This window comes from Rhizobium indigoferae, assembly GCF_034554815.1.
GTDB lineage: Bacteria > Pseudomonadota > Alphaproteobacteria > Rhizobiales > Rhizobiaceae > Rhizobium > Rhizobium leguminosarum.
In genome coordinates this window covers 3,982,501-4,038,394 of sequence record NZ_CP140635.1, presented here as the reverse complement: position 1 = coordinate 4,038,394, position 55,894 = coordinate 3,982,501, and the positions used below count along the sequence as shown (strand labels likewise).

The following is a 55,894-nucleotide window of genomic DNA, read 5'->3' as shown; positions in this document are numbered from 1 at the left end:
TGGAAAGACGCCCGTTTGATGGCGATCTTTGCGAAGCATTAACCATTAAAATTTACGACTGAGCAGGATTCGTTTCAATGCCAGATTTCTCCTGGCAACGAAACCATGTGGACATCTGCGAGGCAGCCACCATGGAAGCATCCTCCTTCAGTCGCCGGACGCCGGGCCAGGCCTATGATTTCCTGCCGCCGGAACCCGCCAACCGCCAGTACCGCTCGGCGCGACCTGCCGATATCTCCGACGCCGAATTCGTTACCCTCGGCAAAGTGCGGCCCAGGGAATTCAATGCAAGGAGTTATAACGACAACCGCAAGCGCATGGCTGCCGCACAGGCCGCACAGCCGGCGCTGATGCCGGCTATGGCTGCTTCCGTTCTGAGGACAGTGGAATCCTGGCTGCAGCGCGCGTCGATGCGGAGCTTCGCAGCGCTGGTGTTGGCGCTCGTCGTGCTCGTCTTCGGGCTTGCAGGTGGTTTTTCCGGCCTTTCCGGCGAGCGAGCCTATTCCGGAGCGCCGCTGCATTTCACCCATGTCACGGTGACGCCGCGTGATGCGAACGGCATGCGCGTTCTCGTCATCAACGGCATCATCGAAAACGAGAGCGGCACGACGCAGACGGTGCATCCGATCCGTGCCGATCTCGTGACCGACGAGCGGCTGACCGCAAGCATCGTCATCAACCCGCCGGCGGATGTGATCTATAGCGGCCAGAGCCGGGGCTTCTCGGCTCGCGTCCAGCATGCCGGCGGAAAAATGCCGGAGGTCCGGCTTTCCTTCCTGCCATAGATGTAACAGGACATGGAATGGCCGACTTTCCCGCCACAGGTCGCGCCAATCGCGTTAATTTCATAGCCGACGAGGCTGTTTCAGGCTCGCATATGTGCTAACGGCTTACCCTTCTTTTCATGGAGCAAGCCCCTATGCCTGTCGTGCGCGGAAAAAACATCGAGCCGCTCTTCACCGCCGAGCAGATCGCCGAGCGCAATCATTCGATGGCGCGGGAGATCGCCAATGGCCCGACCAAGGACCTGCTCGTCATCGCCGTGCTGAAGGGCTCCTTCATCTTCGCCGCCGACCTGATCCGCGCCCTGCATGATAGCGGGCTTGCCCCGGAGGTCGAGTTCATCACACTGTCGAGTTACGGCATCGGCACGGTTTCGCAGGGCGTGCGCATCGTCAAGGATATCGACAGCGACGTCCATGGCCGCGACGTTCTGCTGATCGACGATATCCTCGAATCCGGCCGAACGCTGCTCTTTGCCAAGGAACTGCTCTTCGAGCGTGGCGCGCGCAACGTCACGATCGCCGTGCTGCTCGACAAGCGCGTCAAGCGCAAGGAAAAGCTGGAGGCTGACTATGTCGGCTTCGAATGCCCCGACTATTTTGTCGTGGGCTACGGCATGGATGTCGCCTATGCCTTTCGCGAACTGCCCTTCGTCGGCGTGGTTACCGGGGACGCCTGAACTGTTGCCTTCAAGACGGGTTGTTAACCATCTCGTCCATCGCTTCGTCATCTTTACCGATCGAAAAGGAAAGTCTGGTGATTTCCGTCGCGGGGCTGATACGGAGCGATGCACATATGGCAAGAATTCTGATTACGGAAGACGAGGACTCCCTGCGGTCCTTCGTAGCCCGGGCCCTTAGGCTTGATGGCCACGAGACCGATGAGGCGGCCGATGGGGCCGAGGGCTTGGAGAAGCTCAAAGACGGGGTCTACGATCTACTGCTTTCAGATATCCGCATGCCCGTGATGGACGGCATTGAACTCGCCCATCAGGCAAAAGACGCTTTTCCTGGCTTGAAAATCCTGCTGATGACCGGCTATGCCGAGCAGCGCGAACGGGCCGACGATCTTGCCGAAAAGATCATCGACGTCGTCGCCAAGCCATTCGCGCTTCCCGATATCCGCAAGGCAGTCGCCCGAGCGCTTGTCGCTTAGAGCCAGGATGCTGAAAAGCGTGATTTCGGGCGAAATCATGCTCCATTTCTTTGATTGAGATCACGATTCAGATTCTAAAGCGCGTCGCCATCTTTCAGATTCGCGCCTTGCGCTTTAGGTCTTTGTTTTTACGCAAGTCGTTATCGCAAAACCGCTGCACACTTTTGCGCGACATGCTTTAGGCCGGTTCGGCCTGGAATGATCTTGTTCTAACGCGCCTGCTGTCCATCGCGTTGCGGTGCTACTGGATGTCCAGCAGCCGCTCGAGATAGCGCCGTTCCATTTCCTGCGGCGGATTGTTGCCGAGCTTTTCCCGGATCGCGTCAAGGATTTCTCGCGCCCGCTGAACGTCGATTTCGTCGGGCACCTTCACGCTGTTGTCGCCGAAATCCGGCCCTTGGGTCCGGCGTGGCCGGCCGAGTGGGTCGCGGCCGTTCTGGTCGCCCTGGCCAACCTGGCCGTTCGGACCTTGACCCTGTTGGCCCTGCTGCGCCTGCATCATTTGGTTCATCATGTCGCGGGCGCCCTGGCGAAGCGCTTCCAACGCGCGGCCCTGGCCCTCGACGGCCGGTTGGCCGCGGCCCTGGCCGAGTTCACGGCCGGCGCCCTCCATTTCACGCTGCGCCTGGCCAAAGCCCGGGCCAGGCTTCATGCCCATCTCGCCGAGACTCTTCTGCAATTCGCCGAGCTGCTTGCCGAGCGCATCCTGCTGGGCGCGCAGCTGTTTTAGCGCCTCACGCAACTGCTCGGCCGTCATCTGGTCGGAGGGCTGCTGGCCTTCCTTGCCTTGCTGGCCCTGCTGCTGATCCTGAGGCTCGCCGTTCTCTCCGGGGTTCATCTCGTCGAGCAGCGGATCGTTCTCGCCCATATCAGACTCACCGCGCTGCATGCGGTCCCTGAGCTGCTGGTCGAGCCGGAAGGTCTGTTCCATCAGCTTCTGTTGGTCGCGCAGGATCTCGCCGAGCTTGTCGATCTGCTTGCGGGCCTCGCTGTTTTCCTGACTCTGCTGGCCGCGCTGTGGACGGCCCGCCTGCAGGTTGTTCATCATCCGCTGCAATTCCGACAGCATCTGCTGGGCGGCGTCACGATTGCCGGAGCGGGCGAGATTCTCGATCTGGTCCATCATCCGTTCCAGATCCTGCTGACGCAGGATATTCTGCGCGTTCTGGTTCGGCTGCATCGGCGCGTTCTGCATGCGTTGGGCGAGCTCGGTCATATAGTCCTGCATCGCCTTGCGCAGTTCGTCCATCAGCTTCTTGATCTCCGCGTCCGGAGCGTTGCGATCCAACGCGTCGGCAAGGTTCTGCTGGGCCTCACGCAGCTTGCGCTCAGCCAGCGAAAGATCGCCGTCCTCCATGCCGAGGGCGATCTCCCACAGATACTGGGCCGTATCCTTCAGCGCATCTTCGCCCCTTGCGAGCTTCATGCGCGTCAAGGCGGATTCCAAGAGCAGATAGTTGGTGAGCTTGGGGATCGTCTCCTCGGGGCGGATGGTCAGTGCCTCGTTCAGCGCGATCGCCTGCGGCATCTTGCGCGTGTCGAGCGCGAAAACCTGCCGTTCCTCGGCGACAGCCGCGGCAAGCGGCTCGTTGAAGGGCCGCGACGGCAGCGCCATCTCATACGGCGGACTGCGGCCGGTCTGGCCGGCGGCATCCTTGGCGACGAGCGTGATGCGCACGCGCTTGCCGGCAAGCGGATGTTCGGTCAGGTTCCGGCTGGTCACACCCTTGGCGTCGCGGGCGTTGCGGCGGGGAATATCCAGCCGGTATTCCGGCAGCGGATAGAGCGGCGTTGCCGTCGGATCGGTTTCGACGGGAACGATCTCCGCATGCGCCTCCTGGACCCCGTAATCGTCCTTGACCGTGAAGGCGATTTCAAGTGCGCCGTTGACGCTGCGCTTCGGCAGGCCGTCGAAGGCAATTTCTGGCGCCTTGTCGGGGAGCACCTCGAAGCTCCAGCGCCGGCCGTTGACCTCAAGTGCACCGTTCTCCTGGAGCTTCATCATATGCGTCTGCGCGACGAGAGCTTGGCTGGCAGGTGCCGCCGTCGGTTGCTCGCTGCCGGATGCCGCCGTCTGCTGCGGTTTGGTATCCGCCTGTACAGCGATATCCTGCGCCTCGCCGTTCGCCTTGCGGAACACGACTTTTTCGGCCGTCTTTCCGCCGCTGACCCGTACGGTAAGGCCCGAAAACTGCGGAATGCCGATCGGCGCCTGCTCGCTGCCGTCAGCCGTCAGATAGATCGGGGCGCGGCCGGTATAGGAAGGTGGCGTCACCCAGGCGTCGACGCGCACCGCCGGATCGCTGACCACTTGCTCGGGTGCTGCCTGCAATGCGTCGCGGATCGAGCCGCCGTTGATCGACAGCGAATAACCGAAGGCGGTGACGAGCAGCAGCGCCGGGACGGCGCGTAGCGCGAAACGGTCATGCGCGGCGATATCAGGCCGCGGCAGTCCGGCATCGAGTGCTGCGATCTTTTCGGCCATGCGCGTCTGGTGCTCGCGCCAGAGCGCTCGGGCGAAGGGCGTATCGAAGGCCGGCTCGTCTTCCTGGACGGTGACCGGCTGATGCGGCAGGCCGTTGCGCTCCTCCAGCATGCGGTCGGCTTCTGCGATCCTCGGCCAGCGCAGGGTGCGGAAGGGGAGGAGCGAGACGAGAAAAGCACCGGCAAAGGCGATGAGCAGCAGGATGCGTAGCCAGTCCGGCACGCTGCGGAAGAGACCGAACCACGAGGCGGAGAGATAAAAGGCGATGACGGATAGTACCGGCATCAGAGGCGGTAGCAGCTGCTCGAAAAAGAGCACGATGCGCGCCAGCAGGCGTTTCGTCGTCACCAGCCGGGCAAGCGAGGGCCGGAACGCAAATGCACCTTTCTTCTGCCTCGAGGGGCTTGTCATCGGTCCGGTCTCCGCGATCTGGCGTTCTGGAACAGAGGGCGCTTCCGGCGATTGCAGGGCAATACGCTCATGAACGAAAGGATAACACTCTTTGTGGCGAAGGCGAGGGCGAGCGGCCAGTAATACTGGCTTTTCACGGTTATTCGCCAAAAAGTGATGCGACTTAAAGCGCGTCGCGATCTTTCGGATTGCTTCGCGCGCTTTAGGTCTTTGTTTTACCCATGTCGTTATCGGAAAACCGCCGCGCACTTTTGCGCGACATGCTTAGAGCGCCGTGCGTCCTTTCGGACGCACAAAGGACGCTCTAACTCTTTCAATCCTCGCATCGTGCTTTCCGAAAATCGTCCGATTTTCGGGCCGATGCGCTAGTCGAGCCAGGCCGGAACGGAATCGAGGCTGATCAGTTCGGCATAGGTTCTGCGCGGTCGAATCGTATGGAAATCGCTGCCCCTGACCAGAACTTCGGGCACCAGCAGGCGGCTGTTATATGTGCCGGCCTGGACCGCACCATAGGCGCCGGCAGTGCTGACGGCCATCAGGTCGCCGGGCTTCGGCATCGCCATCTCGCGGTCGAGCGCCAGATAATCGCCGGTCTCGCAAACGGGGCCGACCACGTCGGCGCGGATGCGGGGGGCGTTGGCCGCTGAAATTGTTACCGGCCGGATCTCGTGATAGGCCTCGTAGAGCGTCGGGCGGATGAGGTCGTTCATCGCGCCGTCGACGATGACGAAGGTCTTTTCGCCGCCATCCTTCACATAGAGGACCTCGGTCACGAGGATGCCGGCATTGCCGACGATCAGGCGGCCGGGCTCGGTGATGATCTTGCAGTCCAGGCCGCGCAGCTGGTTCTTGACGATTGCCGCATAGGCATCCGGCAGCGGCGGCGGATTGTTGTCGTCCTTGTAGGGGATGCCGAGGCCGCCGCCGATATCGACGTGGTGGATGGTGTGGCCGTCGGCGCGGAGCGTCGCGACAAGGTCGTGCAACAGCTTGAAGGCATCGTCGAAGGGCTGGAGCTCGGTGATCTGGCTGCCGATATGCATGTCGATGCCGGTAACCTCGATGCCCGGCAGCCTGGCGGCATGGGCATAGATGGCGCGGGCGCGCTCCCAGGAGATGCCGAACTTGTTTTCCTTCTTGCCGGTCGAGATCTTGGAATGCGTCTTCGCATCGACATCCGGGTTGATGCGGAAGGAGACCGGCGCTTTCTTGCCCGCGCTGACGGCGCGCTGATTGAGGATCTCGAGCTCGGGCTCGGATTCGACGTTGAAGCAGTAGATGCCGGCCTCAAGCGCAAAATCCATCTCGAACGGCGTCTTGCCGACACCTGAGAACATGATGCGGCTCGCCGGAATATCGGCGGCAAGCGCGCGGCGCAGTTCGCCTTCCGAGACGACATCGATGCCGGCGCCGAGGCGGCCCAGCGTCTTCAGCACCGCCTGGTTCGAATTCGCCTTCATCGCATAACAGACCATGGAGTCCATGTCGGCGAACGCTTCCGAAAAGACGCGGTAGTGGCGTTCCAGCGTCGCGGTGGAATAGACGTAGAAAGGTGTGCCGACCGCCTTGGCGATCTCGGGAACGGGAACGTTCTCGGCATGAAGGACGCCGTCACGGTACTCGAAATGGTTCACGGGCTTATGCCTTAAAGAAGGGGATCGAGAAGGAAGGGCTTGTCGACAGTTCCCGGCTGTTTCGTCGGCTTGGAAACGTCGCCTTCCTTGGTTGCCGCAGCACTCGGCGGATCGAGGTCGCCCTTGCGCCCGCATCCGGCAACGGCAAGGCCGATGACGGCGAGAACCGCCGTCAGGCGGATGAGATGCGGCAAGCTGTTCATGGATATCCTCTTCTGCGGCATGTGCTGGCATCATTCATATCGAATGATGGACATCTTCATAGCGAAGTTTATCCGCCTTGTGCACCCTGATTGTTGGACGGTCTTTCCACCTGCAGGAAGGGTGTGGCGGCTCTTCGCCACGCCTGATATCTCTTAGTTGCGGGCGCGCCAGAAGGCGATCTGCCTGCGCACTTCGGACGGCGCCGTGCCGCCGAAGCTCTTGCGGCTGGCGACCGAGGCCTCGACGGTCAGCACGTCGTAGACCTTGTCGGTGATGTCGGGGTGAATCGCCTGCAGATCGGAAAGCGGAAGTTCGGCAAGGTCGCAGCCCTTGCTTTCGGCGAGTGCTACGGCGCGGCCGGTCACGTGATGGGCATCGCGGAAGGGGAGACCGGCTTCGCGCACCAGCCAGTCGGCAAGATCGGTCGCCGTCGAATAGCCGGAGCCGGCCGCCGCCTTCATGCGCGCGGTGTTGATGGTCATGTCGCGCACCATGCCGGTCATGGCAGCGATTGCCAGTTCCAGGCTCTCGGCTGCGTCGAAGACCTGTTCCTTGTCTTCCTGCATGTCCTTGGAATAGGCGAGCGGCAGACCCTTCATGATCGTCAACAGCGCCACCAGCGAGCCGTTGATGCGGCCGGTCTTGGCGCGCACCAGTTCAGCGGCATCCGGATTCTTCTTCTGCGGCATGATCGACGAGCCGGTCGAGAAGGCGTCGGAGAGACGCACGAATCCGAATTGCGGGGTCGACCAAATGACGATCTCTTCTGCCAGACGCGACAGGTGCATGCCCGCAATCGCCGCGATCGACAGGAATTCGATGGCGAAATCGCGGTCGGAGACCGTATCGATGGAGTTGCGGGTCGGCTCGCGGAAACCGAGCGCCTTGGCTGTCATGTGGCGGTCGATCGGATAGCCGGTGCCGGCAAGGGCTGCGGCGCCGATGGGGCTTTCATCCAGATGCTCGATGGCGTGGCGCACGCGCGAGCGATCGCGGCCGAACATTTCGACATAGGCCATGCAGTGATGGCCGAAGGTAACGGGCTGGGCGGTCTGCAGATGGGTGAAGCCCGGCATGACGCTTTCGGCATGTTCTTCGGCGCGGTCGAGGAAGGCCGCGATCAGGCCGGTCAGCATCTGCTCGGTCTTCTGCAGCTCTTCCTTCACCCAGAGGCGGAAGTCGAGCGCCACCTGATCATTGCGCGAGCGGGCGGTGTGCAGGCGGCCGGCGGCCGGTCCGATCAGCGTCGCCAGGCGTGCCTCGACATTCATGTGGATGTCTTCGAGCTGACGCGAGAATTCGAAATTGCCGCTTTCGATTTCTGACAGGATCGTGTTTAGCCCGTGAACGATCTTGTCCTTATCGTCTGATGAAATGATCGCCTGATGGGCAAGCATGGTCGCGTGGGCGATCGAACCGCGGATGTCCTGGGCGAATAGCTTCTTGTCGAAACCGATCGAGGCATTTATCTCCTCCATGATCGCGTCCGGGCCGGAGGCGAAGCGCCCACCCCACATCTGGTTGGAGGATTTGGTGTCCGTGTTGTTCTCGGCCATGGAAGATGCCCGTCCTGGAGAATGAAATGACGACGAAAAAACCCTTCGGCCTGCCGTCCGGAAAATTGATCGCAATCGCCGCCGTCGCAGGTGTCGTTGCAGGTGCGGCAGCGGTATACGTGAAGGAGAAGGGGATTGGCAATGGGATCGGCAGCAGCGCTTCGGCCGAATGCGCGCTGGCGAAGGAGCGTGCTGCCAATCTGGCACCGCTCATGAAGGGGCAGGTGGCCGCCATGGTTGCCGCCACCGAGCCGCGCAAGCTGACGGCGGTTTCCTTCAACGGGCCGGATGGCAAGCCGCTGACGCTCGATCATTTCGCCGGCAAGACCGTGCTTCTCAATCTCTGGGCCACCTGGTGCGTGCCCTGCCGCGAGGAAATGCCGGCGCTGAACGCACTCGAAAAGGAGATGGGTAGCGACAGGTTCCAGGTCGTGCCGGTCAATATCGACACCGGCGACGATGAGAAGCCGAAGACGTTCCTGACTGAAACCGGCGTCGATTCGCTGCAGCTCTACCGCGACAATACGATCGGCGTGTTCAACAGCCTGAAGAAGGAAGGCCTTGCCTTCGGCCTTCCGGTGACGCTGCTGCTCAACGACAAGGGCTGCCTGATCTCCGCCATGAACGGCCCGGCCGCGTGGGATAGCGAAGACGCGAAGGCGCTAATCAAGGGTGCGATCGGGTCGTAACGACGTTGATCAGGAGTCCCCATCTCCTCTCATGAGAAAGACGCCGGCGATTCCGATAAGGACGCAGCATTGCAGCAGGAACATGGGTGTTTCGGTCGACATGGCGTTTCCTCCCGTTCCCGGCAAGGAAAGCATTTAGCGGGCGCTCGGTCTATTCGCCCTTTCAGGTGATGGCCGCTTACCGCGTCGGGACCGGCACTTCGCCACGATAGTCATAGAAGCCGCGGCCGGACTTGCGTCCGAGCCAGCCGGCTTCGACATATTTTACCAGCAGCGGGCAGGGACGATATTTCGAATCCGCCAGGCCGTCATGCAGCACCTGCATGATCGAGAGGCAGGTGTCGAGGCCGATGAAATCGGCAAGCTGTAGCGGTCCCATCGGGTGGTTGGCGCCGAGCTTCATCGCCGTATCGATGGCGTCGACCGTGCCGACGCCTTCATAGAGCGTGTAGATCGCTTCGTTGATCATCGGCAGCAGGATGCGGTTGACGATGAAGGCAGGGAAATCCTCGGCGACGGTGATGGTCTTTTCCAGAGTTCCGACGAATTCCTTGGCGGCGGAAAAGGTCTTCTCGTCGGTCGCGATGCCGCGCACCAGTTCGACCAGCTTCATCACCGGCACCGGGTTCATGAAATGTATGCCCATGAAGCGCTCGGGGCGGTCGGTGGCGGCAGCAAGCCGGGTGATAGAAAGGGAAGAGGTGTTGGTGGCAAGCAGTGCTTCCGGCTTCAGGACCGGACAGACCTGCGTATAGATCTTGCGCTTGACCGTTTCATCCTCGGTGGCGGCCTCGATGACGAGATCGGAGGGGGCGAGATCATTGACATCGGACGAGCCTGTGATGAGCGACAAGGTCGACTTGCGCTCCTCTTCGGTCATCTTGCCGTTCGTCACCAGGCGGGCCAGGTTGCCGTTGATGGTGGCAAGGCCAGATTCGATGCGGTCCTGCGAGAGATCGTAGATGTGAACCCTGTAACCTGCGGCGGCCGAAACATGCGCGATGCCGCAGCCCATCTGACCGGCACCGATAATACCAATATTCTTCAACACCGCATTCATCTCCAAACCCCCGCACGGCATTCGCCCCCGCGCCGCCGCATTTTTCTAGCAATACTGCCGGACGAAGGATCGCCCGGCAGCAGTAGTAGCCCGATAAAAGATAATTTTCCAGTCATTCGCAAGTGCGAAAGAAAAGCATTTGGCGCGGTCACAGCGCCTTTTGCAATTCCGGCAGGGCGTCGAAGAGATCGGCGACCAGTCCGTAGTCGGCGACCTGGAAGATCGGCGCCTCCTCGTCCTTGTTGATGGCGACGATGACCTTCGAATCCTTCATGCCGGCCAGATGCTGAATGGCGCCTGAAATGCCGCAGGCAATATAGAGCTGCGGCGCCACCACCTTGCCGGTCTGGCCGACCTGCCAGTCGTTCGGCGCATAACCGGCATCGACGGCCGCACGGGATGCGCCGACGGCAGCACCGAGCTTGTCGGCAAGCGGCAGGATGACCTCCCTGAACTTCTCGGCAGAGCCGAGTGCCCGGCCGCCGGAGATGATGATCTTCGCAGACGTCAGTTCCGGACGGTCGGAGGCCGACAGCGCGTCCCTGACGAAGGTCGACAGCCCGGGATCGGAAACCGCCGGGATCGCCTCGACGGTGGCCGAACCACCGTCCGGCGAAGAGGCGAAGGATGCGGTGCGCACGGTGATCACCTTTTTGGCATCGGTCGCCTGCACCGTCTGGATCGCGTTGCCGGCATAGATCGGCCGCTTGAAGGTATCGGACGAGATCACCTCGATGATCTCCGAGACCTGGGCAACGTCGAGCAGGGCTGCCACCCGCGGCAGCACGTTCTTGCCGACCGAGGTGGCGGCCGAGATGATCGTGTCGTAGCTTCCCGCCAGCGAGACGATCAGGTCAGCCAGCGGCTCGGCCAGATTGTTGGCCAGTTCGTCGCTTTCGGCGAGCAGCACCTTGGAGACGCCGGCAAGCTTGGCAGCCGCATCGGCAGCAGGCTTGGCAGCCTTGCCGGCAACCAGCACATGCACGTCGCCGCCGATCTTGGTTGCAGCCGTCAGCGTCTTGGCGGTCTGGTCGGACAGGCTTGCATTGTCGTGGTCAGCCAGAAGAAGAATGGTCATGATGATGGTTCCTGTTCCAACCTGATTACAGCACGCCGGCTTCGTTTTTGAGCTTGTCGATGAGTTCGGCGACCGACTTGACCTTGACGCCGGCCTTGCGGCCCGACGGCTCCTCGGTCTTCAAGACCTTGAGGCGCGGCGTGGTCGACACGCCGAAATCATCAGGGCTCTTCTTGTCGAGCGGCTTCTTCTTCGCCTTCATGATATTCGGCAGCGAGGCATAACGCGGTTCGTTCAAGCGCAGATCCGTGGTGACGACCGCCGGCAGCTTGATCTCGATCGTCTGCAGGCCGCCATCGACTTCACGGGTCACCTGCGCCTTGCCATCGCCGATCTCGATCTTCGAGGCGAAGGTCGCCTGGGCAGTTCCCATCAGCGCCGCCAGCATCTGGCCGGTCTGGTTGCTGTCGTCATCGATCGCCTGCTTGCCGACGATGATCAGGCCGGGCTGTTCGGCATCGGCCACAGCCTTGAGGATCTTGGCGACAGTGAGCGGCTCGATCTGATCGTCGGTCTCGACCAGGATCGCCCGGTCGGCGCCCATGGCAAGTGCGGTGCGCAGCGTCTCCTCGGCCTTGGCCGGACCGATCGACACCACGACCACTTCCTCGGCCTTGCCGGCTTCCTTCAGCCGCAACGCCTCTTCCACCGAGATCTCGTCGAACGGGTTCATCGACATCTTCACATTGGCAAGCTCGACACCCGTGCCATCCGGCTTCACCCGGATCTTCACGTTGTAGTCGACAACCCGTTTGACTGGGACGAGTATCTTCATGGGGTCCTTCCTTCAGGAGAAACTGGCTTCAGAGGCTTTTTAGAAAATGCGCGCTTGGGCGCCGCTCCGATTGTCGAATGGCGACATGGATACGCGTTTTTCCTCCAAATTCAACGCTTCCATGACGCCGACAGGCAATTTGCCTCGGCAATATATGGACGTTTACGTTCACGTCAATATTGTCGTCAGCGACGGCCCCAGGGAAATCGCTGTGCCGTCCGCCCGTCCGTGCCGGCTGCGATGGCCGGGCCGGCGCCTGTGTCGTTTCTGACGGCGCGGGGCGTGACGATCTGCCGGTCGAAGAGCGGCACACCAGGTCGGCGCAACACCAGGATCAGGAAAGCCCCGGCAAGGATGCCGCCGACATGCGCCCCCCAGGAAACGTCGCCGTCAGGTGCGATCGCCAGCATGAAGAACTGCTGCCCGATCCACAGAAGCAGCGGCACGAAGGCCGGCAGGGGCAACGGCACACGGAAAAACACCAGCACCCAGACCCTGACGCGTGGATGCAGCAAGACATAGGCGGCAACGACGCCGGAGACCGCCCCCGATGCGCCGACCAGCGGCGCTTCCGAGGTCATGGTCAGCAGGCCGTGGCAAAGCGCGCCGGCGGCGGCGCAAACGAGATAGAAAATCAGGAAGCGCAGATGTCCCATCGCATCCTCGACATTGTCGCCGAAGACCCAGAGGAAGATCATGTTGCCGGCCAGATGCCAGAAGCCGGTGTGGACGAAGGCATAGGTGAGGTAGGTCAGCGGTTCCGGCACGATTTCGAGTCCCTGCGCCAGCATCGCATGGCCGAAGGCAATCGCCGGGATGTAGCCGAGCCCGACGGTCGTCGCCTGGGCTGCCTGTTCGCTCTCCAGGCTGGTCAAAAGCCAGACCGCGATATTCAGCGCGATCAGTGTGAGCGTCACCCACTGAACCTTGATATATTTCAGCGTATTGGCATCGTGAAGTGGTATGAACATAAAGGCCCCCCGGCGATCGTGAACGCGGCAAGCCTATCTGTTTTTTCCCGGAACCCAAAGTACATCCGCATGGCCCTGGTCATTTGCATGACGCGCGGCGACGAAGAGGAAATCGGAGAGGCGGTTGACGTATTTCATCGCCGGCTCGCCGACGATTTCGCCGTCGGTGCGGGTAAGCGCGACCATCAAACGCTCGGCGCGCCGCGCAATCGTGCGGGCAAGATGCAGATGGGCGGCAGCCGGGCTGCCGCCTGGTAGGATGAAGGATTTCAGCGGCTCCAGCCCGGCGTTCAGCAGGTCGATATCGTGCTCGACGCGGTCGACCTGCGTCTCGGCGATCCGCAGCGGCTCATAGGCCGGTGGCTCACCGGTGTCAGGGGTGGCGAGATCGGCGCCGAGATCGAAGAGATCGTTCTGGATCGACATCAGCATGGCGTCGAGTTCGGGCAAGCCGGCCGTGTGCAGCCGCGCCAGGCCGATCGCGGAATTGGCCTCATCGATCGTGCCGTAGGCCTCGACGCGCAGATCGTCTTTTAGCCGGCGCGGGCCGGAAACCAGCCCGGTCGTGCCGTCATCGCCTGTTTTCGTGTAGATCTTGTTGAGCTTGACCATGGTTTCCCCCTTGAAGTCCGGTCAGGTCGGGCGGCCGCCGCCGGTCAGCCAGAGCGTCAGCATGATCAGGACGACGGCGATCGCCTGCAACAGCACACGAAGCTGCATCAGCTTGTTGGAACGGTTGGCATCGCCGCCCTTCATCATGTTGAAGAGACCGCGGATCAGGACGAGGGCGACGACGCCCATGACGATGATTGCGAGGATATAGGTGACCGTGGACATAGCGTTCTGCTTTCTCAGTCAGTCCGTCCAGCGCATCAGGCGGTAGAAGAGGTCTGCCGGAAGCAGCCGCTTCAGGAACATGCCCTGCTTAGCCGGAGTCGTTACAGGATAATGTGGCCTCGGATTTTTCGAGTTCAATGCGTGTTTCAATACGGAATAGACCGCTTCCGGGCCGAGTTTATGGCGGTTGACCGGCCCCGATCCGTCGAGTCTCGCCAGTTGTCTGGTGTAATCGACTGCGTGCGGCGAATTCTCGAGATCGATATGCTCCTTGAACTTGGCGAGCGCATTGGCGGTGAACCGCGTGGCGATCGGTCCCGGCTCGATCAGGCTGACATGGATGCCACTGCCCTGCAGCTCCATGCGCAGGGTGATGCTGAGACCTTCCAGCGCGAATTTGGAAGCGGTGTAGGCGCCGCGAAAGCGATAGGGGACAATGCCGAGGATCGACGAACATTGCACGATCCTCCCCTCTCCGCGTTTGCGCATTGGCGGAATGACCTGCCGCGTCAGCTCGTGCCAGCCGAAGAAATTCGCCTCGAACTGCGCGCGCAGCGTTGCCGTCGATAGATCCTCGACGGCGCCCGGCTGGCCGTAGGCGCCGTTATTGAAGAGCGCGTCGATACGACCGCCGCTGCGTTCCAGAACTGCGCCGACCAGGTCGGAAATCGTCTCGGTCCTGGCATAGTCCATCAGGAAGGTTTCGATGCCTTCCGCTTCCAACCCCTTGAGATCGTCCGGCTTGCGCACCGTCGCGAAGACCCGCCAACCATCGGCCTTCAGCGCCCGTGCGCAATGAGCGCCGATACCGGACGAACATCCGGTCACGACGATAGTGCGCTCTCCCGCCATGGAATGATTCCTGTACAAAATGGGACTCGTTTCCCATATTCGGCCAGAGGATACAATCTGGAAAGCCGGAGACGGAATGCTGAAGGTGCTGCGCACGATCTACGACGTGATCTATGACGCGATCTGTCACATGGTCGAGGACGACGGCTTCGCCATGGCAAGTCACGTGGCGCTGTCGAGCCTGCTTGCGGTTTTTCCCTTCCTGATCTTCGGCACGGCGCTTGCAAGCTTCCTCGGCGCCGATCAGTTTTCCTCGACCGCCATCCACCTGATCTTCGACACCTGGCCCGAGGCGATCGCCAAGCCGCTTGCCGACCAGGTGCTGCAGGTGCTGACCATTCCGCGCGGCGGGCTGCTGACGATCTCGGTGCTGGCGGCCGCCTATTTCGCCTCGAACGGTGTCGAGGCGCTGCGCATCTCGCTCAATCGCGCCTACCGGGTGCAGGAAACGCGGCCCTGGTATTTCACGCGTCTCGCCAGCCTGGGCTACGTGCTGATCGCAGTTATCATCTTCACGGCGATCAGCATTCTGCTCGTCGCCCTGCCGCTGGCGCTCGATTATTCCAGGAAGTGGTTTCCGCTGTTTGCCGATACGCTCGATATCGTCTTCAGCTGGCGCATCTATGGCACGCTGGTGGTTCTGACGGTCGGACTGCTGGTCATGCATCTCTGGCTGCCGGCCGGCAAGCGACGGGTCTTCGACGTCATTCCCGGCGTCTTGCTGACGCTGCTTCTCTGGCTCGCCGGCGCGCTGATCTTTGCCTATTATCTCGCGACCTTCGCCAACTATACGGCAACCTATGCCGGTCTCGCCTCTGTCATGATCGTGCTGATCTTCCTCTACATGGTCGGCGTCATCTTCATCATCGGCGCGGAGATCAATGCGGCGCTGATCAAGTTCCGCGTCTTCCGGATGTTCTCCCACACGCTTTCGATCGTCGGCAGAGAGCGTGTCGAAAGGCAATCAGAGCCCGACAAGGCGGCGAACATCCGCCCCTGACATGCCCCGGGCACGCAATTCGCCAAGCCCGCTGTCGCCTTGGCTTTTCGAAAGCTTGCGGCCGTCGGCGTCGAGAACGAGACGATGATGGTGATAGACCGGCTGCGGTAGGCCGAGCAGCACCTGCAACAGCCGGTGCACCGATGTCGCGTGGAAGAGGTCGAGCCCACGCACGACGTGGGTGACGCCCTGCAGCGCATCGTCGATGACCACCGACAGATGATAGCTCGATGGCGCATCCGAGCGCGACAGGATGACGTCGCCCCAGACGTCGGGCTCGGCGGCGATCTCACCTGTCCTGCCGTCGCCGGTTTCCGTCCAGAACAGCAGCTCGCCGATCAGGTCGAGCGCTTTGCGCATATCGAGCCGCCAGGCATGTTTCTTCCCCGAGGTCAGCATGTCCCGCCATTCGTCTGCCGGACGTTCGCGGTCATGTGCGGGATAATGCGGAGTGCCGTCGGGATCGCGCGGCCAGGGTTCACCCGCTGCCTCGTAGGCAGCGATGCGCGCCTTCACCTCGCCGCGCGTCAGAAAGGCCGGATAGACCAGCCCGCGCTCGATCAGCGTGTGCAGCGCCGCCTGATATTCGGGGAAATGTTCCGACTGGCGCCGCACCGGGCTCTCCCAACTGATATCAAGCCATTCGAGATCCCTATGGATGCCGGCCTCGAACTCGGGAGTGCAGCGCGTCTGGTCGATATCCTCGATGCGCAGCAGCAGGCGGCCTTGTTCGGCCTCCGCCATGTCGCGGTTCAGCAGGGCCGAGAGGGCATGTCCGAGATGCAGCGGTCCGTTGGGGCTCGGCGCAAAACGAAAGACGGGTTTTTGACGCTCACTCGTGATCATGCTTTCTTCTGCCATGGATTCGGTTTTTGAACCACTGCGAGGCAAAGTGCAGATCATCCGCAACGAAGACGATGTCAGGCAGGGGCTCGAAGCGTTGCTTCGCCTTGATCCGCGCCTTGCGCCGATCGTCGCGGAGGCCGGGCCCATTCCGCTGCGATTGCGCGAGCCCGGCTTTGCCGGCCTTGCCCATATCATCGTCTCGCAGATGGTGTCGCGCGCCAGCGCCGACGAGATCTGGCGGCGCATGCTGCCGGCGGACGGTTCGCTGACGGCCGAAGGTTACGCACTGCTTCACGCCGAGGCATGGCGCGAATTCGGCCTGTCGCGCGCCAAGGCCGAGACGCTGTCACGGATCGCCGAAGCGGTCGCCTCCGGCCGTCTCGATCTCTCCGGGCTCTGCCTGAAACCGCCGAGCGAGGCGCTTGGCGAACTGACGGCGTTGAAGGGCGTCGGACCGTGGACGGCAGAGGTCTATCTGATGTTTTGCGGCGGAAATGCCGATGTTTTCCCGGCCGGCGATGTCGCGCTGCAGAATGCCGTCGGGGCGGCATTCGGTCTTGCGGCACGGCCGCAGGCGAAGGCGCTTGCTGAGCTTTCGGAAGTCTGGTCGCCGTGGCGCTCGGTGGCGGCACGACTTTTCTGGGCCTACTACGCCACGAAGATGCGCCGTGACATGGTGCCGATCGGCTGATCGGCAACACTCTTCAAATTGCCTTTATCCTCTGAATTTATTGGACTTCACAATCCTGTAACAACCGGCCTAATATACAGGTGCAGATGCCGAATCGATCAGGAGAGTCCCTTGACGATTGCAGTCTCCCCACAGGCCCTGCCGGCGCTCGTCCTGAACGCTGACTACCGGCCGCTGAGTTATTACCCCTTGTCGTTGTGGTCCTGGCAGGACGCGATCAAGGCGGTATTTCTCGACCGTGTGAACATCATAGCAGAATATGAACATTCGGTTTCTTCGCCGAGCTTTTCGATGCGTCTTCCGAGTGTCGTGTGCCTGAAGACTTACGTTCAGCCGTCCCGTAATCCCGCTTTCACCCGGTTCAACGTGTTCCTGCGCGACCGGTTCGAGTGCCAGTATTGCGGCGCCCATGACGACCTGACCTTCGACCACGTCACCCCGCGCGCCCATGGCGGCGAGACCACCTGGGAAAATGTCGTGGCAGCCTGCTCGCCCTGCAATCTGCGCAAGGGCAGCAAGCTTCCGAAGCAGGCAGGCATGTTTCCGGCGCAGAAGCCCTATCAGCCAACGGTGCAGGATCTGCACAATAACGGCCGGCTGTTCCCGCCGAACTATCTGCATGAAAGCTGGCTCGACTATCTCTACTGGGATACCGAACTGCAGCCCTGATCGAACGGCCTACGCGTTGCGCGCCCTGTCAGACGCCAACGGACGCTGCAGTGCTTTGAATTGCTGGACAATTTTACGAGGCCGCCTTGCGAACGCCGACAAAGGCGAAGGCTGCGAGCAGGATTCCGGCAATCACATTCCAGCCCGCAAAAGACAGGCCGAGCACCCGCAGCGCCGCATCGGTGCAGGACGGGCCCTTGATGGTGTTGAGCTCACCAAGCAGATCGCCGGCATTGGTCGTCATGCTGCTTGCCGTCGTCGAGCAGGTGGCCGGCCCGGGCCAGAAGTGCCATTCGACGCCGGCGTGATAAACACCCATTCCTGCTGTTACCAGCATCAGCATGCCGGCCGCGAGAATGAGCGCCCGGGTGATCCAGTTCGGCAGGCCGACGAGCTCGGATATCGCGGCCAGGATCGCGATCGGGATGGCGTAATAATAGGGCTGGCGCTGCAACAGGCAGAGCGCGCAGGGAATATATCCGCCGATATACTGGAAGCCGAGCGCGGTGGCGACCGCCGCCGCCATGCCGATGGCGAGCAACAGGGAATAGATAAAGCCGGGGCGGGCGAGCGGCGAGGAAGTGGCAGTCATGGCGGAACTCCGCGACGTTGGTAGAGCATGAGATGCGAAATCAGATTTCAGGCCTATTCGGCTAAAACTCATTCTCGCCTAGTGAGCGAGATAGCGGTAGGCGGGATATAACACGATTACGGCGGCGGCACCGATACCGACGATCTGGCCGAGCCGCTTTTCGATGAAATCACGGATCGGCTCGCCGTAGCGGCGCAGCAGCCAGGCGAGGAAGAGGAAACGCGCGCCGCGCGCGACGATCGCCGAGACGATGAAAAGCCCCAGATTGACGTGGATGACGCCGGACAGGATGGTGACGATCTTGATCGGCGGCAGATGCGCAAGACCCGAGGTGATGAGCAGCAGCAGGATCCACTCGTAGGTGACATAGGCCTTCATCTGCTCGAAGGCTTCGAACTTGCCGTAGAATTCCAGGATCGGCCGCGCGACCGTCTCATAGGCGTAATAGCCGAGCGCCCAGCCGGCGATGCCGCCGAGCACGGAGGCGACGGTTGCAATCAACGCATAGCGATAGGAGCGTTCCGGCTTGGCAAGCGCCATCGGCAGAAAGAGTACATCGGCGGGGACGAGAAAGACGGAGCTTTCGACGAAGGCGATGACGGCGAGCCAGACTTCGGCCGATTTGCGCGAGGCCAAAGACATGGTCCAGTCGTAAAGTCTGCGGAGCATTCCGTTTCCTTCCTGTTGCAGTGCAAAAGAGCTTTAGGGGCCGTGCGCGGCGCTGTAAATGCTCGCCCGTGTCCTTCCTGCCACCGCCGTCCAAAAATTTTCGTGATGCGGGGTATAGGCGCCTCTCCCAAGATTTCACGGGATTGCGAATCGGCCATTCTGCGGCAAGCTAGTTTGGGTCGACGTGCAGGGTGGCAAGAGAATGTTCAAAGTGATTGAAGGCGGCCTTGGGCAGGCGGCGCAAATGGATGACTGGTCCGAAGAGCGGCTCGGACCAAGCAAAGACGACGTGCGCCGGGAGGCTGCGCGGCGGATCAGCGAGAGCGGTTATAACATGTCCCGCATCCGGGAATTCGCGACCGGCGTGCCGATGCTGGCATCTCTTAAATACTTGTCGCTGCAGATCGATTTCGCAGCCGAGACATTGTCGCGGCTCGATCCGATCCCGGAGGATTTCCGCTCCGATGGCTATTGGCCGGCGGGCTGAAGCAATCACGGTAGCGTGATTGCCGCTGACATGCGGTGGTATTTGCGTCAGGACAGGTCCATCGACTTTTCCCATTGCTGACGCAGGACGTTCATTTCCGTTCGCTTCTGGGCCATTTCGCTAACCGCGGCGCGCAGATGTGGATGGTGCGACATGAACATATTGAAGTCGCGCCGTTCGAGCACCTCGAACTGGCAGAAGTCGACGGCGATGACGTCGGCTGTGCGCCGTCCGCCGGTCAGTAGCGCCATTTCCCCGAAAAAGGCGCCTGGCTCCAGGCGGATCGCGCCACTGGCGAGCCGCACTTCCACCGCGCCGGAGGAGATGAAATACATGCTATCGCCCCGGTCGCCGCGGCGGATGACACGTTCGCCGGGCGGTGCGGATTTCGCCTTGAAGAGCAGCAGCAGCTCCTCCTGCGCGTCCTCGTCGACCTCGGAGAACAGCGGGAACGTCTCGATCAGCTGCTGCATCTTCAGTTGATGCTGGCGCTCGCGTTCTTCGCCGAGCGCCCTGATCTTTTCCAGTTCTTTGCCGAGTGCCTTCTGCCTGCTCCTGCCGTAGCTTTCCCAGAGGGAGGGCCATTTCGAATGGATGTATTTCTTCAGGCCGTCGGTCGCGAAGATCACGATTGGGTTGAGCGTGATCGACAGGATCGCGGCAGCCAGGATCAGATCCTGGCCCTCATGCGGCAGGAGCCCGAGTGAGACGCCGAGACCGGCGAGGATGAAGGAAAACTCGCCGATCTGGGCAAGGCCGCCTGCCAATGTCAGCCCCATGCTGATCGGATATCTGAGCAGGATGACAATGAGGAAGGTGATGATGCCCTTGCCCAGGATCACGAGCGCCAGTGCGCCGATCACGGCCAGCGGCTGGCGCACCAGGATCGAGGGATCGAAGAGCATGCCGACGGAGACGAAGAACAGCACGGAGAAGGCATTCTGCAACGGCAGCGAGTCGGCCGCCGCCCTGTGGCTGAGCTGGGATTCGCTCATGACAACGCCGGCGAAAAATGCGCCGAGCGCAAAGGAGACGCCGAAGATCGCCGCCGAACCGAAAGCGATGCCGAGTGCGATCGCCAGCACCGTCAGCGTAAAGAGTTCGCGCGAGCCGGTGCGGGCGATCATCGTCAGCAGCCAGGGCACAATACGAGGGCCGAGGAAGATCGCCATGGCGGCGAAAGCCGCCACCTTCAGCAGCGTCAGCCCGATCGTCAGCATCAGTGGCAGGTCGCCGAGGCCGTGATTGGTCGTATCGGCGGCGTTGCCACCCAGAAGCTCTGCCAGCGCCGGCAGCAGCACCAGCGCCAGCACCATTACCAGATCCTCGACGATCAGCCAGCCGACGGCGACGCGTCCGCTTGCCGCGTTGACGAGATTGCGCTCCTCCAGCGCCTTCAGGAGCACGACGGTGCTCGCCACCGAGAGGCTGAGGCCGAGGACGATGCCGGCGCCGAGGCTCCAGCCCCAGAGTTTGCAAAGGCCGATGCCCAACAGGGTGGCGAGGATAATCCGCCCGATTGCGCCAGGCACGGCGATGCCGCGCACGGCAAGCAGGTCGGAGGCGGAAAAATGCAGGCCGACGCCAAACATCAGAAGAATGACGCCCATCTCGGCGAGCTGGCTGGCAAGGGCGGTATCGGCGACAAAGCCCGGCGTGAACGGCCCCATCAGGATGCCCGCCATCAGGTAACCGACCAGTGGCGGCAGCCGAAGCCGGTCGGCGGCATAGCCCAGGACCGCCGCGAAAACGAAACTGACGGCGACCGTCGCGATAAGTCCTACTTCCTGATGCACGTCCGCCCTCTCTGGTGATAGCGGCGGCCACTTTGGACGAAGCGCAAGCAAAATTAAACAGTTGATTTGGATGACCGGCTACTGTTCGGGGCCTTCGCTCTCATTTTGGCGGGTAGAATAGAATAATGCTGCAATTCCAAATGTTAAAGCGTCCTTCTCAGGACTAAAAAGGTGCGTTGCGTTGTAGGCACGGCCCTCGTTCGCGGCACGGTCGGGCCGTCACCGATGTTGGAACCACTTGTGTCTTGCCTCGTTGCCCTTTCAACAAGAAAGGAGAACGTCATGAGAAAGATGATCTTGAACTGTACTGTGGCGGCCCTTGCCGTCTGCTCGTTTGCTGCGCCTGTTCTTGCCGACAGCGTCTATGTCAGGGAGCGTTCCTATGACGACGGCTATCGTCACGAGCGGGTACGACCCGGCATCACCATCAGCGAGCGTGGCGTCACTTTCGGTGCCGTGCGCGAACGTGAGCACCGCCGCTATCGCGATAACGGCTGCGAAACCAGGAGCGTCACCCGACAGACCGACGAAGGCGAGGTCACCAAGACGGTCCGGCGCTGCAATTAACGAAAAAATGTGCGATAAGGACGAAGCCTGGTTCCGACGAGCCGGGTTTTCGCCTTTTGTGGCACGAATATTTCAATGCAGTGGTGAAAGTCGTCTGTCGGTGTTATGAGCACGCCTTTGGTAACAGCGCGTTCCCAGCGCAAACACCGCCCGCACAGGATCTTTTAGTATGATTGAGCTTACGCCGTCCCAGATCGCCGCACTTAAACTCGCCAGGGATGGAGACCTTTATCCTCAGCCAGCCAATAAATGGACGCACGAGAACGCGACGGTGACTTATGCAAAAACTGACCGGTGGAAAGAGCGGCCTCAGAAAATAAAATCGGTCACTGCAAAGACGCTGGGCGAGTTGAAGGAGCCGGGTTTTCTGGAGCGGCGGCATCTGGATGACGACGCAACAAAAGACGTCTACGGCATCACGATGGCCGGCAAGATGTGGCTGCTGAAAAACAAGTAAGCTCCGCTTAGGCGCTGAGTATTTTCACAAGCCTCCCAGCCTAACGGGATATGACGGCCTCATATCCGACTTTCGGGAGAGACTTGAGATCGCCGCCAAAGCGACCTTGGCCAATAATTCTATCGGGTACGGGCGGCGGTCGATGCGGTGATGCAGTGTCGTCTTTCGCTAGCGCGCGGCCGCGCCCATCATCTCGCCCAAGCCATCACAGTGTCTTTGGTTCGGAATTATGCGACTTCACGCGCCTGCTCGCAAAGCCATGCGCAGAGCTGCCGCGGCGCCTCGCGCGCGTCATTGGAGCGGATGAGCGCAAAATGCCAGGCTGGCCCGCTCAGCACGTAGGGGAACGGCGCGATCAACCGGCCCTCGGTCAAAAGCGGCCGAAACAGCGACGGCGACAACAGCGCCACACCCACGCCTGCCAGCGCCGCATTGGCATCCAACTCGTGCGTGGGGTAATCGACCGCCAAAAAGCGCAAAGCCTGCGGGGTCGCGCATTGAGCCTCCTTAAACCATTGCTGCCAATCAGGGTGCGGCAGAAGCGCGAAGTCAGCCAGCGCCTGCGGCGCGGCAAGCTTCCGCGTTCCAAGCAGGGAAGGCGACAGCATCGGCGTCACTTCTACGGGAGCGAGCCGATATTCTTCCAGCCCGGCCCATCCGCCGCGACCCGTCCTTATGGCGACGTCGAATGCGCCCGTGTCACGTATTTCCGCCGAGACGTCGACCTCGATGACGGAAGCTTCTGGCGCAGGATAGCGCGCCAGACGCGGTGCAAGCCAGCGCGACGCAAAGGTCGGCGGCGCCGTGAGCCTGAGTGGCGGCGTCGCAGCCTGAAATTCTGCGAGCGCCTCACCGATCCCGGTCAATGCCTCCCGGACCCGGTTTGCCAGAACGGAGGCGGCGGCCGTCGGGACCACTCGCCGACCGGCGCGGATAAATAGCGGCTGACCGAGCTCAGCCTCCAGAGTGCGAATACGAAGGCTGACCGCCGCCGGCGTCAGAAACAAGCGTTCGGCTGCGCGCGCGAAGCTGCCGGCCGAGACACAGGCTTCCAATACGCGCAGAGACTCCAATGACGGTCGCATGATCAGCTTCCCTTCACGATCAATTTATCTTGCGGTGACGACAAGCAAAGCGCGTTTTGAAGGCGGAACGCTCTGGTGCAATTTTGGGGGCAGCCCAAAATAGGAGATCTACTGTGTCCCTGCAATCTCAGCACCTGTTTACACTCTTCATCGCGCTTCATCCGACGCTGGAGCTTGGGCAGACGCCAGCCGGCGGCCGGCGCATTTTTCCCGTCTCGGGCGGACATTTCCAAGGGGAGCGCCTGAAAGGAGAAGTGTCGCCACTGATCGGTTCGGATCTCCTGCTCGCTCGTGCCGACGGCACATTTCAGCAAGATGTCAGGCTTCTCCTCGTCGCCGATGACGGGGGGCTCGTCCTCATGACCTATCGCGGCGTCAGGCGTGCGTCACAGGCCGTCGACGAGCGTTTGGCGCGCGGCGAAACGGTCGACGCTTCCGAATATTATCTGCGCACGACACCGTATTTCGAGACCGCGGCGCCTGCGCATGCGTGGCTTAACAGCATTGTCGCGGTCGCAAAGGGCGGCAGGTGTCCGGGCGGTGTCGAATACGAAGTCTTTGAAGTTCTATGACGACGATATTGTCCTCGCCGCTCTCTCACATTACGGGCGGAGATTTCCCAGATCATCCACGCGAGACGACGCAGTCCGCTTGCGTTGCTTGAACTATCCGACAAAGAGCTTGATGATTTTGGTGGTGCCCCATGCCGGAGTCGAACCAGCACTTCTTTCGAAACTCGATTTTGAGTCGAGCGCGTCTACCAATTCCGCCAATGGGGCAACGGATACGAACGGGCGGCTGTCTAACATGCGAGCGCCCGGACGCGCAAGACGGGCAAGCGAAGTTATCGGACTGATCCGGTAGAGAGATCCGGCCTCGCTTCGAGGCCGGATCTTGTCTGATATCAATGGGCGGCGGCCGGTGCCGGGTTGCTCAGACCGGACTTCTTCAGCGTGATCGCCAGGATCGAGGCCAGCAGGCAAAAGGCGCCGGCGACGAAGAAAGCCGGCAGGTAGCTCGAAAGCTCGGTGCGCGAGAGGCCGGCGCCATAGGCGGCGGTGGCGGCTCCCAGCTGATGTCCGGCAAAGACCCAGCCGAAGACGAGGCCAGTCTTTTCGCGGCCGAAGCGGTCGGCGGCGATCTTGACGGTCGGCGGCACGGTGGCAATCCAGTCGAGGCCGTAAAAGACGGCGAAGATGGAGAGGCCGTAAAAGCTGAAATCACTGAAGGGCAGGTAGAGCAGCGACAGGCCGCGCAGGCCGTAATACCAGAAGAGCAGCCAACGATTGTCGAATCGGTCGGACAGCCAGCCGGAACCGATGGTGCCGAAGAAATCGAAGATGCCCATGACGGCCAGCACACTGGCGGCAGCCACCGGTACGATGCCGAAATCGCCGCAGAGGGTGACGAAATGGGTCTGGATCAGGCCGTTGGTGCTGAGACCGCAAATGAAGAAGGTGGCAAAGAGGATCCAGAAGGTCGAGGTCTTCGAGATTTCCTTGAGGACAGTGATCGGCGTCATCAACGCGGCGCCGAGGGAGGTGCTTGCCGGTGGCGGCGTCACCTGCGTCTCACCGAAGGAGGGCAGGTTGAGGTCGGCGGGGCGGTCGCGCATGAAGGCAAGCACGGCAAGGGCTGCGACCATGATCATGGCGCAGACGAAAAACACCGTCGAGCGCCAGCCGTAGCGTTCCGTCAGCTCCGCCATCAGTGGCAGAAAGACGAGCTGGCCGGTGGCCGAGCTAGCCGAGAGCATGCCGACGACGAGGCCGCGATGCTTGGTGAACCAGCGGCTGGAGACCGTTGCGGCGAGCACCATGGCCGTCAATCCCGTACCGAAACCGACGACAATGCCCCAGAGCAATAGCAACTGCCATAGCGTCGTCATGAACAGCGAACCGACGAAGCCGGCGCCGATCAGCGCCAGTGCGAAGACGATGACCTTGCGCACGCCGAAATAATTCATGAAGGCGGCGGCGAACGGACCCATGAAACCGAAAAGGATCAGGCGGATCGCAAGGGCCGAGGAAATCTGCGAGGTCTCCCAGCCGAACTCGTCCTGCAGCGGCTTGATGAGAACGCCGGGTGCGCCCATGGCGCCGGCGGTGACCAGCATGGTGAGAAAGGTCGCGGCAACGACGACCCAGCCGTAATGGATGTTGCGCCGGGCAAGGGTGGAGGCGAGGGCTGTGGAAACCATGGGCAAGATTCCGTTTGAATTCAGGTTCGAGAAGATACTGGATCGATTTACATGATGGCCATCATATTTCTTGCGTATTGATGATGGACGTCATATATTTTGTCAAGCGACTATTTCTGGAGATGACAATGCGGGTCAGCCGCGAAAAATTTGCCGAAAACCGCGAAAAGATCCTGAGCGTTGCCGGCGTGCTTTTCCGCGAAAACGGTTTCGACGGGGTCGGCGTTGCCGACATCATGAAAGCGGCGGGTCTGACGCATGGCGGCTTCTATGGTCATTTCGATTCGAAGGACGACCTGGCGCTGGAGGTCAGCCGCAAGCTGATCGACAGGGTGGAAGAGCGCTGGAAGGAACATATCGCCGAATCGCCGGACCGACCGCTGGCAGCGCTTCTCGACCATTACATCCACTGGCGCACGGTTGACGATCCGGGCGGCAGCTGCGTCTTCGCAACGCTGATCCAGGAGGTGAGCCGCAGCCGCGGCGCGGTCCGTGCGGTCTTCAGCGATGGCCTGTCCGTGCTGGTCGATACGCTCGTTGATATCGTTCCCGGCGAAACGGAAGAGGAGCGCCGCGCCAATGCCACGACGACGCTCTCGTCGATGATGGGTGCTGTCATTCTTGCCCGCGCGGTCGAGGACAGGGCGCTTGCCGAGCAGTTTTTGGTGACGATGCGCCGGCAGCTCGATCCCGCCAGTCGGACATAATCTCAGTCGCGGAAGCCGTGGTTTCGCTCTCCCCCTCTAGGCGGAGAGGGAGAGAATCCGCCTTGCATATGCCTGAGGACCAAGAAGCCAGCGACTATTTGAAGCCGGCGATGGCGTGCGGGATGTAGGGTGCTTCCAGGGCCGCGATTTCCTCGGCGGTGAGTTTGACCGAGAGTGAGGCAACCGCGTCTCTGAGGTGGTTCGGTTTGGACGCGCCGATGATCGGGGCGGTCACCGCACTCTTCTGCAGGATCCAGGCGGTTGCGACCTGGGCGCGGGAGATGTTGCGGGCCTTGGCGATTTCGGCCACGGCCCCGACGATCTTGCGGGCGGCATCGATGGACTGCGTGTAGAGCGTCTTGCCGAATTCGTCGGTTTCGCTGCGTGCCGTCGTCTCGTCCCAGTCGCGGGTCAGGCGGCCGCGGGCAAGTGGGCTCCAGGGGATGACGGCGATTTTCTGATCCTCGCAAAGCGGCAGCATTTCGCGCTCTTCCTCACGGTAAAGCAGGTTCAGGTGGTCCTGCATGCTGACGAATTCGGTCCAGCCGTTCAGCCTGGAGACGTAAAGCGCCTTGGCGAATTGCCAAGCATACATCGAGGAGGCGCCGATATAGCGCGCCTTGCCAGATTTGACGACGTCGTGCAGCGCTTCCAGCGTTTCCTCGATCGGCGTCGTGTAGTCGAAGCGGTGGATCTGGTAGAGATCGACATAGTCGGTGCCGAGACGACGCAGGCTGTTGTCGATCTCGTCGAAGATCGCCTTGCGCGACAGGCCGGCGCCGTTCGGGCCCGGCCGCATGCGGTTGAACACCTTGGTCGCCAGCACGATGTCCTCGCGCTTGGCGAAGTCTTTTATGGCGCGACCGACGATCTCCTCCGAAGAACCGTTGGAATAGGTATTGGCGGTGTCGAGGAAATTGATGCCGAGGTCGATCGCCTGCTTGATCATCGTCCGGCTTTCTTCTTCCCGCAGGCTCCATGCATGATTGCCGCGGCCGGGATCGCCGAATGTCATGCAGCCCAAGCAGATTTTCGACACTTCGAGACCGGTCTTCCCAAATTTTGCGTATTCCATGAAACGACTCCGTGATGAATTCGATGACCCCAGGCTGGCTTCCATGATTTAGCGCGAGATGGCTAAAGTCGCAGGGGCGGCAAATGAAGAATTTATGCTGCGTGCGCACAATGATCCGTGATCGGCTTTTGAAGCCGCGCTCATCACTGCCGCTTCTGGCTTCGGCTTGCACATCCCAGCGGCAAGGTGTTAGCTGATGCAGCATTTTACTGGAATCCGACCATGCAACTGCCGTCCCACGATCGCTACGACCATCTTTATCGCGATTTCTCCTGGCGGATTCCGGAGGATTTCAATATCGGCCGCGCCGTCAGCGACGACTGGGCCGCGAGAGATCCCGAGCGCGTCTGCCTTGAGCATTTCAGCCCCGACGGCGATCATCTTTCGCTGACTTATGGTGAGCTTGCCGGTGCCTCTTCCATGTTCGCCAATGCGCTGGCTTCGCTCGGCATTAAGCGAGGCGACCGCGTCGCCCTGCTGATGCCCCAGTCCTTCGAGACCGTGGTCGTTCATGTTGCGATCTACAAGATGGGCGCAATCGCCTTGCCGCTGGCGCTGCTCTTCGGCGTCGAGGCGCTCGAATACAGGCTGAGGACCTCAGGTGCAGCGGCAATCGTCACCAATGATTTCGGCCTCGATCGCATCCGGCAAATTCGCGATCGGCTGCCGGAGCTTCGGCATGTGATCAGCCTCGATAATGCCCACGATGCTCTCTCCTTTGCCGATCTGATCGTGTCATACGAGCCCTTCTTCAAGGGAGAAAAGACGTCTCCCGACGATCCGGCTCTGATGATTTTCACCTCGGGAACGACGGGGCCGCCCAAGGGCGCGCTGCATGGTCATCGCGTTCTGCCCGGCCATATTCCCGGTATGCAGTTTGCCCATGAGGGCTTTCCGAAAGTGGGCGACAAAGTCTGGACGCCGTCCGACTGGGCCTGGGCCGGCGGGTTGCTCAATGCGCTGCTGCCGAGCCTTCTGCTCGGCGTTCCCGTCGTCTCGTCGCCAGCGCAGAAATTCGATGCCGACATGGCCTATCGCATCATGGCCGAGATGGATGTGCGCAATGCCTTCATTCCGCCGACGGCACTAAGGCTGATGAGATCCGTTGCCGATCCGCGCTCAAAATATGATCTGGTGCTGCGTACCATCGGCTCGGCCGGGGAGGCGCTCGGCCGCGAGACCTATGAATGGGCACGTCATACGCTCGGCATCACCGTCAACGAATTTTACGGCCAGACGGAGTGCAATTTCGTGCTCGCTTCTAGCGCTGCCTACGGCGTGACCAAAGCGGGCGCCATCGGACGGGCGGTGCCCGGGCATCGCGTCGCGATCGTCAGCGAGACGGGCGATGAGTTGCCCGTCGGCGAACCGGGCCAGATCGCCATCGCCAGTCCCGATCCTGTCATGTTCCTCGGCTACTGGGACGATGCGGCGGCGACGAAACGAAAATTCGCCAAGGGCTGGCTGCTCACCGGCGATATCGGCCGGCAGGACGCCGAGGGCTATGTGACCTTCGAAGGCCGCGACGACGACGTCATCACCTCATCGGGATATCGCATCGGCCCGGCCGAGATCGAGGACTGTCTGATCGGCCATCCCGCCGTGCAGCTTGCCGCCGCCGTCGGCAAGCCCGATACCGTGCGCACCGAAATCGTCAAGGCCTATATCGTGCTTTCACCAGGCCATCACCCAAGCGAGGCGCTGGCCGCCGACATAAGGGAGTGGGTGAAGACGCGGCTTTCGATGCACGAATATCCCCGCGAGGTGGAATTCATCGATGCATTGCCGCTGACGACCACCGGCAAGGTGATCCGCCGGCTGCTGCGGGAGAGGGCGGCCAGCGAGGGATAGAGCAATTCCGGACACAAAAGCGCTAAAGCGCGTCGCAATCTTTCAGATTCGCCCCTCGCGCTTTAGGTCTTTGTTTTTACGCATGTCGTTATCGCAAAACCGCGCACACTTTTGCGCGACATGCTTTAGGCACTTCTGCTGGAAAGGCTTTAGCCCCGCCCGGCGAGCGACATGATCTTCTCGCGCAGCATCTTCGCCATGTTGCGGGTGCTGCGGTACATGTGGAGCTGGGCTGAGACCTGGCGCATGTCGCGGTCGCCATTCTGCGTCAGGCCGATTACCAGCGTTCCCATCTCCTCGCGCTCCTGCCAGAAGCGGCTCATGATCGGATGATCCGAGACGGCGCAGGAATCGGAGCGCACGATGTTGGCATCGTCGAGATGCCACTCGGTGAGTTCGTTCATCAGCAGCTTGCCCGGCGAATAGCGGGCATAGTTTTCATCGTAGGCGGTCTTCCAGGTATAGGCCTCGCCGCCCATCATCAGCACGACGATGGCGGCAATCGCCTTGCCGTTGAGATCGATCGTGTGAATACGCACGGCATCGACGGCGGCAAGGTTCGACACCGCCTCACGGGCGAAGGCCGTATGATAACGATCGGTGACGAGAGCGCTTCGCCGCTTGCCCTTCCAGCCGCCGGCTTCCATTGCCAGGAATTCCTCGAAGCGGATATGGATTTCGCGCGGCTGGCGGGCGACGGCATAGACCGCTGTTCCCAACTCCTCCAGCAGGCGCCACTGGCGGCGCATCTCGCGCATATGCGAGGAGGAGATGGTTTTGCCGAGATAGACCGGCGCCTCATCGTCGCTCTGCAGCATCGGGCGCTCGTAAGGATTGGTGACGGTGACTGGAAGATTGCGGCTGAGCGCCACGGCCTTGACCATGCGCACGAAGATACCGTTCAGCCGCAGATCCGGCAGAACCAATATGCCGGGCAGATTGAGATCGCCAGCGGTCAGCCCCTCGAAAAGATTGTCGAGGGTCTCGGCTGCATCCTCGCCATCGACAAGCGGCGTGCCGAGCGGACCGAAGCTGTTCGACCAGCCGCGGATGATCGACGGGCCGACGGCGAAGCCCGGCTTGTCGACCGAAAACGGCAAGAGGAACCGCATGCGGCTGCGGCCGGCATTGTGATCGCGGATCAGGGCGAAGTTCACCTGCCGATCTTCGAGCCGCGGCATGGCGGGGGCGAGGAAGCGGCCGGAGAAAAAGACGTTCGGTTCCATCGCCCGGTTGGAGAGGAAATCGAGCTCATCCTGGAGCTCATAGCCGAGCTTGCCGGGGTAGAGGCAGAGCTCGCGGCCCGGTCGGCCGATCTCGGCGCGAGCCTCGGCCTGCGGCGCGTCGAAATTCAGCGAGGCGAGATCATGCAACATGCGGTTCGCGGTGCTGTCGGTGCTTTCGGTAACGGGGGGAACACGCACCATCTATCGAACTCTCATTTCTGGCGTTGCGGCGGAGGGGCCGGCGAAAGCGAAAAGGACGATGCCGAGCGTGCGGCGCACGGCGACATGCAGCAGGATCGCCTCGACGGCCATGGCCGAGGCCGTGGCGATCGCCGTGCCCTCGATGCCGTAATGCGGGATCAAAGCGAGGTTGAGGCTGACATTGGCCGTCAGTGCGCCGGCATAGAGCGCGACGCAGAGGTTCTGCTTGCCTGCCATCATCAGCAGCGTTTCGGCCGGGCCGACCAGCGACTTGGCGAGGATGCCGGAGAGCAGGATCGCCATCACCAGATAACCTGACGTAAAAGCGCCGCCGAAGAGCGATAACAGCAGATGACCGGCCGCAAGCACGACAAGGCCGACCCCGAGCGCCGGCCAGAAGGTCCAGCGGGCGGCGTCGATGGCAGCGGTTGCGAGCTGAGCATGGTCGCCTTCGGCGATGATCGAGGAAAAGCGCGGGCCGGAGGCTGCCTTGACCGAGAAATTGATGAAATGCACCAGCGCCATCGTCTTGGCGGCGGCGAAGTAGATGGCGACGTCGTGCGGCTCGAGGAAGATGCCGACGACGACCACGTCGGAATTGGTCAGCAGGAAGCTCACGCCCTCGATCAGGAAAATCGGAAAGGCGACGCTGAACCAGGCGAGGAAATCGACCTTGCGCGGGCCTTCGTCATAATGCCGGCGCAGGCGGTAGAGCGTTGCGGCATACTGACCGAGGGCGGTGACGAAGGTGGCGACGAGTGCTGCCTGCATCGCGGTGACGGCCGTGTGCTCGGCGCCGATGCCAATCGCGATCAGCATGAAAAGGATGATGAGGATCGGGCGGACGATATAGACCGGGCTCAGCGCCATCACCGGCCAGTGGTTCGCCCGCGACGTGCCTTCCAGAATGTCGCCGAGCGCGATCATCGGCATGGCGAGCAGGCCGATGAAGATCGGGACGAGATAATAGACCTGGATCTTATCGCCGAAGAAATGCAGGCCGAGCATGCCAGCGGCGAGCACCGCCGTACCGGAAAGCAGCGCAAAGATGCGCGCCGTGCCGGTCAGGCCGCGGATTTCTTCGAAAGCGCCCGCTGCCCTGTATTGCGGCAGGAAGCGGATGATCGCGGTGTGGAAACCGAGGCATGAGAGATCACCGAAGACGACGACCAGCACCCAGACGAAAACGAAGATGCCATATTCATACTCGCCCATCAGCCGGGCGAGCACGATCTGGGAGACGAAGGCGAGTGCGGCGCTGAGGATACGAATCGAAAAGGCCGTCAGCGCCATGCGCTGGGCGGCCGCCTTTTCACCGCGTTCGGTGAGCACGGCAGCAAGCATGCGCAGCGTGCGGCCGCCGATCGGGCGCAGGCCCGCCGGCAGCATCTTCTCCGCTGTTTCTATGACCGCCATGATGAACACGCAAAACTCTAAAGGTCAGGCAAATCGCCCCTGAAGTCTTGACAGAACAGGGTTAAGAAACGGTTCTGGTTTGGTTTGCCGTCCGACGCTGAAATTCCGGTTTTCCGGCGTTGCCGCAGAAAAGAAAATGCCGCCCGGAGGCGGCATTTTCGCGGATCTTTGCGGCTTGCCTCAGACCTGCTCGAAGGCGCCGTGGCAATGCTTGTATTTCTTGCCGGAGCCGCAGGGGCAGGTCTCGTTGCGGCCGATCTTGCCCCAGGTGGATGGATCATCTGGGTTGCGGTTTTCAGGAGAAACGATGACTTCCGATGCCTGGTAGATCGCCGGGGCGAAATCGTCCTCGCCGGTCGTAGGATCCAGGTGATGGGCCTGCATCAGCGGCGGTTCAGGCTCGGCGGGCGCCTGCTGCACCAGTTCGACGCGCATCAGCTGGGCGGTGACGGCTTCGCGCAGATTGTTGAGCAGCGCCGTGAAGAGCTCGAAGGCTTCCGACTTGTATTCCTGCAGCGGATCGCGTTGGGCATAGCCACGGAAGCCGATGACGGAGCGCAGATGGTCGAGGTTGACGATGTGTTCGCGCCAGAGATGATCGAGCGTCTGCATGACGATCGAACGTTCGACATAATGCATGATGTCGTCGCCGAAACGCTCGGCCTTTTCCGTGAAGGCCGCATTGGTGGCTTCCGTCAGGCGCTCACGGATATCGTCCTCGCCGATGCCTTCTTCCTTCACCCAGTCCTCGATCGGCAGGTCGAGATTGAGGATGTTCAAAGCGCCGGTCTTCAGGCCGGCGGCATCCCATTGTTCGGCATAGGCGCGCTCGGGGATATGCTTTTCGACCATGTCTTCGATCACCTCACGGCGCATGTCGGAAACGGTCTCGGAAATATTGGTCGATTCCATCAGTTCGAGGCGCTGCTCGAAGATCACCTTGCGCTGATCGTTGAGAACGTCGTCATACTTCAAGAGGTTCTTGCGGATGTCGAAGTTACGGGCTTCGACCTTCTTCTGGGCGCGCTCCAGGGCCTTGTTGATCCAGGGATGGACGATCGCCTCGCCCTCCTTGAGGCCGAGCTTGGTCAGCATGCTGTCCATGCGGTCGGAGCCGAAGATGCGCATCAGGTCGTCCTGAAGCGAGAGGTAGAACTTCGAGCGGCCGGGGTCGCCCTGACGGCCGGAGCGGCCGCGCAACTGGTTGTCGATGCGGCGGCTTTCATGGCGCTCGGTGGCAATGACGTAGAGGCCGCCGGCTTCGAGCGCCTTCTGCTTGAGTGCCTTGATCTCCTCGATGATCGCCTGGATCCGGGCGTCGCGCTCCGGACCGGCTTCGACTTCGCCGAGTTCGCGCTCAATGCGCATGTCGAGGTTGCCGCCGAGCTGGATGTCGGTGCCGCGGCCGGCCATGTTGGTGGCGATGGTGATGGCACCCGGCACGCCGGCCTGGGCGACGATATAGGCTTCCTGCTCGTGGTAGCGGGCGTTCAGGACCTTGAAGTCGTCGAAGCCCTGCTTACGCAGGCGCTCGGCAAGCAATTCCGATTTCTCGATCGAGGTGGTGCCGACCAGCACCGGCTGGCCGCGCTTGTGGGCGTCGAGGATCTCCTCGATGATCGCCTTGAACTTCTCGTCGAAGGTCCGGTAGACCTCGTCGTCCTCGTCGAGGCGCTTGATCGGGAGGTTGGTCGGGACCTCGATGACATCGAGATTGTAAATGTTGGCGAATTCTTCCGCTTCCGTCTGCGCCGTGCCGGTCATGCCGGCGAGCTTGTCGTACATACGGAAGTAGTTCTGGAAGGTGATCGAGGCCAGCGTCTGGTTTTCCGGCTGGATCTGCACCTTTTCCTTGGCTTCGAGCGCCTGGTGCTGACCTTCCGAATAGCGGCGGCCCGGCATCATGCGACCGGTGAACTCGTCGATGATGACGACTTCGTCATTGCGGACGATATAGTCCTTGTCGCGCTGGAAGAGCTTGTGGGCCTTCAGCGCATTGTTGACGTGATGGACGATCGCGACGTTCTCAATGTCGTAGAGCGCGTTGCCCTTCAAGAGGCCGGCCTGGCGGAGCAGGTTTTCCAGCTTCTCGGTGCCCTCTTCGGAGAAGTTGGCGGAGCGCTGCTTCTCATCGATCTCGTAATCGCTCGGCGCCAGCAGCGGAATGAAGGCGTCGATCGTATTATAGAGTTCGGAGCGGTCGTCGAGCGGACCGGAGATGATCAGAGGCGTGCGCGCCTCGTCGACGAGGATCGAGTCCACTTCGTCGACGATTGCGAAGTTGTGGCCGCGTTGGACCATCTGGTTCTTCTCGTACTTCATGTTATCGCGCAGATAATCGAAGCCGAGTTCGTTGTTGGTGGCGTAAGTGATGTCGCACGCATAGGCGGCGTGGCGTTCCTCGTCGGAAAGGCCGTGGACAATGACGCCGGTGGTCATGCCGAGGAAGCCGTAGACGCGGCCCATGGTCGCGGCATCGCGCTGGGCGAGGTAATCGTTGACGGTGACGACGTGTACGCCCTTGCCGGAAAGCGCGTTCAGATAGACCGGCAGGGTGGCGACGAGGGTCTTGCCTTCGCCGGTCTTCATCTCGGCAATCGCATTCGAATGCAGGATCATGCCGCCGACCAGCTGTACGTCAAAAGGTCGCAGGCCGAGAACGCGGCGCGAGGCTTCGCGCACGACGGCAAAGGCCGGGATCAAAATGTCGTCGAGCGTCTTGCCCTCGGCGAGCAGGGCGCGAAACTCCACGGTCTTTGCCGCGAGCTGCTCGTCCGTCAGGGCCTTCGTCTTCTCTTCGATAGAGTTGATGGCAGTGACGTTCGGCTGGTAGGACCGCACGCGGCGGTCGTTGGAAGACCCAAATAACTTGCGGGCTATACCGCCAAAGCTGACCATATGACTGGCCCTTTCTCAATATTCATCCCCGGCGTTTCTTGTCCGCGGCCCAGCCGAAAATCAGGCGCGCGCCTTAAAACGCCCGGAAACTGTTCTGGACGCGAGGTTGCGTGACAGATAAGAGGGGGGTCGAATGATGTCAACGGATTTGGCGGATACAGAAAGGCCACAATCCGGTGTTGATGGCTATTTTGGGCTGGATTCAGGGGATGCTGAAACCGGCAATGTAACTGTGAAGGGTATTTCATGTTGAGCACCAACAAACTTGCCGTTCTGGCGTTTGCAACTTTTGTTGCGCTCCAGGGCCCGGCCCATGCCGATGACGCCGTCATCGCCAAGGTCGGCACTCTGGAGATCCACCAGTCGGAACTCGACCTCGCGGTCGCCAATCTCGACCCGCAGCTGGCGCAGCTTCCAGATGACCAGAAGAAGGTCGCAGCCCTTTCCGCCGCCATCGACGTGAAGCTGCTCGCCGCCGACGCTGCGGCTGAGAAGCTTGATCAAACCGACGAATTCAAGAAGCGCATGCAGTATCTCACTGACCGCGAGCTGCACAATGCCTATTTCAAGAAGCATGTCGTCGACATCGTGACGCCTGAGGAAGTCAAGGCCCGCTACGACAAGGAAGTCGCTGCCCTGCCGAAGCAGGAGGAAGTCCACGCCCGTCACATCCTCGTCAAGACCGAGGACGAAGCCAAGGACATCATCAAGCAGCTCGATGCCGGCAAGGATTTCGCCGAACTCGCCAAGGAAAAGTCCACCGATCCGAACAAGTCGGAAGGCGGCGACCTCGGCTATTTCACGCGCGGCCGCATGGTCAAGGAATTCGAGGACGCAGCCTTCGCGCTTGAGAAGGGCACCTATTCCAAGACGCCGGTTAAGACCGATTTCGGCTTCCACGTCATCAAGGTTGAGGATAAGCGCGACGCTCCGCCGCCGCCCTTCGAGCAGGTGCAGGATCAGGTTCGTCAGCTCGTCATGCGCGACAAGTATCTTGAGCTTCTGAACAAGGCGAAGGCCTCCGCCAAGATCGAGATCACGGACGAGACGCTGCGCAAGGGTTACGACCAGGCCAACAAGCAGCCGGAGCCGGGCAGTGATCCCGTCGCGCCAGCGCCGCAGCAGTAATATTCGCATCGGGGCCCGGTTCTTCCGGGCCCTTCATTAGATCCGGATGATTTTGGGCCTGATCGGCCTAAAATCATCCGGATCTAAATCAAAGAAGGTGAGCATGGTGTTGTCCGAAAGCCGCTGACACTTTTCGGCATCATGCTCTGGCATCGTTTGTTGTCGCATTTCCGGACGGCGAACCGGTTTCCATTTCGCCTGGAAGTGCTCATTGGCAGGTCTCATCATGTCCGGTTCCGTCTCTCCGCTCGCCCCGAAATCCTTCGTCTCGATGCCACCGCTGCGCGGCGTGCGGATGGCGACGGCTTCCGCCGGCATCAAGTACAAGAACCGCACAGATGTGCTGATGATGGTCTTTGACAGGCCGGCGACTGTTGCGGGCGTTTTTACCCGCTCGAAGTGCCCGTCGGCGCCGGTGGATTTCTGCCGGGCCAATCTCCCCCATGGCAGCGCCCGCGCCGTCGTCGTCAATTCCGGTAATGCTAATGCTTTCACCGGCCTGAAGGGCCGGCAGGCGACCGCGCTGACGGCGAAGTCGGCTGCCGCTGCCGTCGGCTGCGCCGAAAACGAGGTCTATCTGGCCTCGACCGGCGTCATCGGTGAGCCGCTGGATGCCACCAAATTCTCAGGCGTTCTGGACCGAATGCAGGTCGAAGCGACCGGCGATTTCTGGTTCGAGGCCGCCAAGGCGATCATGACGACCGACACCTATCCGAAGGTTTCGACCCGCAGCGCCGCAATCGGCGGCGTGGCCGTGACGATCAACGGCATCGCCAAGGGCGCCGGCATGATCGCGCCTGATATGGCGACGATGCTCTCCTTCGTTGTCACCGATGCCGACATTGCGCCTGCCGCGCTGCAGGCGCTTCTGTCTGACGGCGTTGGCCCGACCTTCAACTCCATGACCGTCGACAGCGACACCTCCACCTCCGATACGTTGATGCTGTTTGCGACGGGTGCCGCGGCCGAGGACGGCCAGGCCCGCATCGAACGTGCCGACGATCCGCGCCTTGCCGCCTTCCGGGCCGCACTCAACGAAGTGCTGAAGGACCTGTCGCTGCAGGTGGTGCGCGACGGCGAAGGTGCCACCAAGATGCTTGAAATCACCGTGACGGGTGCCGAGAGCGATGCCGCCGCCAAGCGTATCGCGCTATCGATCGCAAATTCGCCGCTGGTCAAGACGGCGGCCGCCGGCGAAGACGCCAATTGGGGCCGTATCGTCATGGCTGTCGGCAAGTCCGGCGAGATGGCCGACCGCGACCGGCTCGCCATCTGGTTCGGCGACATCAGGGTCGCCGTCAATGGCGAGCGTGATCCCGATTATTCCGAGGAGGCCGCCTCGAACGTCATGAAGGCGCAGGATATCCCCGTCAAAGTCGATATCGGCCTCGGCGGCGGCACAGCAACCGTCTGGACCTGCGACCTCACCAAGGAATATGTTGCGATCAATGGCGACTATCGGAGCTGATCGTTCATTGGCGCAGGTATCCATTTTCTCACACAATCTGCCGCTGGTGCGCAGGCTGGAGGCCGTCGGCTTTCGCGCCTGGCCGGCGGCATCCGTGCAATATGACGGAAGCTGGCAGGTGCGGCTGACGGCCGGTCACCCGTCCAACCGGCTGAATTCGATCGTGCCGCTCGATCCCTCGGATCATCGCGATGTCGAAATCCGCCTGGAAAAGGCGCGCCGAAAGTTCGAGGCCTATGGCCGCGCCGCTGTGGTCCGCCAGACGCCGCTTGCCTCGCCGGTGCTGATCGAACTTCTGCGCGCGCAGAACTGGACGCGCTTCGACGATACAGTGGTGATGACCTGCGACCTTGCCGAGGCGGAGCTGCCGGATACGCTCGATCACCTGCCGACTCACGATGTCGGCCGTTTCGTCGACGCCAACCTCGCCGTCGACCGGGCGCCACTGAGGCTGAAGCCGGCGCTTGCCGAAATCATTTCGGCGATCAAGCCGCCATCCGGCCTATTCATGATCGAGAATGCGGCGGACGGCCCGCTTGCGACCGTGCTCTGCGTCCAGGACAATGACCTTGCCGGGATTATGTCGCTTTCGGTCTCCGAGGCGCGGCGGCGCGAGGGGCTCGGCACGGAAATCCTCACCTCGGCGCTGCGCTGGGCGCGCATGCGCAGCGCCCGTTCGGCCTGGCTGCAGGTGAAGCTGTCCAACCGCCCGGCCATCGCACTCTATGAGCGCCTGGGTTTTCGCGACGCCTATCATTATTGTTATTGGCAGCAGGAGCCGCGATGAGCGAGGCAGGCCGGAAGATATTGCTGGTCGCCGCCTGTGCGCTGATCGATGCCGATGGGCGCATCCTGTTGGCACAACGTCCCGAGGGAAAGTCGCTTGCCGGGTTGTGGGAGTTTCCCGGCGGCAAGGTCGAGCCCGGTGAGACGCCGGAGGAAACGCTGGTGCGCGAGCTTGAGGAAGAGCTCGGCATCAACACCAAGATCGCCTGCCTTGCGCCGCTTACCTTTGCCAGCCACTCCTACGAGACCTTCCACCTTTTGATGCCGCTTTATATCTGCCGGCGCTATGAGGGCATTCCCCAGGGCCGGGAGGGGCAGGCGCTAAAATGGGTGCGTCCGCAGGCGCTACGCGACTATCCGATGCCGCCGGCTGACGAGCCGCTCATCCCGATGTTGCAGGATTTACTTTAGCGTTATCTGATTATTATTGTGCCACATCGTTTTCGGCTGTGGATATTAATGGATCGTTTAACACCTTCTGCCAAAGATCGGCCTCAATCAAGCATCTGGCGTGCGTGTATTAAAAGGCTTGACGTCATGGACGATGATTTCTGGAAAGCTGTCCGGGAAAAGGAACGGGCCTCGTCTGCCTCGCGCAGGACGGGTGCGCTGAATATCGCCCTTCTGTTCGGCACGGCAGTGGTCGCGCTGACGCTCATTCTGACGCCAATGCTTGCGGATTCCTCGAAGAAAAGCGTCTTTGCCAGCGCGCCGGCGGATTTCGATACGATCACGACAGGATCGATCCCGAAGAGTGACAGCGGCAAGCGTTATACGATCCGCCGCAGCGTCCTCCAAGATACGCCCGGTTCGGTCTGCGTCGTCCAGGGCTATGGCGTCGGCGCCGGTTGCTGAAAAATGCCGGCCGTCGCCCGATGGTCGTGGAATTGGTCGTTTGCCGTCGGTTTCGCTCAAAGGGTCGCGAAATAATGCGTATTTTGAAAGCATTTCTTGCAGATAACAGAGGTGCGACGGCAATTGAGTATGGCTTGATCGCCGCCCTCATTTGTGGCGCGCTCATCTCCGGTCTCGGGGTCTTCACCGGCGCCCTGCAGGACGTCTTCAACGTGATCAACAACAATATGACGGTGAATTGAAGAAGCAGCCGGCCGTTACTGCTTGAGCTTGTGCTCGTCCACCTTCAATGCATCGGCAAGGCGCGCCTTGGCCGAACCCGGCCTGAGCGGCTTTTGCTGGCTCTCATGGGCAGCCCATCCCGAGACATAGATGATCGAGAAGGTGGCGCGGATGCGTCCATCGGGATCGGAATAACGTTCGGCGTAGATCTCCGCCGCGCGCAGGAAGAAGGCGCGTGTCAGCGGCATCCGGGCTCGGGCCGCAAGCGGATTGCTCATGCCCATCGCTCGCAGATCCCGCATCAGCGGAAAGAGCGAATCATAGCGCACCGTATAGTTCTCCGCATCGATTACCGGCAAGGTGAAGCCGGCGCGCTGCATGAGGCTGCCGACATCGCGCACATCGGCGAAGGGGATGACACGCGGGCTTGCGCCACCCGTCATCTCGACCTCGGTGGCCAGCAGCACATCGCGCAGTTCCTGCAATGTGCCGGCGCCGGGGATCGCCGCCATGAACAGGCCGTCCGGCTTCAGGGCGCGGCGGATCTGGATGAAGACACCTGGCGTATCGTTGGTCAGATGCAGGCTGAGCGGCGCAAGGATAAGATTGGCCGATTGTTGTTCGAGCGGCACGTCCTCGAGCGGCGCCTCGATCAATGTTTCGCTCGGCCCGGCATAGGCCTTCTCGCTTTCGATGCGTATCATCGTGCCGATTTTGCCCGTCGCCAGCGCGGCACGGGCGGCAGCACCGGTTGCGCCATGCAGTTCGACGGCGGTCTCGAAAGTCCGTTCGACCACAGTAAGCCGCTCGGCCATTTCCTCAGCGGCAATGTCGAGCAGGAAGGCGGCTTTCGGGTCGTTGTTTACAAGCGCGCGATGGCGATGTGCGGCGATCAGGGCTCTGTCGAAGATCGTTTCCATGGCGATGTCCTTAGTCCCTCGCCGCCTGTGCGGCAAGACGATTTTCCTTTCGCGAAGAACAGGCTAGTCTCGGCGGCATGGGACTGATCAACGTTGAAAAACCGTCAGAGTTCTTGCGGGCGCATCTCTTGCGGCCGTTTTCGGCGCTTGCCGATTTCTTTTATCCGCCCGCCTGCTCCGTCTGCGGTATTTCCACAGGCGGCCATCGCGGGCTCTGCGCAAAATGCTGGTCCGGCATCGCTTCATCGAACGGCCCTATTGCGAGGTGCTTGGCATTCCCTTCTCGCATGATCTCGGCGTCGGCATCCTCAGCGCCGAGGCGATCGCCAACCCGCCGCCCTTCGACCGGCTGCGGTCGGCTGCGACCCATGACCATGCGGTCCGCGATCTCGTTCATGGGCTCAAATATCGCGATCGCACAGATCTGGCGCCGATGATGGCTGCCTGGATGCTGCGCGCTTCCGACGGGACGGTCGAGAGCTGCGATGCGCTGATCCCGGTGCCGCTTCACCGCACCCGCATGCTGGCGCGCAAGTTCAACCAGGCAGCCGAGCTTGCCCGCCATATGGCAAGGCTCTCAGGCAAGCCGCTGCTTGCCGCCACGCTTATTCGCGTCAAGCGCACCAGCCAGCAGGTCGGCCTCGGTGCCAAGGCGCGTGAGGACAATGTCAGGGGTGCTTTCGTGATTGCCAAGGGTTGCGAAAACGACATTTTCGGCAAGCGCATCGTCCTCGTCGACGACGTCTATACAACAGGGGCGACGGTCGCTGCGGCAAGCCGGACACTGCGCAAGGCGGGTGCGGCCGACATAACGGTTTTGACCTTTGCAAGGGCTCTCTCCGAGCCTATATGACAGGAATACCCGGCATCAGTCTGGAGAGATTATGGTACCCGTCACCATCTACACACGGCAGTTTTGCGGCTATTGCACCCGCGCCAAGTCCCTTCTCGAAGAAAAGGGCGTCGAATATGTCGAGCACGACGCGACCTTTTCGCCGGATCTTCGCCAGGAGATGATCGGCAAGTCGAACGGACGGACCACTTTTCCCCAGATATTCATCGGCGCCGATCATGTCGGCGGTTGCGACGATCTCTTTGCGCTCGATCGGGCCGGCAAGCTCGATCCGATGCTGGCGGCTTGAGGAAGAACCGATGAGCTTCAAGGCCGCAGCTGTCCAGATGTGCTCCGGGGTCGATCCGGCGAAGAATGCCGCCGCCATGGCGCGGCTGGTGCGCGAGGCCGCTGCCCAGGGCGCGACCTATGTGCAGACGCCCGAGATGACCGGCATGCTGCAGCGAGACCGTGCGGCGGCACGCGCCGTGCTTGCCGACGAGGCGCATGACATCATCGTCAAGACAGGCTCAGAGCTTGCCGTGGAGCTCGGTATTCACATGCATGTCGGTTCGACAGCGATTGCCCTTGCCGACGGCAAGATCGCCAATCGCGGTTTCCTGTTCGGTCCCGACGGCAGGATTCTCAATCGCTACGACAAGATCCATATGTTCGACGTCGATCTCGACAATGGCGAGAGCTGGCGTGAAAGTGCCGCCTATACAGCCGGCTCGGAGGCCCGTGTCCTGTCGCTACCCTTTGCCGAAATCGGCTTTGCGATCTGTTACGACGTGCGGTTTCCCGCGCTCTTCCGCGCCCAGGCCATGGCCGGCGCTGAAGTGATGACGGTGCCCGCCGCCTTCACCAAGCAGACCGGCGAGGCGCATTGGGAGATCCTCCTCAGGGCACGGGCGATCGAGAACGGTGTCTTCGTCATCGCCGCCGCGCAGGCCGGCCGGCACGAGGACGGGCGCGAGACTTTCGGCCATTCGATGATCATCGATCCCTGGGGCACGGTGCTGGCGTCGGCCGGCGCCACCGGTGCGGCGGTTATCGTCGCCGAGATCGATCCCGCCGCGGTCAAGGCCGCGCATGACAAGATCCCGAACCTGAGGAATGGCCGGGAATTCTCGGTCGAGAAGATTGCGGGAGCAGTCGCCGGAGGCGTCGCCGCTTGATCCGCTATTCCCTCACCTGTGACAATGCCCATGAATTCGAAGGCTGGTTTTCGGAAAGCGCCGATTTCGATCGTCAGGTCGAAACCGGTTTTCTGACCTGCCCGGTCTGTCATTCCGCCGCCATTTCCAAGCTGTTGATGGCGCCTTCGGTGTCGACAGCGCGGAAGAAGGACGAGAGGCAGACGCTGGCGATGGATGCCATGCGCCGGGAGGCCCTGCAAAAGCTCAAGGAGGCCGTTGCGGCGGTCAAGGCCAATTCCGAGGACGTCGGCACGCAATTTCCCGAGGAAGCCCGCAAGATCCACTACGGCGAGGCGGATGCCCGCGGCATCATCGGCCAGGCCACGTTCGACGAGGCGCAGGCCCTCCTCGAAGAGGGCATCGAGATCGCAGCCATTCCTGTTTTGCCGGAAGACGTAAACTGACGTGTAGTCCACGCCGCTCGCCTTCTATGATTTCGGCCTGCGTATCGCGCTGAAAGTGTAGCCGGCTTATTGACGGCGGGACTAAAGCGCGTCGCGATCTTTCAGATTCGCTCCTCGCGCTTTAGGCCTTTGTTTTTGCGCATGTCGTTGTCGCAAAACCGCTGCACAGTTTTGCGCGACATGCTCTAAGCCGGCCGCTTCGCCAGCAGCATATAATTCACGTCCATATCCTTGGACAGGTTCCATTGGTTCGACAGCGGATTGAAGAAGACGCCGGTGCGGTCGGTGATCTCGAGGCCGTTTGCGGCCAGCGGCTTTTCCAGCTCTTCCGGGCGTACCAGCTTTTCATACTGATGCGTGCCGCGCGGCAGCCAGCGCAGAATGTTCTCGGCGGCGAAGATGGCAAGCGCTGCCGCCTTCATCGTACGGTTGATGGTGGCAACGAAGATCAGGCCGCCGGGCCGGACCATTTTCGCGCAGGTCGTCATGAAGAATTCGACATCGGCGACGTGTTCCACCACCTCCATGTTCAAGACGATATCGAAGGTCTCGCCAGCCTCGGCGAGCTCCTCGGCGGTGACGGCGCGATAGTCGACCGAAACGCCGGAGGCCCTCGCATGGGTGGAGGCGATGCCAATGTTCTTCTCGGACGGATCGGCGCCGACGACGGACGCGCCCATGCGGGCGACAGGTTCGGATAACAGGCCGCCGCCGCAGCCGATATCGAGCACGCGCAGGCCCTCGAGCGGGCGCGCGCTTTTCGGATCACGGCCGAAATTCTCGCAGGCTTTGTCTCTTATATAGGCGAGCCGGACGGGATTGAACTTGTGCAGCGGCTTGAATTTGCCGGTCGGGCTCCACCATTCCGCCGCCATCGCCGAGAAGCGGTCCACTTCACCTTGGTCGATCGTGCTTCTGGCGCCTTCCGTCATCGTCCACTCCTTCATTCGTGAGATGTGAAGTCGGACGATCGGGGGCATAAGTCAAGGGTGCAGACCAGAGGACTGACGAGGGCGGAACCGCTCGCCAATAGCTTTTATCGCCCGCGCTTGCCTCCCCCCGCCAAACTCGCTAAGAGACGCCGCAACTTGGGGCCTTTGGGGACCTGGGCTTTAGAGCGGTTCCGGAAATTGGGAATCCGGCTCTCTGGCCAAGTGGTCTGCCCCAGAGCTTTCGTGATGCCGGGTCCGGTTTTCCGCTTTCCCGGCGCCAGTCGTGGTAGAGGCATATGGCACGCATCGTAATGAAATTCGGCGGCACGTCCGTCGCTGACCTGGACCGCATCAAGAATGTTGCCCGCCACGTAAAACGCGAAGTCGATGCCGGGCACGAGGTCGCGGTGGTGGTGTCGGCCATGTCCGGCAAGACAAATGAACTGGTTGGCTGGGTCCAGGGCACGCCGAAGGTGATCGGCGCCAATTCTCCGTTTTACGATGCGCGGGAATATGACGCGGTGGTCGCATCCGGCGAGCAGGTGACATCCGGGCTGCTGGCGATCGCATTGCAGGCGATGGATATCAATGCCCGTTCCTGGCAGGGATGGCAGATCCCGATCCGCACCGACAACGCGCATGGCGCGGCGCGGATCATGGAGATTGACGGCTCTGACATCGTCAAACGCATGGGTGAGGGGCAGGTCGCCGTCATCTCCGGCTTCCAGGGGTTGGGACCCGACAACCGTATCGCGACGCTCGGGCGCGGCGGATCGGACACTTCGGCCGTCGCAATCGCGGCGGCTGTCAAGGCAGACCGCTGTGATATCTATACTGACGTCGACGGCGTCTACACGACCGACCCGCGCATCGTGCCGAAGGCGCGCAGGCTGAAGAAGATCGCCTTCGAGGAAATGCTGGAAATGGCCTCGCTTGGCGCCAAGGTACTGCAGGTGCGCTCGGTCGAGCTTGCCATGGTACACAAGGTGCGCACCTTCGTGCGCTCATCATTCGAAGATCCCGATGCTCCGGGCATGGGTGATCTGCTGAACCCGCCCGGAACGCTGATTTGTGACGAGGATGAAATCGTGGAACAGGAAGTAGTCACCGGCATCGCCTATGCCAAGGATGAGGCTCAGATCTCGCTTCGCCGTCTTGCCGACCGGCCGGGCGTGTCCGCGGCGATCTTCGGGCCGCTTGCCGAATCCCATATCAATGTCGACATGATCGTCCAGAATATCTCCGAGGATGGGTCGAAGACCGACATGACCTTCACCGTGCCATCAGGCGACGTCGAGAAGGCGATCAAGGTGCTCGGCGACCATAAGGAGAAGATCGGCTACGATGTCGTGCAGAACGAATCGGGGCTGGTGAAAGTATCGGTCATCGGCATCGGCATGCGCAGCCACGCGGGCGTTGCCGCGACCGCATTTCGTGCACTTGCCGAAAAAGGCATCAACATCAAGGCGATCACGACCTCCGAGATCAAGATTTCCATCCTGATCGACGGTCCCTATGCAGAACTCGCTGTCAGGACTTTGCATTCCTGCTACGGTCTGGATAAGAATTGATTCCCAGTGGGCGGCCTGCCCCTTCAGGTTGAGGAGACGAGGGCCGGCCTGCCGGGACTGAGTGCGTTGTTTCGGGAGCTTGAGACGCCATGAGAGACCTTTCCGGCGGTCCGCGCGTGCTGCTCAGGCGGCTGCGCGAGTTGATGGCGGAGCCGCTGGAGCCGCAGGAGCGTCTTGACCGGATCGTCCGCCAGATTGCCGGCAATATGGTGGCGGAGGTTTGCTCTGTCTATGTGCTGCGTGCCGACGGCGTACTCGAACTCTACGCGACCGAAGGCCTCAACCGCGAGGCCGTGCATCTGGCGCAACTGAAGATGGGGCAGGGCCTGGTCGGCACGATCGCGGCCTCGGCCCAGCCGCTGAACCTTTCCGACGCGCAGTCGCACCCTGCTTTCCGCTACCTGCCGGAAACGGGCGAAGAAATCTACCATTCCTTCCTCGGTGTGCCGATCCTCAGGACCGGGCGCTCACTCGGCGTTCTCGTCGTGCAGAACAAGGCAAGCCGCAACTATCGCGAGGAAGAGCTGGAAGCGCTCGAGACGACCGCGATGGTGCTTGCCGAGATGATCGCCACCGGCGAGCTCAAGAAGATCACCAAGCCGGGCCTCGAACTCGACCTGACGCGTTCGGTGACCGTCGACGGCGACACTTATAATGACGGCATCGGCCTCGGTTACGTCGTGCTGCACGAGCCGCGCATCGTCGTCACCAACCTGCTGAACGAAGATGCCGAGAAGGAAATCCGGCGGCTGGCCGAAGCCATGGGCTCGCTTCGGATTTCGATCGACGACATGCTGTCGCGTCGCGACGTATCGATGGAGGGCGAGCATCGTGAGGTGCTCGAAACCTATCGCATGTTCGCGCATGACCAGGGCTGGGTGCGCAAGCTCGAGGAGGCGATCCGCAACGGCCTGACGGCGGAAGCGGCGGTCGAGAAGGTGCAGAGCGACACCAAGGCGCGGATGATGCGGTTGACCGACCCTTATCTGCGCGAACGCATGCATGATTTCGAGGATCTCGCGAACCGGCTGCTCAGACAGTTGACGGGTTATACCGGCCGGACGACCGCCGAAGGTTTCCCCAGCGACGCAATCATCCTGGCGCGCGCCATGGGGGCAGCCGAGCTGCTCGATTATCCGCGTTCCAATGTGCGTGGGCTGGTGTTGGAAGAAGGGGCGGTGACGAGCCACGTGGTGATCGTCGCACGCGCCATGGGCATTCCGGTCATCGGCCAGGCGGCGGGTGTGGTGGCGCTCGCCGAGAATGGTGATGCCGTGATCATCGACGCCGACGAGGGGCATGTGCATCTGCGGCCGATGGCCGATCACCGGCGTTCCTATGAGGAAAAGGTCCGCTTCCGCGCCAGGCGGCAGGAACAGTTCCGGGCACTGCGCGCCGTCGAGCCGGTGACCAAGGATGGGCAGCGGATCTCGCTGATGATGAATGCGGGGCTGTTGGTCGACCTGCCGCAGCTTTCGGAATCGGGTGCCGAGGGCATCGGCCTTTTCCGCACCGAGCTGCAATTCATGATCGCCTCCACCATGCCGAAGGCGGATGAGCAGGAGCAGTTCTATCGCAATGTGATCAAACAGGCGGCGGGCCGCACCGTCACCTTCCGTACGCTCGATATCGGCGGCGATAAGGTGGTGCCCTATTTCCGCGGCCATGAGGAAGAAAATCCAGCCCTCGGTTGGCGCGCCATCCGGCTGTCGCTCGACCGGCCGGGACTGTTGCGGACCCAGTTGCGCGCCCTGCTGAAGGCATCGGCCGACACCGAGCTGAAGCTGATGGTGCCGATGGTGACCGAAGTTTCCGAGTTGAAGATGGTGCGCGAGCTTTTGCAGAAGGAAGTGCAGCATCTCTCACGCTTCGGCCACGGCTTGCCGCGCAAGCTGCAATTCGGGGCGATGCTGGAGGTGCCGGCCCTGCTTTGGCAGCTCGACGAACTGATGGAGGCGGTCGATTTCGTCTCGGTCGGTTCGAACGACCTCTTCCAGTTCTCGATGGCGGTCGATCGCGGCAATGCACGGGTTTCGGACCGCTTCGATCCGCTGGGCAAGCCGTTCTTGCGCATCCTGCGCGATATCGTGCGCGGGGCGGAGCGGAACAAGACGCCGGTGACACTCTGCGGCGAGCTCGCCAGCAAACCCATCTCGGCGATGGCGCTGCTCGGTATCGGCTTCCGCTCGATCTCGATGTCACCGGCCTCGATCGGACCGGTGAAGGCGATGCTGCTAGGGCTCGATGTCGGGGCGCTGACGAAGGCGATGGACGAGGTGCTGGACGATCACCACGCCTTGACGCCGATGCGCGAGGTGCTTGCCCGCTTCGCCGAGAGCCACAATATTCCCCTTTAGACAGAGATTAAGAAGAATCGGAGTGAAGGGTGGCGAAGCTTCCCGTTGAAAAGATGCGCGAGCTGGAACGTCGTTTCGGCGAGATCGAGGCGCGCATGTCGGCTGGCCCGGCTGCCGAAGTCTATGTGAAGCTCGCATCCGAATATTCCGAGCTGCAGCCTGTCGTGACGAAGATCCGCGTCTATGAGAAAGCGGTCGCCGAGCTTGCCGATCTCGAAACGCTGCTCGAGGACAGGTCGGTCGACCGCGAGATGCGCGACCTCGCCGAGCTGGAGCTGCCCGAGGTGAAAGAGCAGATCGAGGTGCTGGAACAGGAGATGCAGATCCTGCTTCTGCCGAAGGATGCAGCGGATGAAAAGAGCGCGATCCTTGAAATCCGCGCCGGCACGGGCGGCTCGGAAGCCGCTCTTTTCGCCGGCGATCTGTTTCGCATGTACGAGCGCTTTGCGGCGGAAAAGGGCTGGAAGGTGGAGGTGCTCTCTGCGAGCGAGGGCGAAGCCGGTGGCTACAAGGAAATCATCGCGACGATCACCGGCAGGGGCGTCTTTGCCAAGCTGAAATTCGAATCCGGCGTACATCGCGTGCAGCGCGTGCCGGAAACTGAGGCGGGAGGCCGCATCCATACGTCGGCGGCAACGGTGGCGGTGCTGCCCGAGGCCGAGGAGATCGACATCGAGATCCGGGCTGAAGACATCCGCATCGACACGATGCGCTCTTCGGGCGCGGGCGGCCAGCACGTCAATACGACGGACTCGGCGGTGCGTATCACCCACCTGCCGAGCGGCATCGTCGTCACCAGCTCGGAAAAATCGCAACACCAAAATCGCGCCAAGGCGATGCAGGTGCTGCGCTCCAGGCTTTATGACGCGGAGCGGCAGAGGGCCGACAGCGAGCGCTCTGCCGATCGCAAAAGCCAGGTCGGCTCCGGCGACCGCTCGGAACGTATCCGCACCTATAATTTCCCGCAGGGGCGGGTGACGGACCATCGCATCAATCTGACGCTCTATAAGCTTGACCGAATGATGGAAGGCGAGATCGAGGAGGTCGTCGACGCGCTGATGGCCGATTACCAGGCCAGCCAGCTGGCGCAGCTCGGCGAGCAACAATGAGCTCGACGGTCGCCGAAATGCTTGCCGAAGCGCGCCGTCGCTTCACCGAAGCCGGTATCGTCGACCCGGCGACCGATGCGCGGCTGCTTGTCGCGGGCCTTCTGAAATTGTCGCCGACCGAGCTGTTGACGCGATCGGCCGAGAGGCTTTCTCCTGAACAGGCCGAAGTGATTTTCAAGGCGCTGGAGCGGCGGCTCGGCCATGAGCCGGTGCATCGCATTCTCGGCGAGCGGGAATTCTATGGCCTGCCGCTGCGGCTCTCGGCGGAAACGCTGGAACCGCGGCCGGATACGGAAATCCTGGTCGATACGGTTCTCGTCTATCTCAAAGACCTTGCAAAGGCGCAAAGCCGTCTCCATATCCTTGACATGGGAACCGGGACCGGGGCGATATGCCTTGCGCTTTTGAGCGAGTGTCCTGATGCGTCAGGTGTCGGCAGCGACATATCGGCGGATGCACTTCTGACGGCAAGATCGAATGCAGAAAGAAGCGGGTTGCAGGATCGTTTTCAGGTCGTCCAGTCGAGTTGGTTCGCGAACATCCAGGGATCGTTTCACGCGATTGTCTCAAATCCGCCCTATATTGCTTCCAATGTCATTCACGATCTCGCTCCCGAAGTGACGAAATTTGATCCGGCTGCGGCTCTGGATGGCGGCCCGGATGGGCTTGACGCTTACAAAGCCATAGCCAAGGATGCGGCAAGGTTCATCAGGCCCGATGGGGTCGTCGGACTGGAGATCGGCTACGATCAGCGAAACGACGTGACGGCGATCTTTGAAGCGAAAGGCTTCAGGTGCCTCAAATCCGTGAAAGATTATGGTCAGAACGACAGGGTGCTCGTGTTCGCGCTCACGTGAGAGACGACAATCCGGCATTGAACAGGACATTATTGTTATTGCGAAGAAAAGGCTTGGATTTCCCGGTGAAGCAATATAGGTTGCGGTCACGTGTTGGGCAGATAGGAATGAACGAGATTCGTTCGGTACTTGGTTTGCCTCGGGGGTCCGCTCTTTTAAACGAGAGTTTCAACGGTTGAACACGACCCAATGCGTGAATCAGTCAAACTGACTTGAGAACCAAGCGGCAGGTCGGCGCAAAGGCGCAGTATGCTCGCGGCACAAAGGTCCTGACCCGGTTTCCGGTCATGGCGGTTGGTGCCATGTATCCATCACAAACAGAGAATTCAGGTGAACGATCTATGAGGCCAGGACAGCAGAACAAGCGCGGTCGAGGGCGTGGTAACAATAACAACGGCGGCGGTGGCGGCGGCGGTGGAAATAACAATAACAACAATTTCAACCGCAAGGGCGGCAATCCGCTGACCCGGACCTATGACAGCTCCGGCCCCGATGTGAAGATTCGCGGTACTGCGCAGCATATCGCCGAAAAATACGCGCAGCTCGCCCGCGACGCCCAAAGCTCCGGCGATCGCGTGATTGCCGAGAACTATCTCCAGCACGCCGAACACTATAATCGTATCATCGCAAGCGCCCAGGCGCAGATGCAGGAACGCTTCCAGCGCGACGACCGCGGCGAGTACAATGATCGCGAAGGTGTGGACCGCGACGGCGACGATATGGATAACAATGAGAATGACAATGACAATGACGGCGACGACGTCGTTATCGTCCAGCCGCCGCAGAACAGGCAGCACCAGCCGCAGAGCAGGCAGCACCAGCCGCAGCCGCAGGCACAGCAGCAGCAGCCGAAGCCGGTACCCGCTCAGGCACCGGCACCGGCACCCCAGTCCGAACTCATCGATGGAACTGGCCCACAGCCGGAGATCGAAGGCATTCCGGCTGAAGTCGCCATGGACGAGGAAGGTGCCGGCGGCCAGCCGCGCGAACGCCAGCCCCGCCGCCGCAGCACTGGCAGCCGTCCCCGTCGCCCGCGTCGCGGTGCTGAGGGCGAAGAAGCCGCCGCTGAAGGCGAGGGCGCCTCTCCCGAGGCGCCAGTGCTGGCTGACGTCGCATCCGAATGAGGACTTCGCTTCCCCCTCAGGGGAGAGTGTGAAGTTCATGCCATCTGCTCGAATTAGCTTGAAAATCCCCGGCCTTGTGCCGGGGATTTTCATTTTACTGGCTCTTTAAACTCGCAGAACAGGCTACCATATTCTCTTCGAACTGCTTCGCCCGAATCCCAGACAGGCAAAGCGCGACCTGCCTTTTCAGGGGGTCGATCTCAATCATCGGTCTGCGCCTCGTCAGGGCAGGGCGATCCATGGAGGTACATATGAATATCGAGAAATATTCGGAGCGGGTGCGCGGTTTCATCCAGTCCGCCCAGACCTATGCGCTGGCGCAGGGTCACCAGCAATTTACGCCCGAACATGTGCTGAAAGTCCTGCTCGATGACGATCAGGGTATGGCGGCATCGCTGATCGAGCGCGCCGGCGGCGATGCCAAGGCTGCCCGCCTTGCCAATGACGCAGCTCTCGCCAAGTTGCCGAAGATCTCCGGCGGCAACGGCAACATTTATCTGGCGCAACCTCTCGCCAAGGTCCTTTCGACCGCTGAAGAAGCGGCGAAGAAGGCCGGCGACAGCTTTGTCACGGTAGAGCGCCTGCTGCAGGCGCTGGCGATCGAATCCTCGGCCTCGACCTTTTCGACGCTGAAGAATTCAGGCGTGACCGCCCAGGGCCTCAACCAGGTCATCAATGACATCCGCAAGGGCCGGACGGCGGATTCCTCCAATGCCGAGCAGGGTTTCGATTCGCTGAAGAAGTTCGCACGCGATCTCACCGCCGAAGCCCGCGAGGGCAAGCTCGACCCGGTGATCGGTCGCGACGACGAAATCCGTCGCACCATCCAGGTGCTTTCGCGCCGCACCAAGAACAATCCTGTGCTGATCGGCGAACCAGGGGTCGGCAAGACGGCGATCGTCGAGGGTCTGGCGCTGCGCATCGTCAACGGCGACGTGCCGGAATCGCTCAAGGACAAGAAGCTGATGGCGCTCGACATGGGTGCGCTGATTGCCGGTGCGAAATACCGCGGCGAATTCGAGGAGCGGCTGAAGGCCGTGCTCAATGAAGTCCAGGCTGAGAACGGCGAGATCATCCTGTTCATCGATGAGATGCACACGCTGGTCGGCGCCGGCAAGGCGGATGGGGCGATGGACGCCTCCAACCTCTTGAAGCCCGCCCTTGCCCGCGGTGAGCTGCATTGCGTCGGCGCGACCACGCTTGATGAATATCGCAAACATGTCGAGAAGGATCCGGCCCTTGCCCGCCGCTTCCAGCCCGTCGTCGTCGATGAACCGACGGTCGAAGACACGATCTCGATCTTGCGTGGGCTGAAGGAAAAATACGAGCAGCATCACAAGGTGCGCATCGCCGATGCGGCGCTGGTGGCCGCGGCGACACTTTCCAACCGCTATATCACCGACCGTTTCCTGCCCGACAAGGCGATCGACCTGATGGACGAGGCGGCAGCGCGCCTGCGCATGCAGGTGGATTCCAAGCCGGAAGAGCTCGACGAGCTCGATCGCCGGATCATCCAGCTGAAGATCGAGCGCGAGGCGCTGAAGAAGGAAACCGACGTTGCCTCTGCCGACCGGCTGAAGCGGCTGGAGACCGAACTGACCGGCCTCGAAGAGGAAGCCGATGCGCTGACCGCTCGCTGGCAGGCGGAAAAGCAGAAGCTCGGCCTTGCCGCCGATCTGAAGAAGCAGCTCGACGATGCACGCAATGAACTGGCGATCGCCCAGCGCAAAGGCGAATTCCAACGTGCCGGCGAGCTGACCTACGGTGTCATTCCGGATCTGGAAAAGCAGCTCGTCGACGCTGAGAAGCAGGATGGCGAACGCGGTGCGATGGTGCAGGAGGTCGTTATCCCCGACAATATCGCCCATGTCGTTTCCCGCTGGACCGGCATTCCGGTCGACAGGATGCTGGAAGGCGAACGCGACAAGCTGCTTCGGATGGAAGACGAACTGGCGAAATCGGTGATCGGCCAGGGTGATGCGGTTCAGGCCGTGTCGCGCGCCGTCCGCCGCGCGCGGGCCGGCCTGCAGGATCCGAACCGGCCGATCGGCTCGTTCATCTTCCTCGGCCCGACCGGCGTGGGCAAGACGGAGCTCACCAAGGCGCTTGCCCGCTTCCTCTTCGACGACGAAACGGCGATGGTGCGTATGGACATGTCGGAATATATGGAGAAGCACTCCGTTGCCCGGCTGATAGGCGCGCCTCCCGGCTATGTCGGTTATGACGAAGGCGGAGCGCTGACCGAAGCCGTGCGCCGCAGGCCCTATCAGGTCGTGCTGTTCGACGAGATCGAAAAGGCGCATCCCGACGTCTTCAACATATTGCTGCAGGTGCTGGACGACGGGCGTCTGACCGACGGCCAGGGCCGGACGGTCGATTTCCGCAACACGATGATCATCATGACCTCGAACCTCGGCGCCGAATATCTGACGCAGCTGAAGGAGGGCGACGACAGCGACACGGTTCGCGAGCAGGTGATGGAGGTCGTGCGCGGGCATTTCCGGCCGGAATTCCTGAACCGCATCGACGAGATCATTCTCTTCCATCGCCTCAAGCGCGAGGAGATGGGCGCGATCGTCGATATCCAGCTGAAGCGGCTGGTGGCTCTGCTGTCCGAGCGCAAGATCGTCATCGATCTCGACGAGGAAGCCCGCCACTGGCTGGCGAACAAGGGTTACGACCCGGTCTACGGCGCAAGGCCGCTGAAGCGGGTGATCCAGAAGTTCGTGCAGGATCCGTTGGCCGAGCAGATCCTTTCTGGCCAGGTGCCGGACGGATCGACGGTAAAGGTGACGAGCGGTTCGGACCGGCTACAGTTCAGGACGATGCAGACGGTGAGCGAAGCGGCGTAAACCGGTTTGCCGGATGGATGGGAAATGGCGGCTTCGGGCCGCCATTTTTCGTTTGGTGGCCGAGGCGTCTCCTGGAGGGGAACCAGCGTAGATGGACGCTACTTGCTCGCCACCTGGTCTGGCGTCTGGTTGTTCAGCAGCGTATCGATGCGCTTGCGCTCGTCCTCGAATTTCGCCAGCGCCTCGCCCTGCAGCGATTTGCCGCCCGGCAGGCGGATGCGCAGTGGATCGACCTTGGTGCCGTTGACGATCAGCTCGTAATGCAGGTGTGGGCCGGTGGATTCGCCCGTCGTGCCGACCCAGCCGATCACCTGGCCCTGGCGGATCTTGGCGCCGGGGACGACGCCCTTGGCGATGGCGCTCTGGTGGTTGTAGGAGGATTCATAGCCATTGGCATGGCGGACGATCGTCTGGTTGCCGTAACCGCCGGAATCCCAGCCGGCTTTTTCGACCGTGCCGTTGCCGGCGGCGATGATCGCCGTGCCGCGGGGTGCAGCCCAATCGACGCCGGTGTGCATGCGGGCAAAACCGAGGATGGGGTGGCGGCGCATGCCGAAGCCCGATTTGAAGATGCCATTCGGCACCGGGTTGCGCAGCAGGAACTGGCGGATGCTCTTGCCGTTCTCGTCGAAGTAATCGACCGTGCCGTCGTCGGGGTCCTGGAAGCGGTAGAAGCGTGTCTGTGTGTCGCCGAAACGGGCGTTGACATAGAGCAGTTCGGAATCCTCGGTCGCCTGACCGGCGCTGTCGGCGACGGAGAAGAAAGCCTCGAGACTGTCGGTCGGCCTCAGCTGCGCCTGGAAATCGACATTGCTGGCCAGCAGCTTGATGATCAGCGCCGTCATATCCTTGGTCATGCCGTAGGAAAGGGCAGCACGATAGATGCCGTCATAGACGCGCGGCAGGTTCTGGCCGGGGGGCGGTGCGAAGGAATTGTCATCGAAGGCGGTGGCGATGGCATCCAGCATCGGCGGCTCGCTGCCGGGCACATATCTGCCCTTGTCGTCGACGGCCACGGTGACGAGATGGCGCGTGCCGCGATAGACGCTGGCTCGGATGATCTTTGCCTGTTCGCCCTTCTGGATGATGCCGATGCGCAGCACGTCGCCCTTGTCGAGATCACTGGAACCCAGTTGCTGCGCGATGTAGCCGGCAATGCCATCGGCATATTGCTGCGGATAGCCTGAATCCGTCAGCGCCTTGGCGATCGGCGTGTCGACGCGCACGGGAAGGATGTCGTCGGCGAATTCTTCGGTCTGCGGCGTGATCGATTCCGATGCGGAGACCGTCATGTTCTGTTCGAGCACGCGGGCGGACAGACCGGCGGTCAGATCGACATCGGCATCCTCGTTGGAGAAACGACGCGGATCGACGTAATAAAGGGCTGCGAGCTGAGTATTGCCGTCGGTCAGTACCGAGCCGTTGGAGCGCACATTCTCTTCGACCTCCTCGAGCGACAGGCCGGATGCCATCTGCATGCCGGTCTTGCCGGTCGGGAACGGAATGGTCTTCAGGCTGACTTCGGATTCGACGTCGGAGCCGTAAAGCGCGCCGGTGCGGCTTTGCGGCGCGGGCTGCGGCTCGTCGGCGGAAAAGATCGCCAGGGGATCGAAGTCGGGATAGTCCTCCGTCGCCACATGATTGGCGGCCAGCGTCATCTTCACATGCGCGAAGGGCTGGCGGCGCACCACTTCCTTTTCGCCGTCGTGGATGACGGTTGAAACTTCCATGATGGCACGGTCAGACGGTTTTGCTGCAATGGCGGGCGCGACCAGCCGGCCGCCACGGACCACGGTCGTATCCTCATGCGCGTCCGCCGCAACGCTCGCATAGGCTTCGGCGGGGATCGCCAGTTGCTGGCGGCCATCAAGGGCGGCAAAAAGGGCGACACCCATCAGAACGGATGATGTAATGCCGGTGAGGAACGTGCCCGAGAGCCAGCGCAAGGAAACCTCGCGGCGATCGGGCGCACGCCTGCCGTCGGCCAGAAGCGGAGGCTCGTTGCCCAACGAGCGGATCATCATTTTCTCCGTCATCATGGCAGTCGGGTCCGCGTCCTTACATCAGGCGTCTGTGGGAGCATTTATCGGCCATCCTGGCTGGGGCGAAAGATGTGCATATTTTGGGCATGGAAGTCAAATCACTCAGGAAAAGGCAGTTTGCCTGCATTTGCCTGTGTGAATCATATGTCTCTTAAGACCAGCAGATTGTGATGATGTCGGGGCGCAGGAGACAAAAGAGCGTTCTTTCCACGAAAAGTCGAAAGACGTTCATCTTTCCGGGCCGTGTCAGGCCGGTCGGAATCCGGGAAATGACCGCATTTGCGTGTCGCCCGAAATTTTGTCTGGAAAAACA

General features: G+C 61.5%; 53 protein-coding genes, 1 tRNA gene and 1 pseudogene. 29 read left to right on the top strand and 26 right to left on the bottom strand.

All coding sequences use genetic code 11. The annotated features are described in order from the left end of the window. Window positions 1-131: 131 nt before the first annotated feature. The 3 genes from U5G49_RS19920 to U5G49_RS19910 all read left to right on the top strand — a co-directional run bounded on the left by U5G49_RS19920 (window position 132) and on the right by U5G49_RS19910 (window position 1,938). Entirely contained in the window at window positions 132-785 is a 654-nt protein-coding gene (locus tag U5G49_RS19920) for a hypothetical protein (protein ID WP_113543717.1), read from the top strand. Window positions 786-919: 134 nt separating this feature from the next. Further along, window positions 920-1,462: a hypoxanthine phosphoribosyltransferase gene (gene hpt, locus U5G49_RS19915; protein ID WP_003567049.1), complete on the top strand. Its 543-nt coding sequence runs from the start codon at window positions 920-922 to the stop codon at window positions 1,460-1,462. 116 nt (window positions 1,463-1,578) lie between these two features. Continuing rightward, complete coding sequence (locus tag U5G49_RS19910) at window positions 1,579-1,938, top strand: response regulator (RefSeq protein WP_003543311.1); 360 nt, start codon at window positions 1,579-1,581, stop codon at window positions 1,936-1,938. 241 nt (window positions 1,939-2,179) lie between these two features. On the opposite strand, the gene U5G49_RS19905 is transcribed toward U5G49_RS19910, so the two are convergent. The 4 genes from U5G49_RS19905 to argH form a co-directional block, all read right to left on the bottom strand. Further along, entirely contained in the window at window positions 2,180-4,834 is a 2,655-nt protein-coding gene (locus tag U5G49_RS19905; RefSeq protein WP_193444664.1) for a TIGR02302 family protein, read from the bottom strand. A 365-nt stretch (window positions 4,835-5,199) separates the two neighbouring features. Further along, a complete protein-coding gene (lysA, locus tag U5G49_RS19900; RefSeq protein WP_193444665.1) occupies window positions 5,200-6,468 on the bottom strand; it encodes a diaminopimelate decarboxylase in 1,269 nt (422 codons plus the stop codon). A gap of 11 nt (window positions 6,469-6,479) precedes the next feature. Then, window positions 6,480-6,692, bottom strand: a complete 213-nt coding sequence (gene lptM, locus U5G49_RS19895; protein ID WP_113543674.1) for an LPS translocon maturation chaperone LptM — start codon at window positions 6,690-6,692, stop codon at window positions 6,480-6,482. Window positions 6,693-6,824: 132 nt separating this feature from the next. Then, window positions 6,825-8,228: an argininosuccinate lyase gene (gene argH, locus U5G49_RS19890; RefSeq protein WP_018448101.1), complete on the bottom strand. Its 1,404-nt coding sequence runs from the start codon at window positions 8,226-8,228 to the stop codon at window positions 6,825-6,827. 26 nt (window positions 8,229-8,254) lie between these two features. Here argH and tlpA point away from each other — a divergent pair, with 26 nt between their 5' ends. Beyond that, window positions 8,255-8,917, top strand: coding sequence for a thiol:disulfide interchange protein TlpA (tlpA, locus tag U5G49_RS19885; RefSeq protein WP_193444666.1), 663 nt, complete (start codon window positions 8,255-8,257; stop codon window positions 8,915-8,917). Window positions 8,918-9,095: 178 nt separating this feature from the next. On the opposite strand, the gene U5G49_RS19880 is transcribed toward tlpA, so the two are convergent. The 7 genes from U5G49_RS19880 to U5G49_RS19850 form a co-directional block, all read right to left on the bottom strand. Then, window positions 9,096-9,977, bottom strand: a complete 882-nt coding sequence (locus U5G49_RS19880) for a 3-hydroxybutyryl-CoA dehydrogenase (protein WP_003543296.1) — start codon at window positions 9,975-9,977, stop codon at window positions 9,096-9,098. Between the two features lie 148 nt (window positions 9,978-10,125). Further along, on the bottom strand, window positions 10,126-11,055 hold the full coding sequence (locus U5G49_RS19875; RefSeq protein WP_193444667.1) for an electron transfer flavoprotein subunit alpha/FixB family protein: 930 nt from the start codon (window positions 11,053-11,055) through the stop codon (window positions 10,126-10,128). A gap of 25 nt (window positions 11,056-11,080) precedes the next feature. Beyond that, window positions 11,081-11,830 (bottom strand): electron transfer flavoprotein subunit beta/FixA family protein, encoded by a 750-nt coding sequence (locus U5G49_RS19870; protein WP_193444668.1) that lies wholly within the window; start codon window positions 11,828-11,830, stop codon window positions 11,081-11,083. Between the two features lie 185 nt (window positions 11,831-12,015). Further along, on the bottom strand, window positions 12,016-12,801 hold the full coding sequence (locus tag U5G49_RS19865) for a rhomboid family intramembrane serine protease (RefSeq protein ID WP_113543129.1): 786 nt from the start codon (window positions 12,799-12,801) through the stop codon (window positions 12,016-12,018). A 33-nt stretch (window positions 12,802-12,834) separates the two neighbouring features. Further along, a complete protein-coding gene (locus tag U5G49_RS19860) occupies window positions 12,835-13,413 on the bottom strand; it encodes a cob(I)yrinic acid a,c-diamide adenosyltransferase (protein ID WP_193444669.1) in 579 nt (192 codons plus the stop codon). 21 nt (window positions 13,414-13,434) lie between these two features. Beyond that, the gene (locus U5G49_RS19855; protein ID WP_018243774.1) at window positions 13,435-13,638 is read right to left on the bottom strand and encodes a twin transmembrane helix small protein; all 204 of its coding nucleotides are present in this window, start codon (window positions 13,636-13,638) and stop codon (window positions 13,435-13,437) included. Between the two features lie 18 nt (window positions 13,639-13,656). After that, a complete protein-coding gene (locus U5G49_RS19850) occupies window positions 13,657-14,490 on the bottom strand; it encodes an SDR family oxidoreductase (protein WP_193444670.1) in 834 nt (277 codons plus the stop codon). A gap of 76 nt (window positions 14,491-14,566) precedes the next feature. On the opposite strand from U5G49_RS19850, the gene U5G49_RS19845 reads away from it, so the two are divergent. Beyond that, window positions 14,567-15,490, top strand: a complete 924-nt coding sequence (locus U5G49_RS19845; protein WP_018243772.1) for a YihY/virulence factor BrkB family protein — start codon at window positions 14,567-14,569, stop codon at window positions 15,488-15,490. On the opposite strand, the gene gluQRS is transcribed toward U5G49_RS19845, so the two are convergent. Continuing rightward, window positions 15,455-16,336 carry a tRNA glutamyl-Q(34) synthetase GluQRS gene (gene gluQRS, locus U5G49_RS19840; protein ID WP_193444671.1) on the bottom strand — a complete coding sequence of 294 codons (882 nt, stop codon included), beginning with the start codon at window positions 16,334-16,336 and terminating at the stop codon, window positions 15,455-15,457. The genes U5G49_RS19845 and gluQRS overlap by 36 nt on opposite strands. On the opposite strand from gluQRS, the gene U5G49_RS19835 reads away from it, so the two are divergent. Beyond that, window positions 16,335-17,027, top strand: a complete 693-nt coding sequence (locus tag U5G49_RS19835) for a DNA-3-methyladenine glycosylase family protein (protein ID WP_193444688.1) — start codon at window positions 16,335-16,337, stop codon at window positions 17,025-17,027. The genes gluQRS and U5G49_RS19835 overlap by 2 nt on opposite strands. 111 nt (window positions 17,028-17,138) lie before the next feature. Further along, window positions 17,139-17,696, top strand: a complete 558-nt coding sequence (locus U5G49_RS19830) for an HNH endonuclease (protein ID WP_011653702.1) — start codon at window positions 17,139-17,141, stop codon at window positions 17,694-17,696. 73 nt (window positions 17,697-17,769) lie between these two features. Here the strand turns inward: U5G49_RS19830 and U5G49_RS19825 are convergent, their stop codons facing one another. Continuing rightward, window positions 17,770-18,288: a disulfide bond formation protein B gene (locus U5G49_RS19825; protein WP_193444672.1), complete on the bottom strand. Its 519-nt coding sequence runs from the start codon at window positions 18,286-18,288 to the stop codon at window positions 17,770-17,772. Between the two features lie 78 nt (window positions 18,289-18,366). Further along, on the bottom strand, window positions 18,367-18,957 hold the full coding sequence (locus tag U5G49_RS19820; protein ID WP_193444673.1) for a YqaA family protein: 591 nt from the start codon (window positions 18,955-18,957) through the stop codon (window positions 18,367-18,369). Window positions 18,958-19,159: 202 nt separating this feature from the next. On the opposite strand from U5G49_RS19820, the gene U5G49_RS19815 reads away from it, so the two are divergent. Next, window positions 19,160-19,444 carry a hypothetical protein gene (locus tag U5G49_RS19815; protein WP_047623053.1) on the top strand — a complete coding sequence of 95 codons (285 nt, stop codon included), beginning with the start codon at window positions 19,160-19,162 and terminating at the stop codon, window positions 19,442-19,444. Between the two features lie 47 nt (window positions 19,445-19,491). Here the strand turns inward: U5G49_RS19815 and U5G49_RS19810 are convergent, their stop codons facing one another. After that, the gene (locus tag U5G49_RS19810; protein WP_018243766.1) at window positions 19,492-21,240 is read right to left on the bottom strand and encodes a cation:proton antiporter domain-containing protein; all 1,749 of its coding nucleotides are present in this window, start codon (window positions 21,238-21,240) and stop codon (window positions 19,492-19,494) included. Between the two features lie 282 nt (window positions 21,241-21,522). Between U5G49_RS19810 and U5G49_RS19805 the strand changes: the two genes are divergently transcribed. Both U5G49_RS19805 and U5G49_RS19800 read left to right on the top strand, forming a co-directional pair. Continuing rightward, entirely contained in the window at window positions 21,523-21,807 is a 285-nt protein-coding gene (locus U5G49_RS19805) for a hypothetical protein (RefSeq protein WP_018243765.1), read from the top strand. A gap of 169 nt (window positions 21,808-21,976) precedes the next feature. After that, complete coding sequence (locus tag U5G49_RS19800; RefSeq protein WP_012759154.1) at window positions 21,977-22,264, top strand: hypothetical protein; 288 nt, start codon at window positions 21,977-21,979, stop codon at window positions 22,262-22,264. A 227-nt stretch (window positions 22,265-22,491) separates the two neighbouring features. Here the strand turns inward: U5G49_RS19800 and U5G49_RS19795 are convergent, their stop codons facing one another. After that, entirely contained in the window at window positions 22,492-23,349 is an 858-nt protein-coding gene (locus U5G49_RS19795; RefSeq protein WP_193444674.1) for a LysR family transcriptional regulator, read from the bottom strand. A gap of 113 nt (window positions 23,350-23,462) precedes the next feature. Between U5G49_RS19795 and U5G49_RS19790 the strand changes: the two genes are divergently transcribed. Continuing rightward, on the top strand, window positions 23,463-23,921 hold the full coding sequence (locus U5G49_RS19790) for a DUF3237 domain-containing protein (protein WP_018243763.1): 459 nt from the start codon (window positions 23,463-23,465) through the stop codon (window positions 23,919-23,921). Window positions 23,922-24,043: 122 nt separating this feature from the next. Here the strand turns inward: U5G49_RS19790 and U5G49_RS19785 are convergent. Then, window positions 24,044-24,128: transfer RNA gene (locus U5G49_RS19785), tRNA-Leu, on the bottom strand. Window positions 24,129-24,253: 125 nt separating this feature from the next. After that, complete coding sequence (locus U5G49_RS19780) at window positions 24,254-25,549, bottom strand: MFS transporter (RefSeq protein WP_018243762.1); 1,296 nt, start codon at window positions 25,547-25,549, stop codon at window positions 24,254-24,256. Window positions 25,550-25,677: 128 nt separating this feature from the next. On the opposite strand from U5G49_RS19780, the gene U5G49_RS19775 reads away from it, so the two are divergent. Then, window positions 25,678-26,256, top strand: coding sequence for a TetR/AcrR family transcriptional regulator (locus U5G49_RS19775; protein ID WP_018448090.1), 579 nt, complete (start codon window positions 25,678-25,680; stop codon window positions 26,254-26,256). A 94-nt stretch (window positions 26,257-26,350) separates the two neighbouring features. Here U5G49_RS19775 and U5G49_RS19770 read toward each other — a convergent pair whose 3' ends face one another. Beyond that, window positions 26,351-27,331, bottom strand: a complete 981-nt coding sequence (locus U5G49_RS19770) for an aldo/keto reductase (RefSeq protein WP_193444675.1) — start codon at window positions 27,329-27,331, stop codon at window positions 26,351-26,353. A gap of 222 nt (window positions 27,332-27,553) precedes the next feature. On the opposite strand from U5G49_RS19770, the gene U5G49_RS19765 reads away from it, so the two are divergent. Then, window positions 27,554-29,182, top strand: coding sequence for an AMP-binding protein (locus tag U5G49_RS19765; RefSeq protein ID WP_193444676.1), 1,629 nt, complete (start codon window positions 27,554-27,556; stop codon window positions 29,180-29,182). A 149-nt stretch (window positions 29,183-29,331) separates the two neighbouring features. On the opposite strand, the gene U5G49_RS19760 is transcribed toward U5G49_RS19765, so the two are convergent. The 3 genes from U5G49_RS19760 to secA all read right to left on the bottom strand — a co-directional run bounded on the left by U5G49_RS19760 (window position 29,332) and on the right by secA (window position 34,923). Further along, window positions 29,332-30,609, bottom strand: a complete 1,278-nt coding sequence (locus tag U5G49_RS19760) for a GNAT family N-acetyltransferase (RefSeq protein ID WP_193444677.1) — start codon at window positions 30,607-30,609, stop codon at window positions 29,332-29,334. After that, window positions 30,610-32,025, bottom strand: coding sequence for a lipopolysaccharide biosynthesis protein (locus tag U5G49_RS19755; protein ID WP_193444678.1), 1,416 nt, complete (start codon window positions 32,023-32,025; stop codon window positions 30,610-30,612). It abuts the gene before it with no gap. A gap of 180 nt (window positions 32,026-32,205) precedes the next feature. After that, window positions 32,206-34,923, bottom strand: a complete 2,718-nt coding sequence (secA, locus tag U5G49_RS19750; protein ID WP_018243756.1) for a preprotein translocase subunit SecA — start codon at window positions 34,921-34,923, stop codon at window positions 32,206-32,208. 246 nt (window positions 34,924-35,169) lie between these two features. Here secA and U5G49_RS19745 point away from each other — a divergent pair, with 246 nt between their 5' ends. Next, entirely contained in the window at window positions 35,170-36,051 is an 882-nt protein-coding gene (locus U5G49_RS19745; RefSeq protein ID WP_018448084.1) for a peptidylprolyl isomerase, read from the top strand. A 36-nt stretch (window positions 36,052-36,087) separates the two neighbouring features. Here U5G49_RS19745 and U5G49_RS19740 read toward each other — a convergent pair whose 3' ends face one another. Beyond that, a complete protein-coding gene (locus tag U5G49_RS19740; RefSeq protein WP_018448083.1) occupies window positions 36,088-36,279 on the bottom strand; it encodes a hypothetical protein in 192 nt (63 codons plus the stop codon). Here U5G49_RS19740 and argJ point away from each other — a divergent pair. The 5 genes from argJ (at window position 36,278) to U5G49_RS19715 (ending at window position 39,402) form a co-directional block, all read left to right on the top strand. Next, window positions 36,278-37,519: a bifunctional glutamate N-acetyltransferase/amino-acid acetyltransferase ArgJ gene (argJ, locus tag U5G49_RS19735; RefSeq protein ID WP_018448082.1), complete on the top strand. Its 1,242-nt coding sequence runs from the start codon at window positions 36,278-36,280 to the stop codon at window positions 37,517-37,519. The genes U5G49_RS19740 and argJ overlap by 2 nt on opposite strands. Further along, complete coding sequence (locus tag U5G49_RS19730; protein ID WP_018448081.1) at window positions 37,500-38,306, top strand: GNAT family N-acetyltransferase; 807 nt, start codon at window positions 37,500-37,502, stop codon at window positions 38,304-38,306. Before argJ ends, U5G49_RS19730 begins: the two co-directional genes overlap by 20 nt. Then, entirely contained in the window at window positions 38,303-38,716 is a 414-nt protein-coding gene (gene mutT, locus U5G49_RS19725) for an 8-oxo-dGTP diphosphatase MutT (protein WP_012759141.1), read from the top strand. The genes U5G49_RS19730 and mutT overlap by 4 nt, the downstream gene beginning before the upstream one ends. Before the next feature lie 126 nt (window positions 38,717-38,842). Further along, a complete protein-coding gene (locus U5G49_RS19720) occupies window positions 38,843-39,160 on the top strand; it encodes a hypothetical protein (protein ID WP_018243751.1) in 318 nt (105 codons plus the stop codon). A gap of 74 nt (window positions 39,161-39,234) precedes the next feature. Further along, window positions 39,235-39,402, top strand: coding sequence for a Flp family type IVb pilin (locus tag U5G49_RS19715; protein ID WP_018448080.1), 168 nt, complete (start codon window positions 39,235-39,237; stop codon window positions 39,400-39,402). Window positions 39,403-39,417: 15 nt separating this feature from the next. On the opposite strand, the gene U5G49_RS19710 is transcribed toward U5G49_RS19715, so the two are convergent. Further along, window positions 39,418-40,302 carry a methyltransferase domain-containing protein gene (locus U5G49_RS19710; RefSeq protein WP_018448079.1) on the bottom strand — a complete coding sequence of 295 codons (885 nt, stop codon included), beginning with the start codon at window positions 40,300-40,302 and terminating at the stop codon, window positions 39,418-39,420. A gap of 77 nt (window positions 40,303-40,379) precedes the next feature. Between U5G49_RS19710 and U5G49_RS19705 the strand changes: the two are divergent. The 4 genes and pseudogenes from U5G49_RS19705 to U5G49_RS19690 all read left to right on the top strand — a co-directional run bounded on the left by U5G49_RS19705 (window position 40,380) and on the right by U5G49_RS19690 (window position 42,737). After that, window positions 40,380-41,155: pseudogene (locus U5G49_RS19705) on the top strand (ComF family protein). 31 nt (window positions 41,156-41,186) lie between these two features. Then, the gene (gene grxC / locus U5G49_RS19700; protein WP_011653683.1) at window positions 41,187-41,444 is read left to right on the top strand and encodes a glutaredoxin 3; all 258 of its coding nucleotides are present in this window, start codon (window positions 41,187-41,189) and stop codon (window positions 41,442-41,444) included. 10 nt (window positions 41,445-41,454) lie between these two features. Continuing rightward, window positions 41,455-42,312, top strand: coding sequence for a carbon-nitrogen hydrolase family protein (locus U5G49_RS19695; RefSeq protein ID WP_193444679.1), 858 nt, complete (start codon window positions 41,455-41,457; stop codon window positions 42,310-42,312). Further along, window positions 42,309-42,737: a DUF1178 family protein gene (locus tag U5G49_RS19690; RefSeq protein ID WP_018243746.1), complete on the top strand. Its 429-nt coding sequence runs from the start codon at window positions 42,309-42,311 to the stop codon at window positions 42,735-42,737. The genes U5G49_RS19695 and U5G49_RS19690 overlap by 4 nt, the downstream gene beginning before the upstream one ends. A gap of 185 nt (window positions 42,738-42,922) precedes the next feature. Here the strand turns inward: U5G49_RS19690 and ubiG are convergent, their stop codons facing one another. Then, window positions 42,923-43,669 carry a bifunctional 2-polyprenyl-6-hydroxyphenol methylase/3-demethylubiquinol 3-O-methyltransferase UbiG gene (gene ubiG, locus U5G49_RS19685; protein ID WP_193444680.1) on the bottom strand — a complete coding sequence of 249 codons (747 nt, stop codon included), beginning with the start codon at window positions 43,667-43,669 and terminating at the stop codon, window positions 42,923-42,925. 296 nt (window positions 43,670-43,965) lie between these two features. Between ubiG and U5G49_RS19680 the strand changes: the two genes are divergently transcribed. From U5G49_RS19680 to clpB, 6 genes are all read left to right on the top strand, one after another. After that, the gene (locus tag U5G49_RS19680) at window positions 43,966-45,240 is read left to right on the top strand and encodes an aspartate kinase (RefSeq protein ID WP_011653679.1); all 1,275 of its coding nucleotides are present in this window, start codon (window positions 43,966-43,968) and stop codon (window positions 45,238-45,240) included. Window positions 45,241-45,329: 89 nt separating this feature from the next. After that, window positions 45,330-47,597, top strand: coding sequence for a phosphoenolpyruvate--protein phosphotransferase (gene ptsP / locus U5G49_RS19675; protein ID WP_018243744.1), 2,268 nt, complete (start codon window positions 45,330-45,332; stop codon window positions 47,595-47,597). Between the two features lie 29 nt (window positions 47,598-47,626). Beyond that, window positions 47,627-48,706 carry a peptide chain release factor 1 gene (gene prfA, locus U5G49_RS19670; RefSeq protein ID WP_047623044.1) on the top strand — a complete coding sequence of 360 codons (1,080 nt, stop codon included), beginning with the start codon at window positions 47,627-47,629 and terminating at the stop codon, window positions 48,704-48,706. Then, window positions 48,703-49,563: a peptide chain release factor N(5)-glutamine methyltransferase gene (gene prmC / locus U5G49_RS19665; RefSeq protein WP_131701973.1), complete on the top strand. Its 861-nt coding sequence runs from the start codon at window positions 48,703-48,705 to the stop codon at window positions 49,561-49,563. Before prfA ends, prmC begins: the two co-directional genes overlap by 4 nt. A gap of 341 nt (window positions 49,564-49,904) precedes the next feature. Beyond that, entirely contained in the window at window positions 49,905-50,687 is a 783-nt protein-coding gene (locus tag U5G49_RS19660; RefSeq protein ID WP_047623042.1) for a DUF4167 domain-containing protein, read from the top strand. Window positions 50,688-50,938: 251 nt separating this feature from the next. Continuing rightward, the gene (clpB, locus tag U5G49_RS19655) at window positions 50,939-53,539 is read left to right on the top strand and encodes an ATP-dependent chaperone ClpB (RefSeq protein ID WP_047623041.1); all 2,601 of its coding nucleotides are present in this window, start codon (window positions 50,939-50,941) and stop codon (window positions 53,537-53,539) included. Between the two features lie 98 nt (window positions 53,540-53,637). Here the strand turns inward: clpB and U5G49_RS19650 are convergent, their stop codons facing one another. Further along, on the bottom strand, window positions 53,638-55,578 hold the full coding sequence (locus U5G49_RS19650) for a M23 family metallopeptidase (protein WP_018243739.1): 1,941 nt from the start codon (window positions 55,576-55,578) through the stop codon (window positions 53,638-53,640). Window positions 55,579-55,894 lie beyond the last annotated feature (316 nt).

Coding starts and splice junctions, on each gene's coding strand:
- hpt (WP_003567049.1), top strand. CDS start 920: ATGCCTGTCGTGCGCGGAAAAAACATCGAGCCGCTCTTCACCGCCGAG.
- U5G49_RS19710 (WP_018448079.1), bottom strand. CDS start 40,302: ATGGAAACGATCTTCGACAGAGCCCTGATCGCCGCACATCGCCATCGC.
- U5G49_RS19770 (WP_193444675.1), bottom strand. CDS start 27,331: ATGGAATACGCAAAATTTGGGAAGACCGGTCTCGAAGTGTCGAAAATC.
- U5G49_RS19795 (WP_193444674.1), bottom strand. CDS start 23,349: ATGCGACCGTCATTGGAGTCTCTGCGCGTATTGGAAGCCTGTGTCTCG.
- U5G49_RS19755 (WP_193444678.1), bottom strand. CDS start 32,025: ATGGCGGTCATAGAAACAGCGGAGAAGATGCTGCCGGCGGGCCTGCGC.
- grxC (WP_011653683.1), top strand. CDS start 41,187: ATGGTACCCGTCACCATCTACACACGGCAGTTTTGCGGCTATTGCACC.
- argH (WP_018448101.1), bottom strand. CDS start 8,228: ATGGCCGAGAACAACACGGACACCAAATCCTCCAACCAGATGTGGGGT.
- U5G49_RS19800 (WP_012759154.1), top strand. CDS start 21,977: ATGATTGAGCTTACGCCGTCCCAGATCGCCGCACTTAAACTCGCCAGG.
- lptM (WP_113543674.1), bottom strand. CDS start 6,692: ATGCCGCAGAAGAGGATATCCATGAACAGCTTGCCGCATCTCATCCGC.
- U5G49_RS19845 (WP_018243772.1), top strand. CDS start 14,567: ATGCTGAAGGTGCTGCGCACGATCTACGACGTGATCTATGACGCGATC.
- U5G49_RS19820 (WP_193444673.1), bottom strand. CDS start 18,957: ATGCTCCGCAGACTTTACGACTGGACCATGTCTTTGGCCTCGCGCAAA.
- U5G49_RS19660 (WP_047623042.1), top strand. CDS start 49,905: ATGAGGCCAGGACAGCAGAACAAGCGCGGTCGAGGGCGTGGTAACAAT.
- U5G49_RS19875 (WP_193444667.1), bottom strand. CDS start 11,055: ATGACCATTCTTCTTCTGGCTGACCACGACAATGCAAGCCTGTCCGAC.
- U5G49_RS19715 (WP_018448080.1), top strand. CDS start 39,235: ATGCGTATTTTGAAAGCATTTCTTGCAGATAACAGAGGTGCGACGGCA.
- U5G49_RS19760 (WP_193444677.1), bottom strand. CDS start 30,609: ATGGTGCGTGTTCCCCCCGTTACCGAAAGCACCGACAGCACCGCGAAC.
- secA (WP_018243756.1), bottom strand. CDS start 34,923: ATGGTCAGCTTTGGCGGTATAGCCCGCAAGTTATTTGGGTCTTCCAAC.
- tlpA (WP_193444666.1), top strand. CDS start 8,255: ATGACGACGAAAAAACCCTTCGGCCTGCCGTCCGGAAAATTGATCGCA.
- U5G49_RS19825 (WP_193444672.1), bottom strand. CDS start 18,288: ATGACTGCCACTTCCTCGCCGCTCGCCCGCCCCGGCTTTATCTATTCC.
- U5G49_RS19855 (WP_018243774.1), bottom strand. CDS start 13,638: ATGTCCACGGTCACCTATATCCTCGCAATCATCGTCATGGGCGTCGTC.
- prmC (WP_131701973.1), top strand. CDS start 48,703: ATGAGCTCGACGGTCGCCGAAATGCTTGCCGAAGCGCGCCGTCGCTTC.
- U5G49_RS19695 (WP_193444679.1), top strand. CDS start 41,455: ATGAGCTTCAAGGCCGCAGCTGTCCAGATGTGCTCCGGGGTCGATCCG.
- U5G49_RS19850 (WP_193444670.1), bottom strand. CDS start 14,490: ATGGCGGGAGAGCGCACTATCGTCGTGACCGGATGTTCGTCCGGTATC.
- gluQRS (WP_193444671.1), bottom strand. CDS start 16,336: ATGATCACGAGTGAGCGTCAAAAACCCGTCTTTCGTTTTGCGCCGAGC.
- U5G49_RS19740 (WP_018448083.1), bottom strand. CDS start 36,279: ATGATGAGACCTGCCAATGAGCACTTCCAGGCGAAATGGAAACCGGTT.
- U5G49_RS19905 (WP_193444664.1), bottom strand. CDS start 4,834: ATGACAAGCCCCTCGAGGCAGAAGAAAGGTGCATTTGCGTTCCGGCCC.
- U5G49_RS19870 (WP_193444668.1), bottom strand. CDS start 11,830: ATGAAGATACTCGTCCCAGTCAAACGGGTTGTCGACTACAACGTGAAG.
- U5G49_RS19730 (WP_018448081.1), top strand. CDS start 37,500: ATGGCGACTATCGGAGCTGATCGTTCATTGGCGCAGGTATCCATTTTC.
- clpB (WP_047623041.1), top strand. CDS start 50,939: ATGAATATCGAGAAATATTCGGAGCGGGTGCGCGGTTTCATCCAGTCC.
- U5G49_RS19865 (WP_113543129.1), bottom strand. CDS start 12,801: ATGTTCATACCACTTCACGATGCCAATACGCTGAAATATATCAAGGTT.
- U5G49_RS19880 (WP_003543296.1), bottom strand. CDS start 9,977: ATGAATGCGGTGTTGAAGAATATTGGTATTATCGGTGCCGGTCAGATG.
- U5G49_RS19650 (WP_018243739.1), bottom strand. CDS start 55,578: ATGATGACGGAGAAAATGATGATCCGCTCGTTGGGCAACGAGCCTCCG.
- argJ (WP_018448082.1), top strand. CDS start 36,278: ATGTCCGGTTCCGTCTCTCCGCTCGCCCCGAAATCCTTCGTCTCGATG.
- ubiG (WP_193444680.1), bottom strand. CDS start 43,669: ATGACGGAAGGCGCCAGAAGCACGATCGACCAAGGTGAAGTGGACCGC.
- U5G49_RS19720 (WP_018243751.1), top strand. CDS start 38,843: ATGGACGATGATTTCTGGAAAGCTGTCCGGGAAAAGGAACGGGCCTCG.
- U5G49_RS19835 (WP_193444688.1), top strand. CDS start 16,335: ATGCTTTCTTCTGCCATGGATTCGGTTTTTGAACCACTGCGAGGCAAA.
- U5G49_RS19815 (WP_047623053.1), top strand. CDS start 19,160: ATGTTCAAAGTGATTGAAGGCGGCCTTGGGCAGGCGGCGCAAATGGAT.
- mutT (WP_012759141.1), top strand. CDS start 38,303: ATGAGCGAGGCAGGCCGGAAGATATTGCTGGTCGCCGCCTGTGCGCTG.
- ptsP (WP_018243744.1), top strand. CDS start 45,330: ATGAGAGACCTTTCCGGCGGTCCGCGCGTGCTGCTCAGGCGGCTGCGC.
- U5G49_RS19910 (WP_003543311.1), top strand. CDS start 1,579: ATGGCAAGAATTCTGATTACGGAAGACGAGGACTCCCTGCGGTCCTTC.
- U5G49_RS19920 (WP_113543717.1), top strand. CDS start 132: ATGGAAGCATCCTCCTTCAGTCGCCGGACGCCGGGCCAGGCCTATGAT.
- U5G49_RS19805 (WP_018243765.1), top strand. CDS start 21,523: ATGAGAAAGATGATCTTGAACTGTACTGTGGCGGCCCTTGCCGTCTGC.
- U5G49_RS19765 (WP_193444676.1), top strand. CDS start 27,554: ATGCAACTGCCGTCCCACGATCGCTACGACCATCTTTATCGCGATTTC.
- U5G49_RS19860 (WP_193444669.1), bottom strand. CDS start 13,413: ATGGTCAAGCTCAACAAGATCTACACGAAAACAGGCGATGACGGCACG.
- U5G49_RS19775 (WP_018448090.1), top strand. CDS start 25,678: ATGCGGGTCAGCCGCGAAAAATTTGCCGAAAACCGCGAAAAGATCCTG.
- U5G49_RS19745 (WP_018448084.1), top strand. CDS start 35,170: ATGTTGAGCACCAACAAACTTGCCGTTCTGGCGTTTGCAACTTTTGTT.
- U5G49_RS19780 (WP_018243762.1), bottom strand. CDS start 25,549: ATGGTTTCCACAGCCCTCGCCTCCACCCTTGCCCGGCGCAACATCCAT.
- U5G49_RS19680 (WP_011653679.1), top strand. CDS start 43,966: ATGGCACGCATCGTAATGAAATTCGGCGGCACGTCCGTCGCTGACCTG.